Origin of the sequence: uncultured Roseobacter sp. (assembly GCF_947501835.1) — a bacterium.
In the GTDB taxonomy this organism is placed as follows: domain Bacteria; phylum Pseudomonadota; class Alphaproteobacteria; order Rhodobacterales; family Rhodobacteraceae; genus Roseobacter.
This window is the reverse complement of sequence record NZ_CANMXR010000019.1, coordinates 1-46,224: the sequence shown is the minus strand read 5'-3', so window position 1 is coordinate 46,224 and position 46,224 is coordinate 1. Positions and strand designations below refer to the sequence as shown.

Sequence of the window (46,224 nt, the reverse complement as noted above, 5' to 3'; positions counted from 1 at the left end):
GTGGACTGGTACATGGACGGCAAGATCGAGATCGACCCGATGATCACGCATAAGCTGACACTGGACGAGATCAACCAAGGCTTTGAGCTGATGCACGAAGGCAAGTCTATCCGCGCTGTGGTGGAGTTTTGAGCTGATATGGAGCTGGTCTCGGAAAACAGAAGTTTCGGCGGGAGCCAGAAGGTTTTCAAACACCCCTCCAATACCTGCGGGTGCGAGATGACATTTGCCGCCTACCTGCCGCCCCAGGCCGAGATCGGGCCGGTGCCGGTTCTGTGGTATCTGAGTGGTCTGACCTGCACCCATGAAAACGCGATGACCAAGGGCGGGTTTCAGGAACACGCGGCCGAACACGGGCTGGCGGTGATTTTCCCCGACACCTCGCCGCGCGGCACAGGCGTGAGTGATGACGAGGCCTATGATCTGGGGCAGGGGGCGGGGTTCTATGTGAATGCCACGCGGAACCCGTGGAAAACCCACTATCGCATGTACGACTATATCGTCAGCGAATTGCGCTCGATTGTCATGGATAACCTGCCGGTGCAGGATCGGCACGGCATCACCGGCCATTCGATGGGTGGGCACGGGGCGATTACCATCGCCATCCGCAACGCCGGGCTCTTTGACTCGCTGTCGGCCTTTGCGCCGATTGCCAACCCCACCAAATCCGACTGGGGCCGCAAACAGCTGAGCGCCTATCTGGGCGATGATGAAAGCAGCTGGGCGGAACATGATGCAACGCTGCTGCTGCAGGAACATGGCTGGAAAGGCGATCTGCTGGTCGATCAGGGCTCGGGGGATCAATTCCTTGATCTGCTGAAACCCGAGGCGCTGGCGGATATGATGGCACGCCGTCGGCAGCCCGGGCAGGTGCGGATGCAGGAGGGATACGACCACTCATATTTCTTCGTGAACAGCTTTGCGCGGGATCACGTCAAATGGCACGCCGCCCGATTGCATTGACGGCACACGACCCAGGTTCAACCCAAGGAAGGTAGAAAATGTTGAAGAAGTTTTTGGTAGCAACCCCATTGATGATGCTTCCCGCGGCGCTGTTCGCGGATGGTCATGTCACCGGAGATGCTGCGGCGGGCGAAAAGGTGTTCCGCAAGTGCAAGGCCTGCCATGCGGTGGGCGAAGGCGCTGAAAACAAGGTGGGTCCGGCGCTGAACGGTGTGGTCGACCGCGCCGTAGCCTCGGTTGAAGGGTTTTCCTATTCGGACGTTCTGGTGGGCCTGCGCGACGCGGGCAAGACCTGGACGGCGGAAGAGCTGGCGGCCTTTCTCGAAAAGCCAAGGAACTACGCCAAGGGCACCAAGATGTCCTTTGCCGGTCTGCGCAAGGAGGACGACCGGGCAAACGTAATCGCATATCTTGCGACCTTCGCTGCTGAAGGCTCGTAAGACCAAGAATTTCCTGCTCAGCCGAGGGAGAGACCGGCCGCGCAGGGAAAACCTGATGCCAAGCCCGACCCGGGCCTGCGTGTCATTCTCGCGGCAATTCCGCCGCATACCAGGGAGGTACTTTGATGAAAAAGCTCAAGCTTTTCACGTCTGGGATCGCTCTTTGCGCCGCCAGTATGGCCTTTGCAAACGACGATCTCATAGCCCAGATGGACAACGCCAGCCAATGGGCGATCCAGACCGGCGACTACAAGAACCAGCGTTATTCCGCGCTCGACCAGATCAATGCGGAAAACGTCGGTGATCTGCAGGTTGCCTGGACGTTCTCAACTGGCGTTCTGCGCGGCCATGAAGGCTCGCCACTGGTGATCGGCGACACGATGTACGTGCACACGCCGTTCCCGAACATCGTCTATGCGCTCGATCTGGCCAATGAAGGCAAGATCATCTGGAAGTATGAGCCCAAGCAGGATCCGGATGTCATTCCGGTGATGTGCTGTGACACCGTCAACCGCGGTGTGGCTTATGCGGATGGCAAGATCTTCCTGCATCAGGCCGATACCAAGGTTGTCGCGCTGAACGCGGAAACCGGTGCGGTCGAATGGGAAGCGCAAAACGGCGACCCGGCCATCGGTGAGACCAACACCGCCACCGTGCTGCCGGTCAAGGACAAGATCATTGTCGGCATCTCCGGTGGTGAGTTTGGTGTGCGCGGTCACACGACGGCCTATGACATGGCCACCGGCGAGCAAGTCTGGCGCGCCTATTCCATGGGTCCTGACAGCGACATCCTCGTTGATCCCGAAAACACCACGCATCTGGGCAAACCAGTGGGGACGGACTCAGGCACCAATACCTGGGAAGGCGACCAGTGGATGATCGGGGGCGGCACCACCTGGGGCTGGTATTCGGCCGATATGGACGAAAACCTGTTCTACTATGGCACCGGCAACCCCTCGACCTGGAACCCGGCACAGCGCCCGGGCGACAACCGTTGGTCCATGACGCTGATGGCGCGTGACATCGACACCGGTGTGGCCAAATGGTTCTACCAGATGACCCCGCATGACGAGTGGGATTATGACGGTGTGAACGAAAACATCCTGACCGAGCAGATGATCGACGGGGAAGAGCGCAAGCTGCTGACCCACTTTGATCGGAACGGTCTGGGCTACACACTGGACCGCGTGACCGGCGAACTGCTGGTTGCCGAAAAGTTCGATCCAGTTGTGAACTGGACCACGGGTGTGGACATGGACCCAGCCTCTGACACCTACGGGCGTCCGGCGGTTGTGGCGCAATACTCCACGGCGCAAAACGGTGAAGACGTGAACTCCACCGGCATCTGCCCGGCGGCTCTGGGCACGAAAGACCAGCAGCCAGCGGCCTATTCACCCAAAACGGAAATGTTCTATGTGCCGACAAACCACGTTTGCATGGACTATGAACCCTTCCGGGTGAGCTACACCGCAGGTCAGCCTTACGTGGGCGCGACCCTGTCGATGTATCCGGCGCCTGACAGCCATGGTGGCATGGGCAACTTCATCGCCTGGGATAACATCAATGGCGAAATCAAGTGGTCCATCCCCGAGAAGTTCTCGGTCTGGTCCGGTGCTCTGGCCACGGCGGGCGATGTGGTGTTCTACGGCACGCTTGAAGGTCATCTGAAAGCGGTGAGTGCGGAAACCGGGGAGGAGCTCTATCGCTTCAAGACACCCTCGGGCATCATCGGTAACGTGATGACCTACGAATCCGCGGGCAAGCAATATGTCGGCATCCTGTCGGGTGTCGGCGGCTGGGCCGGGATCGGTCTTGCGGCTGGTCTGACAAATCCAAACGACGGCCTTGGGGCTGTTGGCGGATATGCAGCGCTCAGCGACTATACCGCGCTGGGGGGTCAGCTGACCGTCTTCGCTCTGCCGAACTGATCACGCTTTCGGTGATCTGAAAAAAGCTGGCGCGGCCCGCGGGTCGCGCCAGCATCTGGACACAAGGGAGTGAACATGAGAACAGCAGCACGTCTTTTCGCAATTGGCCTGATGGCAGGATTTCCAATCGCAGCATCAGCCGACAATCTTGCGGTGTCCTACACAGAAGATGGGCGCTATTTTACAGATGACGACATTCCGACATTCAATGTGGCTGAAGATGGCACCGTAGACTGGCTGACGTTCAATGGCTTCCGGCGCTACCATGCCGAATGCCATGTGTGTCATGGTCCCGAGGGCGAAGGATCGACCTATGCGCCCGCGCTGAAGGCATCCGCCATCGACATGGATTACTATGAATTCGTCGATGTCGTCGTGAACGGCCGCAAACGTGTGGGTGCATCCGAGAATTCGGTCATGCCGGGCTTTGGCGACAACCGCAATGTCATGTGCTATCTCGACGATATCTATGTCTACCTCAAGGCACGGGGTGCCGAGGTGGTTCCCCGCGGACGCCCGGCCAAGAAAGAGGCCAAATCCGACGTAATCCGAGAGGATGAAGATGCCTGCATGGGCTGAGAATTTACGACACCTGACTGTAACCCTCTTCCTGGGTTTCTCCCTCGCGGGATCTGCAGGTGCACAGACATCTGACCTGGTATCTAACAATGCCTTGCGTGTCTGTGCGGATCCCGCGAACTATCCAATGTCCGCCAAGGACGAGACCGGTTTTGAAAACAAGCTTGCGGAGCTTGTGGGCGCCAAGCTGGAGCTGCCGGTGCAATACACCTGGTATCCGATGGCCACCGGGTTCATCCGCAACACGCTGCGCGCCAAGCAATGCGACGTGGTGATGGGTTACGCGCAGGGCCATGAGCTGGTGTTGAACACCAATCACTATTTCACCTCCGTCTATACCCTGATCGTGCCGAAAGACAGCGATCTGGCGGCGGTGCAGTCGCTTGCGGACCCAGCGCTGAAAGGACAGCGGATTGGCATTATCGCAGGCACACCACCCGCCGCCCATCTGGCGCGCAACGGTCTGATCGGCAAATCCAAAGGGTATAATCTGGTGGTGGACCGCCGACATGAAAGCCCCGCGGTGGACATGCTGGACGATCTGGGATCGGGCGAGATCGACGCGGCGGTGCTCTGGGGGCCATTGGGTGGCCCGTTGGTGAAAACTGACTATGCCGATTTCAAGGTGATACCCCTGATCAAGGAAGAATTGCCGCCGCGTCTGTTTTACCGCATCACCATGGGCGTGCGGATTGGCGAGAAGGTCTGGCAACGCAAGCTGAACTCGCTGATCCGGCGCAATCAGGATGAAATCAACGCTCTGCTGGTCGAGGCAGGGGTGCCGCTGGTCACGGACCTTGGCACCGAGGTCATGGAGATTTCCAATTGATCCGAGGCCTGCTTGCGGCAGCGCTTATCGTGCTGCCGCTGGCAAGCTGGGCGCAAACGGTTCCTGAACCTGCCGACTACCGGATGGATCACTACCGAAACCCGGTGCCCGCGACGCTGGCCGGGGCGACGGTGGTTGGACCTGAAGGCGCGCATGCGCTGTGGCAGGAGGGTAAGGCTGGTTTCATCGACGTGCTGCCGCAACCGCCGAAACCCGCCAACCTGCCCAAGGGCACAATCTGGCGCGACAAGCCGCGCAGCTCCATCCCCGGCGCGATCTGGCTGCCGAATGTGGGCTATGGCGCGATTGCGGATGTGACGGCTGAGTACTTCCGCGCGGGTCTTGAGAAGGTCACACGGGGTGATGCGTCCCATCCGATTGTGATCTTCTGTCTGGAAGACTGCTGGATGAGCTGGAACGCTGCCAAACGCGCCCTCGAATGGGGCTATACCAATGTCTATTGGCTGCCCGAAGGCACCGATGGCTGGCAGCTGTGGGATTACCCGCTGGAACGGGTCACGCCCGAGGACGGCCAGCCCCAGACCAACTGAAACCGTTAAAAGCCTGCCAGATCTTTGTGTACATGGCTGACTGCGCCACTGGTATCTGTCATCGTGACATCGACCGAGCGCGTACTCTGCGGCACCGCCAACCCGAGGCGGGGGTTTTCGGAGAGTGAAATCGAGCCCGTCAGATCGACGAAACCCGCGCCATCGAGATCGATCTCGACGTTCTCCACATAGCGCATGGGGATGAACAGCAGCGAGATCTGGTCCATTTGCATGCCGGAATGCGAGGGGTGCGAAATGTCCACGTCCATGCGGCTGAGGCGGGAAGCGAGGCTGGTGAGCTTGCCTCCTTGCACGCCCGGCACGGACCCGACGACATCGATGTTCATCTGCCCAAGCGTCGCCAGCGCGATCTCCGGGTCTGTGCCCGGCGGGGCAGCGCAGGCCCCCTGGCCTGAGGTTTTCACAAAGGTTTCCGAGACAAACAGCCTGCCATCGGAGGTTTCGGCGACCACATGCATCGGCGTCGGGCCGTTCACCCGCATCGTAATGTCGAAATAGAACCCCGGCTGCGGCGTTTCGAGGTCGAACACCGCAGAGACCGGCATCGGGTTTTCATCCAGCACCACGGTCACCTTGGCAATCTGCGCACCGGGCGGGGCCTTGATCTGGGCGGCCAGATCGGTGCGCGCGTCGTCGTATGTCCGGTAGGGGGCGTCGATGGCGATGATGCCCTCGCCGCTCAACATCGCGCGCTCGCCATAGAGCTGTTCTTTGACCGAGTCCCAGGCCTCACTGCTTGCCAGCGCCGGCAGGGCGGTGCAACATAGGAAGGCTGCGGTTAATCCAAGGTTTTTCATTTGCTGTCTCCCAGAATAAACGCACCAAAGGCGCGCGGGCCGTCGCAGGTCTCTATCTCGTCTATCATAGAAAGCGTCTCTGCGTTGAAAATTGTGACTGTATTATCGAACCAGTTGGCCACAAGGATGTGGCGGCCATCGCTGCTGGTGTCGATGCCTTCGGGGTATTCGCCGGTGTCCAGCGTGCCCGCCGGTTCGAGCGTTTTGAGGTCAATGACGCTTACGGTGTCCTCATATTGGTTGGTGACAAAGGCGCGGCCCTGGGCGAAGGCAACGCCGTAAGGTCGTTCGCCCACCGGTACCGTTGCTGCGACCGCGCCGCTCTCCACATGGATCACCGTCACGTCATTGCTGCCGACATTGCCGACAAAGAGCCGACCATCGGGGCTAAAGCGCAGACCGAAGGGACGGCTGCCCACGTCAATTCTGGCACGCAGGTCCAGCGTGGCCGCGTCGAAAATGGACACCTGATCGGCGTCACGATCCGCGGAGGCGACAAACCGACCGTCCCCCGAAAGCGCAAGCCCGGCGGGTGCCGCGCCAACGGAAAGCTCCTTGCGGATGTCCAGTTTTTGATCGTCCAATACCCAGATCCGCGCGTTGTACCAATCGGACACAAACACCTGCCCGTTTGCCACATCATACGCGATGCCGATGGGGCCACCGTCCAATTGGACGTGGGTCAGCACGCCGCCCGTTGCCGGGTCGTGTTTGCGCAGGGTCTTGCTGTCTGGGGCAACCGTGAACACCGCACCATGTGACGCGGCGACGCCCGCCGGTTTGCCGGGCACCGACCAACGCGCAACCTCCGCGCCTGCGTCGATGTCCAGCACACTGACACCATCGCCGTTCTGGCAGGTCACATAGGCCAGATCCCCCGCCGCAAGCGGTGTCGCGGCAAGCGTCAGCGCAAGGCTGAGATCAAGAACCGGGGGCACCAAATGTCGCCGTCAGCGCATCCAGCCCGGCCTGATAAACACCCGTGACAGCCGCAATGGCGGCGGCGTCGTTCAGCTCTTCGGGCGGGTCGTTGTTCGGGTATCCGCGATAGAATGCGCCGCGCCATTCGATGATTGATCCGCCCGCGTCGCGCGGCATGACCGTCAGATGGGAGGAGTAATTGGTGACCGGCAGCACTTCGACCGCCACCTCGGTGATCCGGTAGGAATAACTCATCTTCTCGTCGCTGAATTTATAGAGGATTTCGGAGATGGTCGGACCATCCGCAGCGCCCAGCGTCAGCACACGTGTCGCGTCGATCTCATTACCGTTTTCACCGGTCGAACTGTGGACCGCCGGATGCCAGGACATGTCCTGGAAATTCCCGATGGCGGCCCAAACCTCTGCGGGTTCAGCCGCCACCTCGGTTGTCAGTGTCACCTTTTGCCGGGTGGGACCATGCGCCATCACCACGCCCGGCAGAACCATTGCAGCCAAGCAAACCCCTAAGAATGCGCGTTTTTTCATTGTTTCTCCTTCACGAAAAATCTGTTTTTCAGGATGTAGCGCATGCCGCGCTGCCAGCTTTCGTCGGTGTTGCCGCGGATGTCGACCACACCGCCCTTGACCATCTCACCACTGTCGGCGGCCCGCAGTTGCAGGTTGATCGCGAGGATCAGGTCAGATACTTTCTGCACCTCGCCCACCAGCGAGTAATCCGCGCCAAGCTGTGTCGCGATGCGTGTGTCACAGCCGTAGCATTTGGCGAGATTGACCACCCGGTCGATCTCTTTGCGGGCGGGCTCGATGTCGACCAGAACGTATCCTTCCTGCGTGAACCGATCGGTCACCATCGCCTCCAGCATCGCCAGCCGGTCAAGCTCTGCGGGGTCCTGACCAAGCGTGCTGGTCTGCAAGGACGTGTCCAGCAGGGTCATGCCAAAAAACGCCACACGCTCCTGCGCGTGAACAGCACTGGCTGCCAGCAAAGCAAACAAGATCAGTCGCATATGCCCGTTCTTAAAAAATAAGAATCGTGCTTTATCGTGCGGCTGCTAGGCTCGTATTCACAACCCGGCCAAAAGTATCGGTTCACCTGATCGTATCGGCTGGGAACAAAAGGGAGGCCCGGCACACTACCCGGGTAAGGGAGGTTCACGTGCGTTTTTGGCACGCATCGCTTTTGGCGGCCATTTCCAGTGTGATGACAGCGGGATCGGCTTGGGCCATCGATGTCAAAGCCGCGGTTTTGCGCATCGATTACCCGACGCTGTTGCCGATCAGCCGCTATGATCTGCCCCCTGCCGATCTTGGGTTTGCCGGGGCTGCCCTGGCGGATGAAGACAATGGCACCACGGGTGGGTTCCTGGGGCACACCTATGAGACCACAACCGTCGCTGTGCCCCCCGAAGAGGCCGATGCAGCGATGGCGCAGATCCTGGCGGATGGGATCAGGCTTGTCGTCATTCAATCCCGCACAGAGGATTTGCTGCGGCTGACCGATCAGGCGGCGGCGGCGGGCGCCCTGGTCTTCAATGCGCGCGCTGCCGATAATGCGCTGCGGGATGACGCATGTCGTGGCAACCTGCTGCACACCGCGCCCTCGCACGGGATGATGGCCGATGCGGTGGCGCAATTTGCCGTTTGGAAAAAGTGGACGGATTGGTTCCTGATTGCGGGCTCAAATCCGCAGGACATCGCACTGGCCGAGGCCTACCGCAAGGCGGCGCGCAAGTTCGGGGCGGAGATCGTCGAAGATCGTTCGTTCGAAGACACCGGCGGGTCCCGGCGCACGGATTCCGGCCATGTGCTGGTGCAACGCCAATTGCCTGCCTTTACCCAAGAGGCCGAAGAGCATGACGTGGTGATTGCCGCCGATGAAACAGATTATTTCGCACGGTACCTCAGCTACCACCTCTGGACCCCGCGCCCGGTGATGGGGTCGGGCGGGCTGGTGCCCACCACCTTCCACGGCGCGCATGAAGCTTACGGGGCCACGCAATATCAGACCCGGTTTGAGGAACTGACCGGGCGGTATGCCAAGCCCGAAGACTATAACGTCTGGTTGGCGCTGCGCGTGGTGGGGGAGGCCGTCACGCGCGCCAATACGGCGGAGCCAGACGGGGTACGGGACTATGCGATTTCGGATGAATTTGAGCTCGCCGCCTTCAAAGGGCAGAAAGTTACCTTCCGGAACTGGAACGGGCAGCTGCGCCAGCCAGTCCTACTCTATGACGGCACGATCACCGTGAGCGTCAGCCCGCAGGAAGGGTTCCTGCACCAGACATCGCCGCTCGATACCATGGGGCTTGATCGTCCTGAATCCAGCTGCACCGCCTTTGAATAAGGGGAGATATACGATGAAGTCCTTTTTACTCTCAACCGCGCTGGTTGCTCTGATCGCCGCTCCGGCCTATGCGGGCAAGGCGTTTATCTCCAACGAGCGCGGCAACACGATCACCGTGCTGAACACCGAGACCTGGGAGGTCGAAACCGAGTTCTTCGCAGGCAACCGCCCGCGCGGGATCACGGCCAGCCCGGATGGTAAGGTCATCTATGTCTGTGCCTCGGACGACAATCTGGTGCGGGTCTTCGATGCGGAAACCTATGAGGAGCTGCCAAGTCTGCCCTCCGGCCCGGACCCGGAACTGTTCATTCTCGAACCCTCGGGCAAGCGCCTTTACATCGCTAATGAGGACGACAATCTGGTCACTGTGACCGACACCGAAACTCGCACGATTCTGGCTGAGGTCCCCGTGGGCGTGGAGCCGGAAGGCATGGGGATGAGCCCGGATGCGAAATTCGTGGTCAACACCTCCGAGACCACCAACATGGCGCATTTCATCTCCACCGAAGACTACAAGATCAAGCACAATATCCTGGTCGATCAGCGCCCGCGCTATGCGCATTACACCGCTGACGGTAAACGGCTGTTTGTGACCTCCGAGATCGGCGGCACCGTGACCGTGATGGACATCGCAGAGGATGGCGCGCCGACGGTTGTGGGCAAGATCAGCTTTGAAGTCGCAGGCGTACAGCCCGAATGGCTGCAACCGGTGGGCGCGCGGGTGACCTCGGATGGCAAACGGCTGTTTGTGGCGCTGGGGCCTGCGAACCGGGTGGCCGTTGTCGACGCGCAAAGTCTTGAGGTGCTCGACTACATCCTGGTGGGTCAACGGGTCTGGCAGCTTGATTTTACGCCGGACGAGCAGTTCCTACTAACGACCAATGGCAACTCCAACGACATCACTGTTATCGATGTGGCCAAGGAAAAGGCGATCAAGTCCGTTCAGGTCGGCCAACAGCCCTGGGGTGTGGTGACCATTGAATGACCGAGATCAGCGAAACAGGGAGAGTAAAAACATGAAGAAACTTTTGATGGCCGCGGCCTTGGTCCTGATGGGCGGGCCTACGCTGGCTGCACCGCTCTGCGATGACCTTGGCTTTGCCGGTCTGCTGGCCAAATGCAACCGGGGTGAGGATATCCCACTAACCCTCGCGTCCGGGCAACCGCTGGGCGAGGACGTGACCCTGGAGTCGGGGGCCTACTACACGCTGGTTGTCACCGCTGATGGCTCGGCGGAACTGGCGATTGAAGGGGCAAGCTTCTTCCGCTCGATCTGGATGAACGAGATCGTCATCAACAAGATCGAGATCCGCCCGATGGCCATCGACAGTATCGAGTTTGACAAGGCGGGTGTGGTCGAGATGTCGTTCATCGCCATCAAACCCGGCCGCCACGTTCTGCGCATCCCGGGTTCCACCGGCGAGACGCAATCCATTACCATTTCGATTCAATGACCCAAGGAGCTAGATCCATGAAACACCTGTTTGTCCTTGCAGCTGCAACCCTGATTTCCGCGCCGGCCTTCGCCGATGGGCATCTGGATGCGGAAACCATTGAGAAGATCGAAGCCATGCTCGCCTCCATCGAATGCCAGATGGATCCCGATGATATCGAGGTCGAAGACGATGGCTATGATCTGGACGATGTGATTTGCAAAGGCGGCAATCAGTTTGACATCAAGCTCGACAAGGACCTCAATGAGGTGAGCCGTCGCGCGGAGTGATCCGCGCCATGCGAGAGGAAAACCATGATGCGCTTGATCCAAGCCCTTTTTGCGCTCTGTCTGGCGTCGTCAGGTCCTGCCTTTGCTGAGGAGCCGCCCACGATCCGGGCGGCGGTGCTGAAAATCGGCACCGTCAACTGGGAGCTGGCCACGATCACCGAAAACGGGCTCGACCGGGCCAATGACTTCGTGCTTGATGTGCAGCCCTATGCGGATAACGGCGCCACCCGGATCGCGGTGGAGGGTGGCGAGGCCGACATGGCCGTGGCGGATTGGATCTGGGTCGCCCGCCAGCGGGCGGCGGGGAAGGATTACGTCTTCATTCCCTATTCACGTGCAGTTGGCGGGGTGGTTGTGCCGGAGGAAAGCACAGCGCAAACCCTTGAGGATTTGAAGGGCGGCAAGATCGGGATTGCCGGGGGCCCGCTCGACAAATCCTGGCTGATCCTGCGCGCCTATGCGCAGCAACAATACGGCATGGACCTCAAAGCGGATACCGAACAGATCTATGGCGCGCCGCCGCTGATCTTCAAATCGGCCATGGGCGATGAATACGCGGGTGCGATTAATTTCTGGCATTTCTTGGCGAAGAACAAAGCGGCGGGCATGCGCGAGTTGATCTCGGTCGAGACGGCGGGGCAGGCGTTGGGGCTCGATACCGACACGCCGCTTTTGGGATACTATATGAAAGAGAGCTTTCTGGCAGACCACCCCGGTTTGGCGCAGGCGTTCTTTGAGGCCAGCCGCGCGGCCAAGGACAAGCTCGCCACCTCGGATGCGGCCTGGGAAGCGGTGCGCCCGCGCATGAATGTGCGATCCGACGCGCAGTTCGACCAGATTAAATCCGACTGGATCGCCGGGATCCCCGCGCGGGGTCCGGTGAATGCGGCAGCGGCGCAAAAGATGCTGGTGCTGATGCGCGATCTGGGCGGTCCTGAACTGGTGGGCGAGGCCACATCGCTGCCCGATGGTCTTTTCGCCGATGTGAAATAGCCGCCGCCAGATGCAGGCTGCGCGGCTCATCCCGTTTCTGTCGCTGGTCGGGTTGCTCTTGCTCTGGGTGGTCGCCGCCATCCTCACCGACGACGCGCAAATCCTGCCAACGCCCTGGACATTGGTGCCGCTTTTCAATCAGGAACTGGCATCGGGGGAGCTGCTGACCCATCTCGGAGCCACCATCATCCGCGTGCTTTGGGCCTTTGCGCTGGCGATGACCCTTGGAACGGCATTGGGGCTGGTGATGGGGCGGTCGGCGCGGGTCAACAGCTGGCTGGATCCCTGGCTGGTCATTTTCCTGAACCTGCCCGCGCTGGTGCTGATCGTGCTGTGCTATCTTTGGATCGGTCTGACGGAGGCCGCCGCGATCACCGCCGTGACCCTGAACAAGGTGCCCAATGTCGCGGTGGTCATCCGTGAAGGGGCGCGGGCGCTTGATCCGGATCTGGACGCCATGGCGCGGGTCTACCGGATGTCCTGGCTCACCCGGATGCGGCATGTGGTGTTCCCGCAGCTCGCCCCGTTCATTGCTGGCGCGGCGCGCTCCGGTGTCGCGGTGATCTGGAAAATCGTGCTGGTGGTTGAATTTCTGGGGCGGTCTTCGGGCATTGGGTTTCAGATCCACCTCTATTTCCAGCTCTTCGATGTGGCGATGGTGCTGGTCTATGCCTTCTCCTTCATCTGCGTGATGTTGCTGGTGGAATGGCTGATCCTGCAACCCTTCGAGCGCAGCACCAGACGGTGGCGCACCGCATGATCCGCGTCGACATCACATCAAAAAGCTTTAACGGAACACCGGTGCTGGGCAGGGTGGCTTTTGAGATCGCACCGGGGGAAACCCTCGCGCTGGTTGGCCCCTCAGGGATCGGCAAGTCGACCTTGCTGCGCATCCTCGCCGGAATTGATGCGGATTTTGAAGGGTCCGTCGAACGCCCCGATGCACTGGCCTTCGTATTTCAGGAGCCAACGCTTTTGCCGTGGCGGTCGGTTCTGAAGAATCTCTTGCTGCCGCACCCGGATCTGACCCAGGATCAGGCGCGGGACATGCTGGTCCGCGTCGGGCTGGCCGGCAAGGATGGCCTCTTTCCCGGCCAGCTTTCGCTGGGGCAGCAGCGGCGGCTGTCGCTGGCGCGCGCCTTTGCACAGGCGCCCGAGCTTTTGATCATGGATGAACCCTTCGTGTCACTTGATCCCGAGACAGCCGAAGTGATGCTGCGCTTGACGGAAGGGCTGATTGCCGATCATCGTCCGGCCACGCTCTTTGTGACCCATGACACGCGCGAGGCTGACCGGCTTGCGGATCGGACCCTGACGTTGCGCAACCACCCCGGGGGGGCGGTTATCGACTAATACCATTAACCTGAAAACGCTGGCAGCAGATCGTCGGCAATGCGTTTCAGCGTGGTTTCGATATCCGCATTATTATACCGCAGATTTAGCGCCACATGGTTCACGCCAAGGCTTTCCATCTCACGCAGATAGTCCAGCAAGAAGGTCGTTCCCGCCTGAAACCCCAGGCTGATCGGACGGGTCGGCGCGCCCGCTTTTTCCATGACATCGACATAGAGCGATTGGACCACAGGTTTGTCTGTGCCCCCCACATCCGCGATACGCTGCCGGTAGTCGGCGATCATGCGCGCCTGCACCGCCGCATTGCGCGGGTATGTGATCCAACCATCCCCGTTTGCAGCGCACCATTCCGGCGTTTGCTGACTGCCCCCGGTGATCAGCATCGGAAACCGGCCAGAGACGGGTTTCGGCAGCATGTCCAGATGCCCGTTCAGCTTGCCCTGGGTGCCTTCGAATTCTGGAAAGCTGTCGAAGGTGGCGCGGATGTACGCCATGCTGTCCCGGAACCGCGCGCCCCGTTCAGGATAGTCCATGTTGAGCGCGGGATATTCTTCGGGCCGGTCACCTGAGGCCACCCCGAGCAAGACCCGCCCGCCGGACAGCGCATCAACCGAGGCCGCTGCCTTTGCCACATGGGCGGGATGGCGCAAGGGCAGGATGACACTGGCAACGCCGAGGCCGATCCGGTCGGTCTGCGCCGCCAGCGCACCCAGATAGACAAAGGGGTCGAAGATTTGCCCGACATCCCCGAAAGAAGGAACGTTGAAGGGGACATCCCGCAGCCAGAGCGCGGAGAATCCCAGAGCCTCCGCCAGTTTGGCGCGCTCGATATGCCGCTCCAGGGTTGGAAGTTCTTCGACCTGATAGGCTTCGAGGGGCATCACCAGCCCGATGCTGAGGCGCCCCGGCGTGAAGGTCTCGTTATACGCGCGGTTGATCGGCGCAAATGTCGTGGTGTCTTTATTCAGCATGGTCTGGTCCTTTGCGGGCATCTGCTGACACATAGCGCATCAGGGCGCGGGCTTCGATCTCTTTGCGATGGATCTGGGTGGGCCGGTTTTGAGTTGCGCAAGCGGGGCGTCTATTTTTGCGATGCTACCGTTTGATGAACCAGGTTATCGCGTTCTCATAGCCCGCAGAACGCAGTAGCGCGCCCTTCGATGGCCATGCCGCCGGGCAGATCACCAAAACGGCCGCACCACCACGGGCTTCCCGCGCTGCCTCTGCGGCCTGCAGCATTGCACGCGCAGAATGGCCCGCACCCGCCAGCGTATCGGGGTCTTCGAAATCCGCGTGATAGAAATCATCGATGATCCCGATCCGGCTGATGTCGTGGGGCGTTGGGAAGTGCAACGGCGTCGCGGGCTGCGAGATGGCGTAGCCCTCAAAAACACCTTCGGTTTCTGAGACAAACATATCGCGGTCGGTCAGTGTAAGGCTGCGTGTCATCCAATTGCCAAACCGTGCATCCGCTTCTGCATGCGGTTTCCAGAAGGTATTGATTGTGTGCAAAATCCGCCTGTGATCGGCGCTTGAAGCTACGATTGCGGGAATGTCCTTTTCTGTCGCCCTTCGGACATCGTCAAAGGGTTTATCTTTCGCAAGTCCAACCTTGGCGAAATAGAGCGTTAAGGGCGCGTAGCCTTGGGATGCATAGGTCGTCTCCAAGGCCCCGCCCGGAACGGAGGAGGCAAGCAGGATTTGCGCGCCCGCTGCAATCAGGTCTGCCTCAGCCGCTTTGATGAGGGCCGCGCGCGTCCCCTTCGGCGCGTTTTCCACGACAAAGCAATCTTCCATGATCAATCCCGGCGGGCCGAACTCGCCCGCGTAGATCGGGGGTACGGGCAAAAGTATCGTATGGGACACACCGACAATATCCCCACCATCCTCCGCCAGAAGCCATTGTTGACGGAAGGGCGGGTGATCATCCTCCATCGCGTGCTTGAGGGTGGATCGCGTTTTCTGATGCGCGTTCGCGTCCAGCGGCCAAAGCCTTTGGTTTCCGGCATGCCGCTGTTCGGCGTCCTGAATGAGCAGGTCAGCGACCATCTCAAGGTCTGAAATTTCTGCGGGACGGATGCTGACGGTCATGCGTACTCCTCATGCACTGGTTTCCCAGTGATCATATATGGCTTTGACCATGGTTCAGAAAGTAGCGTGGCGATAACATGCTGGCCCGGTTTGGAGCGGACATCTGAGGGCAGGCATGGCCCTAGAGGGCAAAAAAGGGCTCCGAATGACTTACTGTGGGGTTACCATCGCGGGGGCGAGAACCGCGGCAACAGATTTCTCAATATCCGCCGCAAGTTCGTCCTCTGGCATTCCCGCGCGCGCGCGGAACACAAGACCCTGGCGCAGGTCAAAGAGCAGTTTTGCCTGATCTTTGGATGGGAAATCCGAGGGCAGGGTGCCGCGGGTTTTTTCCACGTCAAAGCGTGCCGCGATGCGGGTATCCGTGGCGGTAATCGCATCGCGCAGCAGCTTTGCCGTACCTTCGACATGACCCGCACTGGTGGAGACGCAAGACGCCAGGAAACATCCCTTGGCACCGCTTTGATGATGGGTGGAGTAGTCAATCACCGCCTCAAGAAACGCCTTTACGGCTTCCTTGATGTCTGCCTCTCGTTCCAGCGCAACCAGTGGTTCGCAGGCGTCGTCGTTTGCGTAGCGCGCGATGGCCTCAAGATATAGCCCGTGTTTGTCGCCAAATTCAGCGTAGAGGCTCGGGCTATTGATGCCCATCGCGTCGGTAAGCTGCTTCATCGACGCCCCTTCGTAACCCTTGCGCCAGAACACCCCGATGGCCCCGAGCAGCGCCTCTTCGCGATTGAACTTCTTGGGCCTGCCAACTTTTTTTGTGTCGTTCATTACAAAACTCTTGATCTTTGCTTTCCAATGTATTTTATAACGATCAATACAAAACAGCAAGGATGCTCTGATGACAGCTCAAAAACTTCCCGCAGGATCGCAATTCCCCGACATCGTCGTTGCTCAGCTGGGTGGGGACACGCTCACGCTTGGCGCGCCTGCAGCGGGTCGAGATTGGCAGCTGGTCGTAGTCTATCGCGGCAAACACTGTCCGATGTGTACAAGCTACCTTACGGAGTTGAACGCGCTGTTGCCTGAGTATCATGCGCTTGGTGTCGATGTGGTGGCTGTCTCCGCGGACCCCGAAGATAAGGCGCAGGAGCAGATCGCGCTGGTAACGCCCGACTTTCCGGTTGGCTATGATCTGAGCATCGATCAGATGTCCGCGCTGGGGCTTTATGTCTCCGAGCCGCGCTCCGCGCAGGAAACCGACCGGCCCTTCGCCGAACCTGGTATTTTTGTAGTGAACGCGGAGGGCCAGGTGCAGGTCACAGATATCTCAAACGCGCCCTTTGCCCGGCCAGATCTCAAAACATTGCTGGGCGGTCTGCGCTTTATCCGAAACCCGGATAACAACTATCCGATCCGGGGCACTTTGCATGCGGCTTAATGCTTTTCTGACCGCAGCCCTCATTGCGACCACACCCTTGCCCGCATGGTCAAGCGACACGCATACTCAAAAGGAACACACTGAAATGACACCCGAAAGCGCCGAGGTTCAACAGGTTCGCAAGGCCATCGATGACCTCATTCAGACCGCGACATCCTATGACGTGGAGGTCCTGGACCGCATCTACCATGACAGGTTGCACGTCGTGATGATCGACAGTGACCACAATTTGAACACTGCTGACAAAGCCGCGTTCAAAGGCCTATTTGCAGCAAAACGCGACGCCGGTGATCCGCCGATGAACACCTGGGCAAAGTATCACAGCATCGATGTGAGTGAGGATACCGCCCATGTGCTTTTGTCGCGCAAGAATGATCTCAGCGGGGTTGATATGGACCTGACGCTCAGCATTGATCTGATTTTCGAAGACGACCGTTGGCAGGTGACGCGCGAAGTGATTTTCCTGCGCCCTGACGGCACCTGAACCCGCATTCCCCGTCCAAAACCCAATCTCTCCTGAAAGGACAAGACCATGCGCTTGCTCTCCTCTTTGTCGGGCTTTGCCTTTGCGGCCCTGATGTCCCTGCCTGCTGTCGCCACCGAACCCCTGGATCTGCAGCAGGAATTCACCGCGTATAACGAGCGCTACAATGAAATCATCGCGACCTATGACCTCGAAGCTTTCATCGACCTTTACGATGACGCGCCCCTTTGGATTGCACCGGATAAAGAGCCGGTTGCAGGTCTTGATGTGCCAAGCGGGACCTTCGGTTTCATCATCGAAAACGAAGGCAGGCTGACCCATAGTTTTGATGAGCTGATCGTGTCAGACGACGGGACACAGGCCGTGATGATCGGTCGCTATGAGGCTGATATCGAGAAGGTCGGGGTAAAGGCGCAAGGCACCTACCTGTTCGTTCTCGAACGTGATGGTGAAGCTTGGAACATTGTCGTCGACATGTTCAACCAGCACGCGGCTGATGGCGGGTCCTAGGCCGCGCCGCGCGCATTCGCGGATGGACAGGTCGGGACCACCCAAACCTCGGGTCCGCGACGACGATCCGTCAGGATATGCCCTTGGCCACTTTCTCAAGGTATTCTTCTTCTGTGATGGTGCCGCCTTCTTGTGCTGCTTTGCCCTGATCGTCTGGATGCAAGAAGGGCTGGATCGGATCGATCCGTTTCCAGGCGGGGTAGGGTTGCCTGCCGTCGGCATCCGGCACGTAGGGTGAGCTCTCAACCCGCGTGTGCTTGTGGATGTAACGTGCGCAATTCTGAAACACGACATCCACCGTCATGTCGACAACCATGTTGCTGCCGGGGAATTGCGCAATCGTATCCGCATCGCGGCTGAGTTTGGCCGTGCCTTGCACGCGGATGCGCCAGGGGGTGACCATATCCATGAAGAGCATGCCGATCTTGGCGGCCTCGTCGATGTTGCCCATGGACAGCCACATGCCGTTCCCATCGTAATTGGGAAAGATCAGGCGATTGGGCGAGAGTACTTTGACAAATCCCACATCCCCGCCCTTGTAGGAAACGGTTGGCTCGCCTTTACCATTCACCGTTGACAGAAAGAAGTAGTCGCGGCTGCTGATATAATCGGTGTGGATCTCTTCAAGTTCATCGCGCACGATGGCGTGCACGACCACTTCTGACAGACCTTCGTGCTTGCCCTCTTTCTGCAGGGCGCGCTGGGATTTGGTGTAGAATGCGTCGGGTGTTGGCATGCTGCCCTCCGGATTGTGCAAAAGACCCCGACCACCGCGCGGCGCGGGGTCAGGGTGGATGTGTTTATTCAGCCGCCGAAGTGATTTCGACCACATCGGCCTCCGCGGCGGCGCTGTCTGCCGCCTCCATCGCCAGACCTGCTGTTTCATCGAAGGCCATAACCGGACGCTGTGGTTTGCTGTTGAGCATCAAACGCGTGACATCGGGGCGCGAATAATGGCCCGCAGGATCTGCCGCCGCCTTGGCATATGCGATCATGCTGAGATCGATATCGGCCATGACCAACCCCTCTTCGGTATCCGCCAAATTCGCACCAATGGATTGACCATCGGGCGCGTAGATGCGGGTGTATCCGCCACCCACCGGACACAGCGCCTCTTTCTGTGGGTCGCCTTCGCACAGGATGTCCTGCTGCTCCTTACTGACCAGCGCGCAGGCGGCGATCACGAAACAACCGCCCTCTACTGCATAAAGCATCGAGGCTGCATTATTCACCTGATGGCCAAGCGCATATGCACCACCCTCATAAAGCTTGAGGTTTGGCCAGGCAGCACAGTGGATCTGTTCGTCCTGCGCATACATCGCGTATTTCGACAGCGGCTGCAGATGTTCCCAGCACGACAGCTGCCCGATCCGCCCGATGGCGGTGTCCTTCACCACAAGGTCAGAGCCGTCGCCCTCACCAAAAACGGTCCGTTCCACATGGGTGGGCTTGAGCTTGCGGCGGCGTTTGATCAGCTCCCCGGTTTCGTCGTAATGCCATTGCGCGATGTATAGGCTGCCACCCGCCCGCTCCGACAGGCCGAGCGATACCTGAATGTTATTGTCCCGCGCGGCTTCGGCGATGGCCTTGTCATGGACATCACCGGCCTCGATGGAATTTTCGAAATAACGCCCCACGAACTGCATTTGCCAGGCAACGGGGCCGAGCCAGATATGGTTTGGGTACCCCGGCAGCCAGGTCTCGGGAAAAACCACGAGCTTTGCGCCCTTTTGGGCGGCTTCTTCGATGAAGGCGACCGCGCGGGTGATACCAGCGGCAACATCCAGGAACGATGGCGCGGCCTGAACCGCGGCAACTTTGAATTGTGACATGTTTTACCTCCTTATTTTTAAGGCAGCAGCCTGCACGTGCGGTGCACATGCGTCTTTTGATTTTGGGCGGAAAAACTTGTTTTTTTGGGCATTGCGGGCCAAACAAGGGGTGAGGATTTCACAAATTGGATATGCAAACCCGCTATGACACCGAAGAGGTAGACGCCCGGGATCGGTTCTCGTTCTGGCGTGATGCGGTATGCGACAGCTATGTGCAGCTGGGATGTGAAACCGATAACCGTCAGAATTTCAGGGGGTTGATCGACATCTCCCGACATTCTGCGCTGTCGATCTCGCGGGTCTCGGGACTGGCGCATAGAGTGGAACGGCGCAAGCGCGACATCAACGCGTCCACCGACTCTTACTTTCTGCTCAGTTTGCAGACCGACAAGACATCGCGGATCACGCAGTTTGGCAACGCTGCCCTTTTGCGCACAGGTGATATGGCGCTTTATTCCAGCACCGATCCATATGCGCTCGATCTGGCAAAGAATTTCAGCCAGACCGTTGTACAGCTCTCGGCTGACAAGCTTTTGGACCGTCTGCCCAATGCGCGGGTGCTGACTGCGCGCCGGATCGATGGAACGCAGGGTTTGGGCAAACTGGTGCGCCAGAATATTCTGGCCTTTGCGGAGCATCTGAATTCCGAGAACACGGCTCAGCAGGAGCTGGTTCAGGAGACGCTGATCGATCTGGTCGCCACCGGGCTTGCCGCTGAAAGCCAGGCTGCGGTGGAGCTTTCCTCACCGGAGCAGCACGTGCTTTTGCGCGCAAAGGCGATGATCAGTGACAATCTGTCCAACCCCGATCTGAACCGTGATCTGGTCGCACGCGCAATCGGGATGTCGGTCCGTCGCCTGAACAGTATTTTCGCCAAGGAAGGCACATCGATCGCTGGTTTCATCAGGCAAAAGCGCCTTGATGGGGTCGCGCGTGACCTGCGCGACCCGCGCTATGATGCGCAATCCATCAGCGAGATCGCGTTTCGCTATGGCTTCTCAAATTTACAAAGCTTCTCAACGCAGTTTCGCAAGCATTTTGATCGAAGCCCGAGAGCATTCAGAACAAAGGTTTAGCTGTGTCGCGATCTTTGCGCCGCCATGTTGTCCGGTCAAAACCGGTGGATTATGCCAAGCCCAATGCCATAGGCGCTATCCCTGCCAACCAGCGGGCTGTCCCGGATTTCCTGGCTGAGCAGCGAATATTCGAAACCGCCGGTCAGTGACGTTTTCTCCGAGAGTGGCATTGTGATCGACACACTCAGAAATGGCTCTACCGTGCTGCCCGCATCATAGGCCGCGCGGTTTGCATTTGCTTCGGCAGCGGCAACACCGATCAGGAAATTGCTCAGCTTGGCGTCGCGATACCGCGCGCCGATGCCTGCGTCGATGGTGAAGGGATCGGTTTGGACAACGGCGCCGATCTTTGTCTCGATCTGGTAGCCCTCATGCTCGGACGAGATATCGTGCAGCGCTGCGCCAGACAGATAAAATCCGTTGAATGAATATGAGATGGTACCGCCGACATCGATGGCAGTGCCACGATCCAGCCCTGCGAAGATTGGGTTGTCATCAGGAAAATCCGGTGACGCGCCCGGTGCCAGGACCAGCGCCACCTTGAAGGCGTCGCTTTGATACGCCCGATAAGTTATCCCCTCAAACCCGATGCTCAGGCGGCCTGTGCTGTAGGAGAGATAGGGAGCGCCGCTGAGTTTGCCGCCCTCACCCTCATAGATGTCGCGTGAATAGCCCAAGAGGGCGCCAGCGACCCACTGACCATTTGTCGGCGGGCCGTCCGCGAATGCTGATGTGGGCGCAAGGATTGCGAGCGTGCAAAGCGCGCCGACGGTTTGGTTCGATGTCATGATACGCGTTCCTGAGAATTGCCTGATTGTAAGGACGCTTTGAACGATCCGGACAGCCGCGTCGTCTCTCTGTGTGTGGGAGGACCTTTGGCGGCTGCGCGCCGCATGAAGACACAGAGGCATATCCAGCGCTGCCCGGCCCTCATTGCGCGAAAATGTGCTTTCCTGACGGGAAAGACACTCTTTTCAACGCGCTTGTCTTGTCGCGCTTGGGCAGGCGCCGGTATGACCGGGCGACGCATTTGGTCAGGTGGAGCAGGGCCCGGGTTATGACAGAGGCAGAGGTTTTCATGCTCGGGTCGGCGGCCTTCCTGCTTGGCCTGTCGCTGATCTGTGCAAACCTGCTGCTTCTGCGCAAGACACACAGGCGGGTTTACCTGCCCCTCGCTCTATTCTTTGTGGCGGAAGCGCTGAACTGCTGTTTGACCATTTTTAGCGCGGCCGACGGTCCGGAGACCGCACCCGTACTCGTCAAGCTGGCCAATGCAATCACGGTTCCAATCGCCATGACACAAGCGCCGCTGTTTTGGCTTTATGTCCGCGCTTTGACCTCGGAGGATGATGAAGAGAGGGTGCGCTACAAGATGCTGCACCTGTTGCCGTTTTTTGCGGCCACAGTTTTTGTGTGGCTCTATCTGAAATTGCCGATGGCGCTGATCGAAGGGGCGGGCATCGACATAATCACACCCTGGATCCAGTTTTTGATCCTCAGCGTCTATGCTGTGCTTGTCCTGTTCTATGTGCAGGTCGCGATCTATCTCGTCATCACGATCCGGCTGCTGGTCACCTACAACTCCCGCCTCAAGGACCTCTTCGCCAGCACCGAAAGCCGCGAGCTGAACTGGGTCTGGTGGATTGCGCTCGTCGGCGCTGCGTTCTGGGTTTTCAACGTGGCTGTGTTGCTGTTGAAATTGGTTGGGTTGTGGGATTGGGCCACCCCCGCGATCAATCCTGAAGTTGTCAATCAGGTGATCAGCGGCAGCCTCATATGGGTGATCGCGCTTTGGGGGCTGCGTCAGAACCCGGGCCTGCTTCGCGAGATCGATGAAGGCGACCGCGCCGAATTGCAGGCGTCCAAAGAGACCGCGAAATACAAGAACTCCGCGCTTACGTCGGATCACGCAAAGCGCATCGCTGCAAAAATAGAGAGGGCGATGATGCGGGATCTCCTCTATCGCGACCCCAATCTGTCGCTCTGGGATCTGGCCAAGCACATCGGTGCCACCTCCAACTACGTGTCGCAGACATTGAACGAAACGTTGGGCGAGAGCTTTTTCGACTATGTCAATCGCTGGCGCATCAAGGATGCCGTGCAGCAAATGGATACATCTGACGAGACCGTTCTGGTGCTGGCCTATGATGTCGGGTTCAATTCGCGTTCGTCCTTTTACAAAGCCTTCAGGCGCGAAACCGGCATGACGCCCTCGCAGTTCCGGCGGCACCCGACGCGCAGCACAGGCGTCGGCGGGTCCGCAGAAATCCATGACTTCTCACCGCGCAGACCCGTCGTGAATGAGTAGGCGAGGGTGGTCGCTCCGCTGCGCGCGTTGTTCCGCCGGCAGCGGCTATTGGGACAAACCACATCTTTCTTGAACGTAAAAATCCACGTTCTCCAAGGTTTCAAACGGGGCAATCTCGCTTGCGACGGTCAAGAGTTCCGCTACTGAACCGTTCGGAACCGTACATAGATTATCGTCACCGGAAAACCATTTCTCGTCCAGAATATCCAACCATAAATCCCAGGCCTGCGGGTTGTCGGGGGCATCATTTACCCACAGCTTTGCGCCTGCCAATGCTTCGTCGAGACTTTGATCTGTTGCGTAGTAATGAACGAGAAACAGATCATCCGGTGCCAGGTTTCTTGCGACCTCAAAACTCTCTTCGGCTTCGATGGATTTATCCGCCGCCAGCAGGGCCCGGCCCAGCTCGCCCCAGGCGTAGGGATCCAGGTTATCCATTTTGGCCGCGGCCTGGTGGAGCTCTACCGCCGCGTCGTAATCACCCAGATCCTCCAGGGTTCGTGCCTGTGCTGTGCGGATAAAACCATAGTCAGGGGCAAGGGTCCCGGCCTCCGCAAGGACATCAAGCGCCTGCTCCTGCATCTCAGTATCCCCGAGGATGAAACCCTTTTCCGAGAGGGCCTGACCCTGCAAAAGGAGAGATTGAGCTCTGATCACCTTGTGATTTTCGCCGCTGCGGGACCAAAAACGCTGTTGGCTGCGCACGTCGTCCCCGATCCAGATCGCTTCCTCGCTGCGCGCAATTGCCTTGTCGTATTCCTGTTCATCCATTGCAACGCGACCCAGCAGCGTTGCGGCTTCTTCTGCGTTTTTCCCACGCTTCAGCAAAAGCTCCGTGGAAATCCTGGTCGTATCCGCCTGCCAGTTTTCGGACTTGTTGAAATAGAAATACCGGGCAGCAACGAGCGGGTCTATCTCCTGCTCCAAAAGACGCAGGGCGGTGTCGTGGAAATAATCCTCCATCGTGCGGCCATCCATCGGCCCATCGGTGATGATGCGTGTGCCGTCGCCCGAAAAGATCCGTATCCTCAAGGCCATTTCATCGTGGGTACAAGCGCTGGCCAGACAGACGAATTCTCCAGCGATGCGCGTCTGCGGCAGATTGAAAAGCGACCGCAGGACGCGGGTGATCCGCTGTAACGACAAACCCGAGCCGGGCTCGACAACATCAAGCTGACGCGACGCGGTCTGGATACGGACGTTCTTTTTTCGGTCGCCGGTGAAGGTTCTGATGTCTTCGATGGCATCCCAAAGCATGTTGGATGTCACAAGGCCTGAATACCCTTGCTTGCTCAAGGCCTCCGTCACCCCGATTTCTTCCAGAACGACCGGTGCACGGGTCAAATCCCGAACCGCGACAACCAGTACTGCGATCACGGCAAGCACCGCGAAACTGCTCAATAGCGCGGACCGCAGAAAGACCAGTTCATTCAGGAGCCGTTCCTTGCGGGAGGGTCGGTCGGCCGTCTCAGGGCGCGTTGTCGTTCCAGAGGGTGTTTCGGTGTCTTCAATTGACATTACAAAGTCCTGAGATTCGGTCGTCGCCGGCAATTCTTACATGGGTTGCAAGATTTCCGATGGGTTTTCTCCCTTCCACACGAACGCAGTACAGTGTTATGCAGTATCTATATCGCCAGAGGCCAGTGCACTCAGCGCGCGGTTTTTTGGAATTGCGTCACACCAGCATTGCGCCGCCCGCACACGCCTTGCACGCCCGTTATTTGCCGTATTTCAGCCAGCTGGCGTGCTCGGCTTCCGGCAGTAAATCACGCAGGCGCGCCTCAAATTGATCAACCTCTTCATCGCTCAACTGACCTTGCCATTTTCGAGCGCCCCCGCTGTCAAAAAAGGCCGCATCCTTGTGCCAAAAGCCCTTGCCACCTTCAGGTGCAAATGTGCCCGCATCCGCGCGCATTGCGCCGATGTCAGTGGCCTTGGTCACCGCGTCGATCAGCGCATCATCATGGTCGATTTCAAGGGCCCTTGCGAGCCGCGCAACAGTACCGCGATGATCCGTGATCATATTTGCATAGTGCAGCAGGATCAGATTGGTCTGATGCGGTCGATTGAGCGTGCGCAGGTAGTGGTAGACAAGCGTTACCAGATAGTCCCGGTCAATGTTTTCAATATCATAGGCACCGTTCAGATAATACGTCAGCGCCGCAGGCACCGGGCCACATAGATCAGGGTTGTCGACCCCCTTCATGTTCATCACATGTTTTCGGATCGACAGGAAGACGTCCAATGGATGCCGATAGACAGCCACCAGATGCACCCCATGCCAAACGGGAAACCCGTCAGAAGGCGTGTGCGTTTTGATCGCGCGGCGACCGGGCGGGCTGATGGGCGTTGGCATGCCCGGATCGGCATCTCCCAATGCAGAATCCAGCCAGGGCGACAGCACCGATGTCCGGTCGGGCAATTCCACCCTGCCATAGAGCAGCATGTTGACAATCGCCTGCGTCCAGGTGGTGCCGCATTTTGCCGGCGTACAGATGATGATGTCGCCTTCGTTTGGCTGCCACGCGCCCCACCGCTCAGGCCGGGTCAGGGTGCCTCTATATTCGACCTCCGCCTTGTGAAACTGCCTTGCTTTTTTCGGCATTGCAGCCTCCGGTCCATCCCAATTGGGAAGAGATTAAGCAGCGCATTGCGCGAAAGTCAAAGCGCAGGAATCATATGACTTGCTGCGTTCATGGGTGGGAAAACTAAGGCTAGGCCACCTCCCGATGGGCCGCCAGAATTTCAGCGATCAACAGATCAATGTCAGCCCGATCGGTGGCGTGGTTGATCACGGACACGCGGATGATCTGCCGCCCGCGCCAGACACCATGCTGGGGTAAACTTTGCCATTGTCCTGTATGCGCTGCAGAACTTGTGAGGTGATCTCATCGCTCTCGCAGGCAATCGCGACCTGGTTCGAAACAACCTCGTTCAATATTTCGAAGCCCGGTTTGGCAGAAAGTGTCTCGGCCAGATAACTCGCCAGGGCACAATGGCGTGAAATCAGTGCACGGACCCCGGAGGCACCAAGATGTTTCAGGATCGCATAGCTCGGGACCCCACGGGCGCGGCGGCTCAACTCCAGGGTGGAATCGCTGGGTTCCCATGTTTCGCCAAGTTCCGGCAAATAGGCCCCGCGGGCCGTCATCGCCCTCAGCAACGCAGCCCGGTCCCGCACAATGCAAAGACCGGCGTCATAGGGGGCATTCAGCCATTTGTGCAGATCTACCGCCCAACTGTCGGCAGCTTCGACCCCTGAGAGCCGATCTTGTAGTTCCGGTACCGCATGGACCCAAAGACCAAAAGCGCCGTCCACATGCACCCATCCGCCCGTTTGCTGGATCATCGGGATCGCTTGTGCAAACGGATCGAAGGCGCCGGTGTTGATTTGCCCGGCTTGCAAAATCACCAGCGGCGGGTGCGCACACTCCGCAAGTGCTGCCTCCAACGCATCCAGCCGGATACGGCCCTGATCATCCGTTTCAAGTCGCTTCGCCCGACCAACGCCCAGCCCCGCATACCGCAAACTGGCCATGGGCGCCGAATGTGCGTCAGCGCCGATCAGAACGGGGATTTCAGGCGCGCCAAAAAGACCGTTTTCTTCGACAGGCCACCCTTGCTGGGCGAGCAGGGCATCACGTGCTGCAATAATGCATTGCGTATTGGCCACCGTGGCGCCCGAAACGATCCCCACACCGCACGCCGCTGGCAATCGCAGCAGATCGAGGCTCCAGCGGCAAACCGTTTGTTCGATCAGCGCCACAGACGGGCTTTCCCAGGAGGACGCCGCGTTCTGACCCCAGGCGGTCACGAGGAAATCGGCAGCTGCGCCCACAGGCATGGAGCCACCGCAGACGTAGCCAAAGAACCGCGGCGACGTGTGCGGATGGATGCCGTCGGCTGCATCACGCACAAGCTGTTCGATCACCGAATGCGCCTCTTCGCCGGTTTCGGGCAGGGAGTGCTCAAAGCGGTCGGCCATCTCTGCAGGCCGCATATGCGGTTTTGCCGGCTGATCAGCGAGGCGGGCGCGGTAGGCGATGGCGCGGTCTGCGGCGATCTGCATCGCGCGACGGCTATCAGCATCCAGCGGTAAAATCTCCGCGCTTTCAAACGGACCCGACGGCGCTTTTGTCATTTCCGGCGCGAGGGGGCGCTTGCCCCTCCAGATGTGGGGCCAAAACCCCACTTTCCGTCCGCGGGCGTGTTCCAAGCCCGTGAAGCTTCTTGAAAATTCATTTAATACCCCTTGGCCAAATATTATCTCGCAGCCTAAACAGCATTTTCCAGAAGCGTCGAGTGCTGAACGCCAGGGCGCTGAAGCACAGCCGCTTAAAATAGTTACTGACTTCCTCAAATTGAAAAGGGACCAGCTACAGATAGCGGGGATTGGTCATGCAAAAGTAGACGATTGAGGATGGTCAAGAACTAGAATCAACGTACCAAATGTCACCAGTCATTCGATGATTTTCAGTTGCCAGGAGCTGCCCTTGGGCGACGCATCTTTCCCAAGCGAGTATCAACCGTCGGTGCCATATTTTTCAAAGTTGGTGAGGGCGGTTAACGGGCTGGTTAAGCATAATCCAACCGAACCGCAGCCCATCGCATCAAAATATGATAGTCATATGTTCTGAATTTCGGAAGCTCATGACATGACCCTTACAAGACACCTTTTTGTCAGCCTTTTGGTTGTTTCGATGGCCAGCGCAGCAACTGCGCAAACTGCCGTAGAACCTCCGCGCTTCAATGGCAGCCGTACCACCGCCTCTTCGGAAGCCGCCAGTGTGCCATCCGATGCCCAAGGCGCAGCTGGCCAGCAGGGTAGATTGCCCACCAATACCCTGATCGGTGCCGCGATGCTCGAAGCCGCACGTGAAAAAGGTCGCTATTTCGTAGAAGAACGCAGATCAGAGACGGCCGAAGCAGGGGACGACTGAGAGGCCAGCGCCGCCTCAACTGGAACAGCCCCAACCGGGCGTGACAGACAGCCAGTTTTTCTACCCTTCAATCGTTCCACTTTTCTCTAAAAAAGTTGACGTCTTGTCATGGTTTAACCGTTCCTAATCGTTTGGGTGCCATAGGGGGGCGGAACCATGTAGGCCCTACACGTGATACCTGCTCAGATATTCAATCAAATCAATGACAAGTGCACCGAAGGCCTCGCACTTGCTCTGGCGTCGAATGATGACGGAGCGGTCATGGAATTTCAGTGGTGCAACAAAGCCTTCACCAAGATCATCGGGTATGAAGCCGCCGAGGTCGTGGGTCAACGTGGAACCATCCTGGTCGGTCCGGATCTGGAGCAGGGCATTCACCTGTACATCATTGAAAAACTGATGAATTGGGAGAATTTTTCGACCAAGGCGCTGAATAATCGCAAGAATGGCGAAGTCTACTGGCAGCGGATGAGCTGGGTGCACCTATCCGATCCCGAGACGGGAAATCGCTGGTGGCTCTGCTCAATCGTCGAACTGGAGCAGGGGAGCGCCGAGCCTGCCAAGCGCGCGATGAAAGATCCCGCGATATCAGACCAGGAGAGCTATGCGCGGGTCGTCGAGAAAGTTCACCGTCTGGAGAAAGAGAACACGCGGCTGCACCAACTTGCAAAGTCGGTGGCCAAGGATGCGAACGAGGACGCGCTGACCGGCCTGTCAAACCGGCGGCACTTCGAGGTCGAGCTGAAGACCTGGATTGAGAATCTGAAGCAACACGGCACGGAATTTGCCGTGCTCTACATTGACCTGGACGGCTTCAAATTCGTGAACGATACGCTTGGCCATGACGCAGGAGACCAGCTGCTGGTTTCCGTCGCCAAAATGCTGCGGGATCTGACTGATGCATCTGATCTGGTCGCGCGTCTTGGCGGTGACGAATTCGTCATTTTGAGGCCGCTCGGGAAAAGCGCCCTTAACTTAAGCAATCTTGCCGACGAGATCGTTCAAAGGATGCAGGTGCCCTTCACCTGCGACGGAAAATCGACCGCCTGCAGTGCGAGTGTCGGGGTGGCAATTGCCAATGCGAATATGAAAGATCCAGAGCAGGTCGTCGCGGATTCCGATGCGGCGCTATATCACGCAAAATCGCAAGGAAAGGGTCGGTGGTCATTCTTTACCGAAGAGATGCACGCCAATTCCATTGCAACGAAGCAATTGGCGTCGGACCTCTTGCTGGCATGCGAAAGGCGTGAGTTCATCCCGTATTTTCACCCCTTGATTGATGCGGCAACCGGCAGAATTGCCTGCGCCGAGATGCTGGTCAGGTGGTCCAATCCAAACAAGGGTATTCTCGCGCCAGCGGAGTTTCTCGATACCGCGGCCAACATGGGGATCCTCAAGAGAATTGATGAGATCGTCTTTGCCAGCCTTAATGGGGCTTTGTCCCATTTTGATGAAACAGGTGTCGACCTTCCGCGCGTTGCGGTGAATGTCTCCGCGGCGCGGTTGGCCGATCCGACCTTCATCCATGACATCAAGAGCTCCGGCATCAACCCGGCAAGGCTGACGGTCGAAATTCTTGAGTCGGTTTATCTGGATCGCATGGGTGACGTGGTGCGGTGGACCATCGATGAGCTTGATGAGCTGGGTGTAACGGTCGCCATCGACGACTTCGGAACGGGGCATGCTTCGGTGCGGGGACTGCTGGAAATCAGACCGGCGATCCTGAAGATTGATCGCCAATTCATCCAACCTGTTGTCGCGGATGCAAGCGTTAGGCCGCTGGTCGCATCAATCATCGGCATCGGGAAGAGCCTCGGCATGCGCGTCGTGGCTGAAGGCGTCGAATCCGAAGAGCACGCGCGGATCGTGAGCGAGATGGGCTGCGATTATCTGCAAGGCTTCTATTTCGGAAAACCGATGAGTGAGGAAGACCTGCGCAACAAGCTCATTGAAACAGGGGGTAAGTTTTGGTCCCATGGCCCGTGTACTGGAGACAGGGCGCGCGGGGTCGGGCGCGCGGTTTGACGTTGCACCCGACATTAAACACGTGGTGAGACGAGCTTTTTTCGCCTACAAGCAGATAGTTTTCATTCATCGCGCCCTATATTCTGGCACTCTATCGCGAAGAACTCAAATGAGTTCTGATAACTCACCGGGATCACATCTAAGCATGATATTGAGGGTGAGCCGGGCGACCGTGGGCCCATACCGGTTCAGGCGATGGCCGCAACGGCAGGTGCTCGCGCCAGTTTAAGCGTCCCCGGGGTCCATTGTCGCACATCCGTACGGGCAACCGCATCCCGCATCGTTTTCATCCGTCGTCGCCGCTCTGGCTCGGGCATTTCAAGGGCGCTGACCAGTGTCAGGTCCATTGCGCGGTTTGAGAACGGGTTCGTCAGCACCGCGTCTGCCAATTCGACAGCGGCACCGGCAAATTCAGACAGGACAAGTACGCCATCGCCGTCAAAGCGTGAGGCAATGAATTCTTTCGCGACAAGGTTCATGCCATCGGCCAGCGGCGTAATCCATGCCACGTCTGCCGCCTGATAGTAGGAGATCAGTTGCGTGAACGGGATCGCCCGTGAGATCAAAGTAACGGGCTGCCATTCCAATGTGCCGAAGCGACCATTGATCCGTCCTGCGATCTGTTCAATCTCGCTTTGGATTTCTTCATAGACAGCCATGTTGCGGTTTGCCGCCACCGACACATGCACAAGCCTGATCTGACCGCGCAGGCCGGAATTATATTCCAGCACGCGTTCAAAACTGGATAGCTGTTCGATGCCGCCTTTGGTGTAGTCTGTCCGACCCACCGAAAGGATCATTTTGACATCTTCGGTTTCCTTGCGGATTTCATGTGTTTGCGCTGCGGTTTCGGCTGACTTTGCGACATCATCGATGTAGCCGGTATCGACACCAACCGGGGTCACACTCACGGCCACATCGTGACCCTCATAACATAGCTTATCCGTCCAGCTGCGTTCCGTCAGGGCCGTGCCTTCGAATATCCATTTGTCGGGCACTTGCCGGCGCGAGGTGACGTCCACATCAAAAAGGCTGCGCACCACCGATACGAAGTTGCCCGCATACCGTGGGATATGAAAACCGATGTCATCGCAGGCCAAAAGGCTTTTGATGATCTCCCTGCGCCAAGGCAGCATGTTGAAGATGTCAGCAGACGGAAAGGGCGTGTGATGGAAGAACGCGATGCGTACATCTGGGCGCAGCTCGCGCAAGTAGCCCGGCACAAGCCATAAATTGTAGTCATGGACCCACACCAATGCACCGTCGGCGGCTTCATCCGCAGCGGCCAGGGCAAAGCTGCGGTTTACGGCCTGAAAATTCGCCCAGTCAACGGGATCATAATTGTAACGTTCCTTGAACCCATGCAGGATCGGCCAAAAGGCTTCCTTCGACGTGACGTGATAGAATTCGCGCACCTGATCCTCTGACAGGGCCAGACGTGAAACCGTATATGTGCCGTAGTCGTCATCCACCTCAATCCGCTGCTCAAAGCCAGGGTTTTCGGGATCGTCGGCCAGTTTCCACGCGATCCATGCCCCATGATCGACTTTACCAAAGAAGCTTTTCAGTGTGGGCACGATGCCGTTTGGGCTTTTGTTTTCGCGCAGCACGATTTCGCCGTTTTCCTCGACCTCTTCGTAGGGTTGGCGGTGATAGACGATGACCATCTCTGATGACATGCTATGCCCCTTCAGGTGTTCTGAAAAGCTTGTGGTGCAAGATCGCTTCGGCGATCCCGGCAGCGCCCTCGGCATCCGCAGCGTAGACGGTGTTGATGCCTGTGACGGCGGTGATCAAGGCGGGTTCTGATCCGCCAACCGCAACAGCGGGCAAACCCGTCTCCAACATCGACAGGTCATTCAGCGTGTCACCGGCCACCAACACGCGCTCCTTCGCGATCCCTAGATGATCCATCAGACGCAACAGCGACGGCCCCTTGCTGACACCTTTCGGCAGCACATCAAAAAACCTGTTGTCCGAAATGATGGCATCAAGGCCCAAAGCCTCAATCTTGTCTACGGCGGCAGGGTCAAAGCGCGCTGGGTCCATGTCATAGCTCAGCCTGTAGCGGAACAGCGTGGATTGCAGCGTAAGTCCCGGCATGCCGTTCAGCGCGAATTGCGCCTGTGGTCCGGCATCGGCCCATGCGCTTGCAATATGTTCTTCAAGTGTTTGGATAGGGGTGACATGCTGCTTGTCGTCCATCACGGCAATGGTCGTGCCCACATCGCCGATGACATAATCAGGCTGTGGCACGCCTTGGCTGCGCACCAAATCGTGAATGAACCCCGGATCACGGCCCGTGACGAAGATCAGACCGATAGCCCGCCGGTGCTGTTCAATCCAGTCATAGAGCCCCTTGCGCTGGTCAGCGGAGCCACCCAGAAACGTGCCATCCAAATCGGTGGCAAGAACCATGGTTTTTTTGGAAATATCTGACACGTCGAAGGTTGCGTGGCGGGTCATGAGATCCTTTCTGCGAGTGTTGCAATATCTTGATCGGTTGCAGGGTGGTCAAAAGACAACTCCATCGTGCGCGGCTCTGCCTCTATCGGGCGGGCCCAGAGGCTGGCAAAGGCCGTACCCAATTCCGCCCCTTCATGCAGGATTGCCCGAACAGTTTCACAAATCGGCATGGCGACATTCAGGCTGCGGGCCAGGTCGGTGACGGATTTCGCATTCATTTCGCCCTCCACCACGACCGGTTTGCCCTCAAAGCAATCGGCGCGGGCACGCCCCTGTCCCAATTGTTGCCCCAACGCCATGTTGCGGGAGGTCGGGCTCGCGCAGGTCAACGCCAGATCGCCAATCCCGGACAAACCCGTGACCGTTTCACGGCGTCCGCCCAGGGCGACAGCCAATGCTTTCATTTCATCAAGGCCGCGCGTGATCAGAGCGGCGCGGGTGTTTTCGGCAAAGCCTGCACCCGTCATCAGGCCACAGGCAATTGCGATGATGTTCTTCACGGCACCACCAATTTCGACCCCTACCAAGTCATCTGAGACATACGCCCGGAAACTTTCCGTCGTCAGCGACACCGCAAGACGCGCGGCCGGGCTCTCATGTGGCTTGAGCCGATCCGCATAAGTGAACGGGAAAGCCACGGTCGCTGCAGTTGGATGCCCCATGGCCGTCTCAAGCGCAAAAGTCGGGCCAGACACGCAGCCCACGGGATGATCGCCCAGCTCCTCTTCGGCGACCTGTGTCATCAAGAGGCCGGTTTCGGGTTCAATGCCTTTGGCGCAAACAGCGATGGGCGTGCCTTTTGGCACATGCGCGGCGACCTGCCGTGCGACATTGCGCACACTGCGAGAGGGCACAACAATCAGCACCGCCTCAGAACGTTCCAGCGCAAAGGCCATATCCTTCACCCCAAAGAGGCCTTTGGGCAGTGTGACGCCTGGCAGAAACCTTTGTGTCGTCGCATTGCTGTTGATCTCATCGATCACAACCGGGTCGCGACCGTAGATCATGGTTTTACACCCCGCTTGCGCCAACGTGACGGCCAGCGCCGTGCCCCATGATCCCGCACCGATCACAGCGACACGGGAATAAGGGCGGACTTTATGAGAGATCGGAGAACCTGAGACAGGGCTGTGTTTCATGAAATAGATCCTTGGGAAAACAAAGACGTCGCGCCAGCAGGGCCGTGCGGCGCGTAAGGAAAGCTGAAAATGAAGAGCTTACGTTTTGTCCATGCCCTTAAAACTGTGATCGCACCGCCAGAAGTCAATGCTGCGGGAGCGAAGGATGCACCGAGGCAGTTTCGAAAACCCAAGATTCACTGTATTTGCACCAGCGTTGGGCATATCGATGAGATTATGATCAATTTAAAAACCCAAAAGCGACATATGGGATGTCGTTTTTAGATCTTTTCTGCAACTGCATCATGAGCTTCTATGGCGGCGCTTCCGACCTCAATCGTCCTGACTGGCAAAGATACAGCATATTTTACCTTCGCCCCCAAACCACTGGTAATCGTTCTTATGTAAATAAATCCGTCGGCCTTGGAGACTATCGTTCCGCCACTTTGCGACAAGCGGCTGGCTCGATCCCAATCTACCGGTTTCCCGCATCGCGCTGAACGGTCGCTCTTGAGAGGTCGAGGACCGATCACTGCGCAGCGTCCGCGTAAGCAAAACCGCCCTAAGTCTCTTATTAGTATGATTTTCCTTTCTATATACGAAAATTCTGCCTTCTTGTGTAATCATACTGATTTTCTAGATTGCCTTGGAATGCGCGGCGACTGAACAGAGTTCTGCTCTCCCCGCGATCTTCTGGATTTCAATAGAAAGAGGTCAATCATGTTACTTACTGGAAAGAACGCGCTGGTTTTCGGCGCTGGTGGCTATTTGGGACAGAGCATCGCGAAAAGGTTTGAGCAGGACGGGGCGACAGTCTTTAGCTCCTCACGCCGGGCAAGAGCCGATCAACCGACGCTAGCGGTCGTCGACGCAACAGATGAAAACGCAGTTGACGCATACATTGACCAGATCGCGGATGAGACCGGATCAATTGATATCGTGGTCAACATGTCAGGTGTCGAACCTCGGCGCTACGACCATGGGAAACCGGCCAGTGACGTGACCTTGAAACAATTCCTGGCTCCGCTCTCTGTCGACACCGCCGCACAGTTCATTACCGCAAAATCTGCATTTCGCCACATGGCGAAACAGGAAAGCGGTGTGATCATTCTGAACACATCAACCTTGGCCAAGGTTGGCGCGCCCTGGGCGCCAGCATTAACCGCCTCTCATGCGGCGACAGAAGGACTGATGCGCTCGCTTGCGCATGAATACGGGCCAGCCGGTGTACGCGTTCTTGGCGTGCGGTCTGAGGCCATGCCGGGCTCGCCCACGATCGACTACACATTCTCGACCATGGGCGCGAATATGGGAATGAGCTTTGCGGAGATGAAAGATTTCATCGAGCAAAACAAGACGGCGCTCAAGAAGCTGCCCACAGCCAAGGATACTGCGGCTGTCTTTGCATTCGCTGCGTCTGATATGGCCGCTTTCATGGCGGGCACGATGCTGAACAACTCAGCCGGTCATATCGTCGATTAGGGGCGCGGGCGCGCGGCTCTACCCGTCTGCCCGGAGCCACCAATTGTGCATCGCGTGAAACATCTCCTGAAGGTCCAGCGCGCGCTGCGTGGCGGTGTATTCCACCTTTGGCGGGACTTCGGCGTAGACTTTGCGTGTCACCAGCCCGTCACTCTCTAGCGCTCTCAACTGATTGGTCAGCATCGTCTGGGTGACACCGGGGATCATACGCCTGAGTTCGTTGAACCGTTTGGTGCCTTTGAAAATCAGGATTTGCAGAATGATGAGCTTCCACTTGCCACCGATCAGCTTGGCAATATCGGGCATTGGGCACAGATCAGCCAATTCAGGATGTTGTTCAAGCGCCTCGGCTTCGGATTTGGTCGCCATTTCCGGACCTTTCAATCATGGTATCATTTTCAGCACTATACTTGAAAATTCTGCCTTCTTGCAATGGCATACTGTTTTTGATCTCTGGTGACAGCTGATCGCGAAAGCATCGCAATCTAACACTTCCCGAGGATATCAAATGACAAAACCGCAAATACTGGCCTTTGCCGGCGCTTTCCTGATCACAGCCTGCCTTGCAGTCTTTTGGCACGTTGTCCTTTTCGAACAGCAATTCCTCCGCCTGGGTGTTTTTAGCCGCATGGACGACCCGCTTTACCTCTATGGGGTGAGTGCCTGGGTGTTGGAGTCCCTGGCAATCGTGCTGATTTACTTCCGTACGGACTGGCGGAATGCAGCGTGGCTGGACGCGCTGAAGGTCGCCTGGCTGATGGGCGTGTTCACCGCGGCCTCCGCCCTCTTCGGTATCGCAGCGAAAGTCAGGATCGATGACCTCATGCTTTGGTTCTTGCTGACGGGCGGATTCATCGCTTTGCATACAACGCTCTTGGGGCTCTGGTTAGGCCTTGTTTCAAAGAGAGCGAAATACGCCTAAAAGACGACATGTAACGGGACCGATCCGTTGCATGTCTTTTGCATGCGCCACGTCGGTCAAACGATTGCAAACACATGCTGCTGTGGCGCCCCTATCCAGGACGGAACGAAGGTGAAATGACCAAAGAAACCAATGTTCTGATCATCGGAACCGGTGGGACCATCTCGTGCCTGGCAGCCGATCGCTTCGACTTTCTTGATTATCCCGTTGCCGGAACGCGGCTCTCCCCCCGGGAATTGCTGGATACGCTTTCGATCACACCGTCTGACATCACGCTCCGGACTTCCGGGTTTGAACCTGTTTCCAGCACGGAACTTGGCCCCGAATTCTGGTGGTCGCTGCGCGCTGAGATATCGGCAGCAATCGAGGCCAACCAAAACCTGTCCGGCATTGTGGTTACGCATGGTACCGCCACGCTGGAAGAAAGCGCCTTTGCCCTGGACGTCTTGCTTGGCACCGATGTGCCCATTGTCTTTACCGGATCACAGCGACCGGCCAATGCCATCTCTTCCGACGCGGCTCACAATCTTTGGGGCGCCCTGAGGGTTGCATCCTCCCCGAAGGCACGGGGTCGCGGCGTCCTGGTTGTGATGAACGGCGAAATTCATGCAGCAGCAGAAGTTACCAAAAGCTCGAACTTCGCGCTCGATGCTTTTGAGTCCCCGAATTCCGGACCGCTTGGCACCATTGAGGGTACCTCGGTCTCATTTCGAACCCATCCTGAGTTGCGCAGTCCAACACTGGCTTGGCGCAGACCCAGGGACTGGCCCCGCGTAGATGTTGTGGCCAGCTATGCCGGTGCGGACGGTACACATATTGATGCATCCGTTGCGGCTGGAGCAAAGGGCGTGGTTGTCGCGGGGCTTGCACCGGGATACGCGACACCCGATCAGCGACGCGCGTTACGCGAGGCGCATATGCAGGGTGTTGTCGCAGTTATGTCCTCGCGTGCGCCTGCGGGCTCGACGGTTTGTCTCAAGCAAAATGGCTTGGCGGAGCTCATTGGTGCGCGGAGATTGTCGCCTCAGAAAGCACGCATTCTGCTTTCAATTGCACTAGTGCAAACTGCCGATATCGAAGAAATCGACAACCTATTCGCGCAGTTCTCATAGCCGGGGGGTGTTGAGTGTCAGCGATGCAGCCTGACGTAAACTCAGCGACCCAACCCATGAAGCCTCACAGCAAGAAACATTGTTTCAAGAACCAGCCGTACGTTAATATCAAGTCCCCGCGATGAGCACCTTTTGTAGGGCACAGGCCGCCGTGCGATGCGTGAAAGCCGCCCGGTAGGCTGCGTCCTGATAGAGATCCAGGAAGGCCTGACGATTTGGATACGCGCCGATGGCGACAAGATCCCAATCCTCATCTTCGCCGATCAGCGATGCCTCAAAAGACGCAACAAGCAGAAACTCTCCACCAACACGTTTCATCGTTGGAATGCTCACAGCAGCGTATCTGTCGAACGCCTCACTACCCGACACATGCGCTCCTCCCTCCTCATAATCTGCCACTTCACGGAACTTGAAAAAATTGATCAAGGTGATCGCTTGATCCGGCGCACGGTGCAGTATCCGCGCCCATTGTCCGGGGCGTGGGACAGCCCCGTTTGAACCATCGCCGTACCAGCCGACAAGCTGCTTCTGGAGCATTTCAGTATTCATGGTGTTTTCTCTGCGCTTGGGACGACGTGGATACATCGGTCGGTGGCGGTTGGTAGGTTGTGTCGATCTCACACATGCGGCTTGCCCGTCCCGGTATCGAGATAAGCCTGGAGGCTATCGACAAAGAACATGTCCCAGCCCGCTTCGCAGATATCGAAACACAGCAGGTCGGGCGTCAGGCCATCGTGCACAAAATGAATTTCGGTGCCGCCAACGGTCTCCTCTATGTCCCAGATCGCACGTGTTCCAAGCCATTCGGTCTCGATCTCTTTTGGTTGCCCCTCATGGATGTGCAGCGCCTCAACGCATTCCAGTTCAACGCGATCTGGTTCAAGAGACGTCGCCTTGAATTTCCAATAGCCTAGCTTCTCGCTAAAACCGAATTTGGCAACATCTCCGGGCTTTTCGAATGTGCCAGCGTCGCTGGTCCACCACTGCGTGAATCCGGTCGTCAGCGCAGCATATGCTTCTGATCTGCTGGCGGTTGTCCTGATGGTTCTTTCATAGTTTTTTCGGACCATTATGTTTCCTTCTCTCGATGTCATTCAGTCCAGTGCGGCGGCACTGTCTTGGAGTAGCCCGGCATGGCCGTGATGCGGTCGCGCCAACGGGCGATCTTCGGAAAATCCATGTCGAAATCACCAAAACCCAAGTTAGACATTGATGCAGGCTTGGTTTCTATTGCGCGCATAACCCGCCCGATTTCCGGAAAGGCGACGGCGTCAGCCGCACTTGGGGCGCCTCCACACAGGAAGGCGCTCTCGGACAGGCTGTGTTCCAGCTCGCTCAGCTCAGTCTTCAGAAGCGAAGACGCAGGCCCAATCGCGGGTTCGTTTCCCCCCGATGCCTTTGGCGCACCGTCAGATCCGTTAAACACCGGAAACACGACCTGACTTGTGGCTTTCAAAAGATAGTCACTGTACCTGGCGGCACGGATCCAAGTGGCGCTGATCTTTGCTGGCGTTTGGCCAAAAAGGGGGCGTGTGGGGTACTGCTCATCCAACCAGCCAAGGATCGATAGCGACTCGCGCCGATAGATGCCGCCATGCTCCAGAACCGGTACTTTCCCGTGAGGGTTCATCTGCAAGAACGGATCCTGCTTGTGTTCCTTGTCCGATCCGTTGAGATACACCACCTCGTAGTCGAGCCCCTTGAACGCAAGCCCCAGCAGGACCCGCCAGCCCATCGGTGAACCGCTGATATTGTACACTGTGATGGTCATGGGGATACTCCCCGGTCCAAAGACTGGCCCGCCGGCTCCCAACCCATCCCAATTGTCCCGCCTGCAGTAGGTGCGGCTTTGTCTGTCAGTTTGCCCATGTCGAAGATCCAATTCGTCCAGAAATCGTTGTGTTGAGAACCGAAATAAGTCAGGCAGTATTCTGCGACAAGAAGGCAGAATTTTTGGAAATAGTATGAATTTTGATACCACTCCGGCGCGTCTCACCAGGTACGAAATTACGTACTATCTTCAGACATTCTGCCTTCTTGCGCGGGCAATTCCGGTGGCTAAATCTTCTGAAACAGAAGGAGAAACCGATGACGCTCACACTCACAACAATCAGCGGATCACCCCGCGGATGGCGCGTTCTGTTGGGGCTCGCCTTCAAACGGCTGACTACTGAGATCAAGGAACTAAAGCTGTCCGAGACCGAGCATAAGACCGAGCCCTTTATCTCGCTCAACCCGCGCGGGACGGTTCCGGTTATGGAAAGCGACGGCACGGTGCTGCGCGATTCAATGGCTATTTTGGCCTGGCTGGATCGAAAGTTCCCGGAGCATCCATTGTTCGGATCAACGGATCAGGAAGCCGCCGAGATATGGCAAGCGACCATGGAGGGCAGGCAATATCTGCGTCAAGCGGCGGCCGATTTCCTGTCGCCGGTGTTTTTCGGCGGGGCATCGCTGGATGACAAAAACACACCTAAATGGGAAAGTTTAACATCTGCCGCTGAAACAATGCAGTCTGAGATGACGCTGCTTGACAGCAAACTCAGTGATGGACGTTTGTTTCTGGCTGGGATGAAGCCTTCAGCTGCAGATGCCGTGTCCTGGCCAGAAGTCAGGCTCGTACAGCGCGCTTCAGAAACGAAACCGGACCTCATGGCAGAACTGGGGTTTGCCGAGCTTGCAAGCACGCTTGACCATCTGGAGGCTTGGAAACAGCGTGTCTTCGACTGCCAAGGCGTTGAAGCTACGATGCCTGGGCACTGGTGACCTGTCACGCCTAAGTGAATCTCTAACAGCGTCTCCGGACCCTACCGCTCCAAGCTGATTTCTTCTGTTGACCTCGGCAATTTGATCTGAAATATAGCCACATGGCTATTAGTTATCACGAACCACTCGACCGCACGTTTCATGCCCTGGGCGACGGCACGCGTCGCCAAATCGTGGCTTTGCTTGCAACTCAGGGATCCTGCTCTGCATCCGAACTCCAAAAACCTTTTGCCGTGGCGCAACCCACCATCTCAAAGCATCTGAAAGTTCTTGAGAGCGCCGGGCTTGTGAAACGCGAGATTGACGGGCGCGTGCATCGGTTCCGTCTGGAAACCGGGCCGCTGAATGATGCCAGTGGCTGGATCGAACGACACAAGGCCTTCTGGGAAGCCACTCTGTCGCGGCTCGATGACTTTGTGACCACCCTCGAAGCACCGGAGGACAACACGTGACGGCAATCTTGCATTCCACGACAGTGCGACGTCTCATTCATGCCAAGCGTGATTGGGTTTTCCACGCTTTCACAAAAGCCGAAGCGCTGGAGCGATGGTTCTCGCCCAGTCCGGAAATTACCCTGGACGTCCTGCAATTCGATTTCCGCGCAGGCGGTCAGTATCGATTTCGCTACGCCATGACGGATGGATCAAACCCCGTTCTTGGCGGGCATTTTGAGTGTATAGACCCGCCGTCACTGCTCTCCTTTACCTGGATCTGGGAGGAGCCTGACCCCCATGCAGGTATCCCCACCAGAGTGCGCGTTGAATTTCGCGAGGACGGATCCTCTACCGACGTCATCCTGACCCATTCCCAAATACCCGCACAGGAGATCGCAGATCGCCACGCAGCTGGCTGGGAAGCGACGCTCGACCGATTGGAGGACCTGGCGAAATGAAGCTTTACGACGCGATGTCTGCAAATACCAAACGCGTGCGCATCTTTATTGCAGAGAAGGAAATTGAGCTCCCAAAAGTCACCTTGGAACTGGGGAAAGACACGCGCACATCCGATTTTCGCAAGATCAACCCCTTGGGTGAAGTGCCTGCACTGGAGTTGGACGACGGCACCGTGATCACTGAAAGCCTGGCGGTCTGCCGCTACTTGGAAGCGGCCTTTCCTGACCGACCTCTCATGGGCGTCTCGGCCACAGATCAAGGCCGCATCGCGACCTGGAGTGAGCGGATCCATAGCCAGTTGTTCATGACCTATGGGCTGATGGTGCGCCATTCGCTCCCCCTTTTTGCGGATGTACTGGAACAGGTTCCGGCATTTGCAGATGCAATGCGACGGGCGATACCAGAAAAATGGAGGCTGTTGGAAAGTGCGATGGCTGAAGACACCGACTTCATTGTCGGAGATCAATTCAGCTTTGCGGACATCGAAGGCATGACGGTGCTCACGATGGCGGACGCGTTTGATCTGGGCATTCCGAAGACATGTCGTCGGATGCTCAGATGGGCCGATGCTATGCGCGACCGCCCGAGTCTGCAGGCATGACCATCGACCAACTTCCGGTCACCTCATCGCTCGCGGGCGGGTTGCTGATCCTATTGGTAGCACTCAGCGCGCTGGTAACCGAACGGCGCGCCCGGTTGGGGGGCATTCAGTTCGGGGATGCTGACGATCAGGCGCTGCGTGCGCGCATCAGAGCCCATGCCAATCTTATCGAGAGTGCGCCCATGGTCCTGATCGGGCTGGCCCTCATGGAACTAGCAGATGCGCCAGACACCATGCTATGGGCCTTTGCCGGGGTCTTCCTTGTGGGGCGCCTTTTGCATGCCGCACGCATGTATATCGGCAACCCTTTCATCGGCCTGTTTTCCATCATTTCGCAGCACGTAATCTGCCTTTGGGTCGGAGGGTGGCTGCTCTACCACTTTCTGATCCACCCAATGTCAGGAGCCTTACCATGACGACATCCCTCAGCGCTGAACGACAAGAGACACTTAAAGCTTTCTATCACGGTGCGACGGTCAAAGATGCCGCGCAAATCCGCGCCGCGTTGACAGATGATTTCACGTTCGATGGTCCAATCGGGTCACATGACACCCCCGAAACCTTCGTGCAATCACTGCTGGCCTTCGATGGTTCGGTGACCGCCTCAAAAATGATTGCCGAAGGGGACAGCCTGGTTCACACCTACATACTGGACATCGGCATAAAAATTCCGATGTGCGACGTCATTGAATTTCGCGGAAACAAGTTGGCCTCTATGGTGCTTTACACGGACTCCAAGCTGTTTGATCCGAACTCAAGACATTAGAGGAGCACGACTGGTGAAACAGGTGATTGCCATCAACGCGACACGCAACATGCCGACCGGCAACCCTGTAGCGCAGGGCGCACTGGCTTCAGTCACAGCCATGCAACCTGAAAACCGTTTGGGGAATGAACTTAAGTTTGAAACAGGAGTGTGCAGTGTTCTTTGAAGCGATTTTACCGGTCGCCCTGGCCTTTTTGGTCGTTACAGCCTCCCCCGGCCCGGCCATCATCGCGGTGTCTCTGGTCACCCTGCAGCAGGGCCGCAAAGATGGCCTGTTGTTTGGATTGGGCCTTGCCGTCGGGCTTGGCTTTTGGGGTTTGATCGCGGCGACGGGCCTCGGTGTGTTGCTGCAAAGCTCCGCTCAGGCGTTGATTGCCCTGAAAATCATTGGCGGGCTCTATTTGCTTTGGTTGGCGTGGCAGTCCTTTCGCTCTTCAATGAACCCGCGTCAAACAGCGGCAAAGCTCTCTTCCAAAGGGCGTTGGTTGTGGAAAGGATTACTGCTTAACCTGTCCAACCCAAAAGCGGTTTTTGCCTGGATGGCGGCGCTTTCCATGGGGTTGGGGAACGATGCGAGCGGCGCGCTTATCGCGATCTCCACAACCCTTTGCATTGCAATCGGCCTGCTGACCTACGGTGTCTATGCGCTGGCCTTTTCGCTGCCGGGCATCATGGAAGGATATCGACGCATCCGCAGATCGGTCGATGCCGTTGTGGCGGGTCTTTTTGCTGTTGCAGGCTTGGGCCTGATCCGGTCGGCGGTATCCCGATGACCACGTCAACGCCGCGCAGTACAGCCGAGAAAACAGAGCGACAGAAGATGGAGGCCGGTGACTGGTACACCTGTCTTGATGATGAGCTTGAGCAGTTGCGTGTGACCGCCCGCGCGGCGGTGCATGAACACAATATCCTGCATCCGGACAAACGCGGCGCCATCGGCCCGAGGCTGGCCAGACTGATAGGTGCACCGCAAGCCATCATTGAGGCACCGTTTCATTGCGCCTACGGCATCAACATACGATTGGGCCAGGATGTGTTTCTGAATGCGGGATGCACGATCCTGGATTGCGCCACCGTGACCATCGAGGACCAATGCCAACTCGGGCCCAATGTTCAGATCTACTGCGCCGAACACCATAAGGACCCGGTCAAGCGCAGCGTCGACGGGTTGGAACTGGCAAAGCCAGTCCACATTGGAAAACGCGTCTGGATCGGCGGAAGTGCGGTCATCCTACCGGGCGTTCGCATCGGGGACGGCGCGGTCATTGGCGCAGGCAGCGTTGTCACCAAGGATGTCGCGGCAGGGCAGATTGTTGTGGGCAACCCTGCCCGCCCGATCAAGGGACAGGTCTGACTCCGGGGAATTGGGCGACCGCTGGTTTGGCTATAAGAAAGTAACACGACCATGATCAGACCATATCGACCAGACGACACCGACCAGTTGGTGTCCGTTTGGCAAAAGGCCAACGCATATGCGCATCCGTTTCTTCAGGAGGTGTTCGTTGCAAAAGTCGCACAAGACATGCGTGACATTTACCTGCCAAATGCTGAAACCTGGGTTCTTTTGCAAGAAAAGACGCCGATTGGCTTTATCGCCCTTATTGGCAATGAAATTGGCGGGTTGTTTCTGGACCCCGCCTTTCATGGACGCGGGCACGGTAAGGCGCTGACCGATCATGCGGTTTCGCTGCATGGGCAGCTCAGCGTCGAAGTCTTCGCGAAAAACGATATCGGGCGGCGTTTCTATGACCGCTACGGCTTTGTCGAAACAGAACGCTATCTGCATAAGCCGTCTGGCGAAATGACACTCAAGATGGCAATCCCAGCTTGAAGAATGGATACTGGAAGGTACGGATTCGCGCTTGCCACCCCACTCAAAGGTGATCGATGACCGAAACCATTGCATGTATCGCTGGTCCGTATCTGTTTCTAACGGGACTCGGATTTCTGATCTCGAACGGGTTTTACCGCCGGATGATTGCTGGCCAGACCGGGACTGATCCAATCTTGCTCAACCTTTCTGGCGCGGCGCATTTCGTTGTGGGCGCAACCATATTGGCCAATCATTTCCTGTGGTCCACGACGGCTGAAATCGCGGTCTCTCTCACGGGAAGTGCCGCCGCGATCAAAGGCGCCGGTCTGATTGTCCTGCCCGAAGTGATGGCGCAGCGGTCCCCTCAGATGGGCAAGCGCGGCGTGCAAGCGACCGGAATCCTCTTTATTGCCGTTGGATCATATCTTATCTCGGTTGGCTTTCTGTGAGCTTGCATGGCATCCGCGTTCCAATTTTCGGGCCACTGGGTCAGCTGTAATGGCATGAACACTCACAGGTATTCGACGACACGAACTAGATCACGGCCAGACGCCCGACGATCGGCCAGGTTACCTTTTGCTGGCCTTCCGGTTCTGTCCAAATCAAGCCCAGATCGCGTATGAATTTATCCACGATATCGCCCCTGCCCGCTTTCAGTGCGCGGCGGGATGCCGACCAGGTACAAATGTAAGCAATCAAATTGGCGAGCGACCAGTCTTGACTAATCGAAAGATCCGGAAGCCATAACTCTTCGAAAGGGAAATCAAGCGATCTGTAGCCGTCTTCAACGTGTTGACGGCCTTCGGGCCAATACTGATGAACGTCCTGCCAATAGAATTGCTGGAAGCGTGTCCCAATTTCTCCGTCCAAGACCGGCACACCATAGGAGATCAGGGCCAGAACAGCACGCGGTTTCGCCACGCGTCGAACCTCTCGGTAAAAAGCATCTAGATCGAACCAATGTGCAGCCTGCGCGGCTGTGATCAGATCGACCGAATTGGCTTCAATACCAATTCGCTCTGCCGGCTCTGCACGATATGTAACTGACGGATGTCGTGCGGCAGATTGCAACTGGGTTTCGCTCGGATCGGTTGCGGTAACCTTGTCAAATCGCGCCGCCAGCAACGTCGAGAGTTGACCGTTACCGCACCCGACATCCAGGGCATGAGTTGTCTCGGAGCACCACTTCGCCAGCGCATCCGCGAGCGCTGGCGGGTAGGTTGGCCGACTGGATGCATAAGACGCACCACCTGAAAGAAAGTGATTGTTTGCAAGGCCCAGGTGCTGGCCTGCCTGTTTCATGTATATGTTTCCGATTGCATTCGGGCCAGGCGCTCCGCGAAGCCATCCCGTTCCAATGCCTGAACAGCATTTTCCAATATCAAGCGCAGCGGCGCGCCGATCTCCGCTTCCAGGTCAGAAATAGCAGCGAGGCGAAGTTCCCATTGCGCGGCCAACCGCGACTGCAAGGCGCTTCCTGCCGGCGTAAGTGCAACGGCGCGAGACCGACTATCATCCGTGGAAACGCGCTTTATCAGGCCGTCTTGTTCCATGAGCTTGATCGTTTGGCTGACCGCGCCTTGCGTGATTCTCATGCGCCCACATAGGTCAGTGACTGATACGGCCTTACCCTCGAGTGCACGCATAATTGGTGTGTATCGCGGTCGATAAGACAAACCCGCGTTGCGATACGCATCTTGCGACCCCCTGTCGAGTAAGTCGGTTAAATGGCGGAGAAGCTCGCCTAAGCCTGTATTCTTTGTCTGGGTCATTTTTTGCAAATACATTAGCGCTAATGTATATACAAGTGAAAGCACGCCCTAGGCCTAAATCAAACCGCCTTAACGGTCTTTGCCCTCGCGTACATGTTAGCCCTTATAGGGCCAACATATGTTGGCCTGAACGTACGATCGTCGATCTTGCGGAGTTTGCAAAACGGGCATCGCTCATGTCACCACACCATCCCGTCACGGGGTGTGACGACACCCGAACCACAGCTTTGAAGACAACATCAAAAGACTGCGGGGAGCGAGGCCTTCAACTAAAGCCGTATGGCAAGCTTGCTCCCTGAAATCTGGTTGCGGCCCCGGGCCCGCCAAATCAGCTGAACATATCTGCGGTGATGCCTGCGTACCAGCCTTCGGATTCCTCGTAGGTCGCGCGGCGTAT

At 57.6% G+C, this 46,224-nt stretch carries 57 protein-coding genes and 1 pseudogene; 36 read left to right on the top strand and 22 right to left on the bottom strand.

Annotated elements, in window-relative coordinates:
- The 7 genes and pseudogenes from Q1A20_RS23985 to Q1A20_RS23955 all read left to right on the top strand — a co-directional run.
- Positions 1-132 (top strand): annotated as a pseudogene (locus Q1A20_RS23985) (S-(hydroxymethyl)glutathione dehydrogenase); the annotation flags it as partial.
- 6 nt (positions 133-138) lie between these two features.
- Entirely contained in the window at positions 139-963 is an 825-nt protein-coding gene (gene fghA, locus Q1A20_RS23980; RefSeq protein ID WP_299919206.1) for an S-formylglutathione hydrolase, read from the top strand.
- Between the two features lie 38 nt (positions 964-1,001).
- Positions 1,002-1,403, top strand: a complete 402-nt coding sequence (locus tag Q1A20_RS23975; protein ID WP_299919204.1) for a cytochrome c family protein — start codon at positions 1,002-1,004, stop codon at positions 1,401-1,403.
- Positions 1,404-1,528: 125 nt separating this feature from the next.
- On the top strand, positions 1,529-3,331 hold the full coding sequence (locus tag Q1A20_RS23970; RefSeq protein ID WP_298976722.1) for a methanol/ethanol family PQQ-dependent dehydrogenase: 1,803 nt from the start codon (positions 1,529-1,531) through the stop codon (positions 3,329-3,331).
- A 111-nt stretch (positions 3,332-3,442) separates the two neighbouring features.
- Entirely contained in the window at positions 3,443-3,910 is a 468-nt protein-coding gene (locus Q1A20_RS23965) for a c-type cytochrome, methanol metabolism-related (RefSeq protein WP_298976720.1), read from the top strand.
- Positions 3,894-4,739, top strand: a complete 846-nt coding sequence (locus Q1A20_RS23960; RefSeq protein WP_299403211.1) for a substrate-binding domain-containing protein — start codon at positions 3,894-3,896, stop codon at positions 4,737-4,739. The genes Q1A20_RS23965 and Q1A20_RS23960 overlap by 17 nt, the downstream gene beginning before the upstream one ends.
- Entirely contained in the window at positions 4,736-5,290 is a 555-nt protein-coding gene (locus tag Q1A20_RS23955) for a PQQ-dependent catabolism-associated CXXCW motif protein (protein ID WP_299402341.1), read from the top strand. Before Q1A20_RS23960 ends, Q1A20_RS23955 begins: the two co-directional genes overlap by 4 nt.
- 5 nt (positions 5,291-5,295) lie before the next feature.
- Here the strand turns inward: Q1A20_RS23955 and Q1A20_RS23950 are convergent, their stop codons facing one another.
- From Q1A20_RS23950 to Q1A20_RS23935, 4 genes are read right to left on the bottom strand one after another with little or no spacing between them, the layout of a single operon-like run.
- Positions 5,296-6,108: a quinoprotein dehydrogenase-associated SoxYZ-like carrier gene (locus tag Q1A20_RS23950; protein WP_299919182.1), complete on the bottom strand. Its 813-nt coding sequence runs from the start codon at positions 6,106-6,108 to the stop codon at positions 5,296-5,298.
- The gene (locus Q1A20_RS23945) at positions 6,105-7,046 is read right to left on the bottom strand and encodes a cytochrome D1 domain-containing protein (RefSeq protein ID WP_299919180.1); all 942 of its coding nucleotides are present in this window, start codon (positions 7,044-7,046) and stop codon (positions 6,105-6,107) included. The genes Q1A20_RS23950 and Q1A20_RS23945 overlap by 4 nt, the downstream gene beginning before the upstream one ends.
- Positions 7,030-7,575, bottom strand: a complete 546-nt coding sequence (locus Q1A20_RS23940; RefSeq protein WP_299919177.1) for an SRPBCC family protein — start codon at positions 7,573-7,575, stop codon at positions 7,030-7,032. Before Q1A20_RS23940 ends, Q1A20_RS23945 begins: the two co-directional genes overlap by 17 nt.
- Positions 7,572-8,057: a DUF3280 domain-containing protein gene (locus Q1A20_RS23935; protein ID WP_299919175.1), complete on the bottom strand. Its 486-nt coding sequence runs from the start codon at positions 8,055-8,057 to the stop codon at positions 7,572-7,574. The genes Q1A20_RS23940 and Q1A20_RS23935 overlap by 4 nt, the downstream gene beginning before the upstream one ends.
- A 194-nt stretch (positions 8,058-8,251) precedes the next feature.
- Here Q1A20_RS23935 and Q1A20_RS23930 point away from each other — a divergent pair, with 194 nt between their 5' ends.
- The 7 genes from Q1A20_RS23930 to Q1A20_RS23900 are packed head-to-tail and all read left to right on the top strand — an operon-like array spanning position 8,252 to position 13,463.
- Complete coding sequence (locus Q1A20_RS23930; protein WP_299919211.1) at positions 8,252-9,394, top strand: ABC transporter substrate-binding protein; 1,143 nt, start codon at positions 8,252-8,254, stop codon at positions 9,392-9,394.
- A gap of 13 nt (positions 9,395-9,407) precedes the next feature.
- Positions 9,408-10,379, top strand: coding sequence for a YVTN family beta-propeller repeat protein (locus tag Q1A20_RS23925; RefSeq protein ID WP_299507772.1), 972 nt, complete (start codon positions 9,408-9,410; stop codon positions 10,377-10,379).
- A 31-nt stretch (positions 10,380-10,410) separates the two neighbouring features.
- Positions 10,411-10,848 carry a hypothetical protein gene (locus tag Q1A20_RS23920; RefSeq protein WP_298976707.1) on the top strand — a complete coding sequence of 146 codons (438 nt, stop codon included), beginning with the start codon at positions 10,411-10,413 and terminating at the stop codon, positions 10,846-10,848.
- 17 nt (positions 10,849-10,865) lie between these two features.
- On the top strand, positions 10,866-11,117 hold the full coding sequence (locus Q1A20_RS23915; RefSeq protein ID WP_298976706.1) for a PepSY domain-containing protein: 252 nt from the start codon (positions 10,866-10,868) through the stop codon (positions 11,115-11,117).
- 24 nt (positions 11,118-11,141) lie between these two features.
- Complete coding sequence (locus tag Q1A20_RS23910; protein ID WP_299919172.1) at positions 11,142-12,110, top strand: ABC transporter substrate-binding protein; 969 nt, start codon at positions 11,142-11,144, stop codon at positions 12,108-12,110.
- A 10-nt stretch (positions 12,111-12,120) separates the two neighbouring features.
- The gene (locus Q1A20_RS23905; RefSeq protein ID WP_299507761.1) at positions 12,121-12,870 is read left to right on the top strand and encodes an ABC transporter permease; all 750 of its coding nucleotides are present in this window, start codon (positions 12,121-12,123) and stop codon (positions 12,868-12,870) included.
- A complete protein-coding gene (locus tag Q1A20_RS23900; RefSeq protein WP_299919169.1) occupies positions 12,867-13,463 on the top strand; it encodes an ABC transporter ATP-binding protein in 597 nt (198 codons plus the stop codon). The genes Q1A20_RS23905 and Q1A20_RS23900 overlap by 4 nt, the downstream gene beginning before the upstream one ends.
- A gap of 5 nt (positions 13,464-13,468) precedes the next feature.
- Here the strand turns inward: Q1A20_RS23900 and Q1A20_RS23895 are convergent, their stop codons facing one another.
- The 3 genes from Q1A20_RS23895 to Q1A20_RS23885 form a co-directional block, all read right to left on the bottom strand.
- Positions 13,469-14,434: an LLM class oxidoreductase gene (locus tag Q1A20_RS23895; RefSeq protein WP_299919167.1), complete on the bottom strand. Its 966-nt coding sequence runs from the start codon at positions 14,432-14,434 to the stop codon at positions 13,469-13,471.
- A gap of 124 nt (positions 14,435-14,558) precedes the next feature.
- Positions 14,559-15,554, bottom strand: coding sequence for a hypothetical protein (locus Q1A20_RS23890; protein ID WP_299919165.1), 996 nt, complete (start codon positions 15,552-15,554; stop codon positions 14,559-14,561).
- A 150-nt stretch (positions 15,555-15,704) separates the two neighbouring features.
- On the bottom strand, positions 15,705-16,331 hold the full coding sequence (locus Q1A20_RS23885) for a TetR/AcrR family transcriptional regulator (RefSeq protein WP_299402323.1): 627 nt from the start codon (positions 16,329-16,331) through the stop codon (positions 15,705-15,707).
- 70 nt (positions 16,332-16,401) lie between these two features.
- Here Q1A20_RS23885 and Q1A20_RS23880 point away from each other — a divergent pair, with 70 nt between their 5' ends.
- The 3 genes from Q1A20_RS23880 to Q1A20_RS23870 all read left to right on the top strand — a co-directional run bounded on the left by Q1A20_RS23880 (position 16,402) and on the right by Q1A20_RS23870 (position 17,935).
- Positions 16,402-16,941, top strand: a complete 540-nt coding sequence (locus tag Q1A20_RS23880) for a peroxiredoxin-like family protein (protein WP_299402321.1) — start codon at positions 16,402-16,404, stop codon at positions 16,939-16,941.
- A gap of 85 nt (positions 16,942-17,026) precedes the next feature.
- Positions 17,027-17,425: a nuclear transport factor 2 family protein gene (locus Q1A20_RS23875; protein ID WP_299402320.1), complete on the top strand. Its 399-nt coding sequence runs from the start codon at positions 17,027-17,029 to the stop codon at positions 17,423-17,425.
- A gap of 48 nt (positions 17,426-17,473) precedes the next feature.
- Positions 17,474-17,935, top strand: a complete 462-nt coding sequence (locus tag Q1A20_RS23870; RefSeq protein WP_299402319.1) for a DUF4440 domain-containing protein — start codon at positions 17,474-17,476, stop codon at positions 17,933-17,935.
- Between the two features lie 70 nt (positions 17,936-18,005).
- On the opposite strand, the gene Q1A20_RS23865 is transcribed toward Q1A20_RS23870, so the two are convergent.
- Positions 18,006-18,671, bottom strand: a complete 666-nt coding sequence (locus tag Q1A20_RS23865; protein WP_299402318.1) for a pyridoxamine 5'-phosphate oxidase family protein — start codon at positions 18,669-18,671, stop codon at positions 18,006-18,008.
- A gap of 64 nt (positions 18,672-18,735) precedes the next feature.
- Positions 18,736-19,767: a carbon-nitrogen hydrolase family protein gene (locus Q1A20_RS23860; RefSeq protein ID WP_299402317.1), complete on the bottom strand. Its 1,032-nt coding sequence runs from the start codon at positions 19,765-19,767 to the stop codon at positions 18,736-18,738.
- Between the two features lie 131 nt (positions 19,768-19,898).
- Between Q1A20_RS23860 and Q1A20_RS23855 the strand changes: the two genes are divergently transcribed.
- On the top strand, positions 19,899-20,843 hold the full coding sequence (locus Q1A20_RS23855; RefSeq protein ID WP_299919209.1) for a helix-turn-helix domain-containing protein: 945 nt from the start codon (positions 19,899-19,901) through the stop codon (positions 20,841-20,843).
- 35 nt (positions 20,844-20,878) lie between these two features.
- Here Q1A20_RS23855 and Q1A20_RS23850 read toward each other — a convergent pair whose 3' ends face one another.
- Positions 20,879-21,631 (bottom strand): MipA/OmpV family protein, encoded by a 753-nt coding sequence (locus Q1A20_RS23850; protein WP_299402316.1) that lies wholly within the window; start codon positions 21,629-21,631, stop codon positions 20,879-20,881.
- 269 nt (positions 21,632-21,900) lie between these two features.
- Here Q1A20_RS23850 and Q1A20_RS23845 point away from each other — a divergent pair, with 269 nt between their 5' ends.
- On the top strand, positions 21,901-23,151 hold the full coding sequence (locus Q1A20_RS23845) for an AraC family transcriptional regulator (RefSeq protein WP_299402314.1): 1,251 nt from the start codon (positions 21,901-21,903) through the stop codon (positions 23,149-23,151).
- Between the two features lie 45 nt (positions 23,152-23,196).
- On the opposite strand, the gene Q1A20_RS23840 is transcribed toward Q1A20_RS23845, so the two are convergent.
- The 3 genes from Q1A20_RS23840 to Q1A20_RS23830 form a co-directional block, all read right to left on the bottom strand.
- A complete protein-coding gene (locus Q1A20_RS23840) occupies positions 23,197-24,669 on the bottom strand; it encodes a hypothetical protein (protein ID WP_299402312.1) in 1,473 nt (490 codons plus the stop codon).
- Between the two features lie 199 nt (positions 24,670-24,868).
- Positions 24,869-25,756, bottom strand: a complete 888-nt coding sequence (locus tag Q1A20_RS23835; RefSeq protein ID WP_299402311.1) for a sulfotransferase domain-containing protein — start codon at positions 25,754-25,756, stop codon at positions 24,869-24,871.
- 186 nt (positions 25,757-25,942) lie between these two features.
- Entirely contained in the window at positions 25,943-27,292 is a 1,350-nt protein-coding gene (locus Q1A20_RS23830; RefSeq protein WP_299919159.1) for an aminotransferase class V-fold PLP-dependent enzyme, read from the bottom strand.
- 79 nt (positions 27,293-27,371) lie between these two features.
- On the opposite strand from Q1A20_RS23830, the gene Q1A20_RS23825 reads away from it, so the two are divergent.
- From Q1A20_RS23825 to Q1A20_RS23815, 3 genes are all read left to right on the top strand, one after another.
- A complete protein-coding gene (locus tag Q1A20_RS23825) occupies positions 27,372-27,569 on the top strand; it encodes a hypothetical protein (RefSeq protein ID WP_299402308.1) in 198 nt (65 codons plus the stop codon).
- A 237-nt stretch (positions 27,570-27,806) separates the two neighbouring features.
- A complete protein-coding gene (locus Q1A20_RS23820; protein ID WP_299402306.1) occupies positions 27,807-28,091 on the top strand; it encodes a hypothetical protein in 285 nt (94 codons plus the stop codon).
- A 171-nt stretch (positions 28,092-28,262) separates the two neighbouring features.
- Entirely contained in the window at positions 28,263-30,116 is a 1,854-nt protein-coding gene (locus Q1A20_RS23815) for an EAL domain-containing protein (protein WP_299919155.1), read from the top strand.
- 188 nt (positions 30,117-30,304) lie between these two features.
- On the opposite strand, the gene ggpS is transcribed toward Q1A20_RS23815, so the two are convergent.
- Genes ggpS through Q1A20_RS23800 form a run of 3 tightly spaced genes read right to left on the bottom strand, consistent with a single transcriptional unit; the run spans position 30,305 to position 33,721 of the window.
- The gene (gene ggpS, locus Q1A20_RS23810) at positions 30,305-31,795 is read right to left on the bottom strand and encodes a glucosylglycerol-phosphate synthase (RefSeq protein WP_299919153.1); all 1,491 of its coding nucleotides are present in this window, start codon (positions 31,793-31,795) and stop codon (positions 30,305-30,307) included.
- Position 31,796: 1 nt separating this feature from the next.
- Positions 31,797-32,582 (bottom strand): HAD-IIB family hydrolase, encoded by a 786-nt coding sequence (locus Q1A20_RS23805; RefSeq protein ID WP_299919152.1) that lies wholly within the window; start codon positions 32,580-32,582, stop codon positions 31,797-31,799.
- The gene (locus tag Q1A20_RS23800) at positions 32,579-33,721 is read right to left on the bottom strand and encodes an NAD(P)H-dependent glycerol-3-phosphate dehydrogenase (RefSeq protein ID WP_299919150.1); all 1,143 of its coding nucleotides are present in this window, start codon (positions 33,719-33,721) and stop codon (positions 32,579-32,581) included. Before Q1A20_RS23800 ends, Q1A20_RS23805 begins: the two co-directional genes overlap by 4 nt.
- Before the next feature lie 699 nt (positions 33,722-34,420).
- Here Q1A20_RS23800 and Q1A20_RS23795 point away from each other — a divergent pair.
- Positions 34,421-35,182: an SDR family NAD(P)-dependent oxidoreductase gene (locus Q1A20_RS23795; protein ID WP_298976671.1), complete on the top strand. Its 762-nt coding sequence runs from the start codon at positions 34,421-34,423 to the stop codon at positions 35,180-35,182.
- Positions 35,183-35,200: 18 nt separating this feature from the next.
- Here the strand turns inward: Q1A20_RS23795 and Q1A20_RS23790 are convergent, their stop codons facing one another.
- On the bottom strand, positions 35,201-35,551 hold the full coding sequence (locus Q1A20_RS23790) for a helix-turn-helix domain-containing protein (RefSeq protein WP_298976669.1): 351 nt from the start codon (positions 35,549-35,551) through the stop codon (positions 35,201-35,203).
- A gap of 139 nt (positions 35,552-35,690) precedes the next feature.
- On the opposite strand from Q1A20_RS23790, the gene Q1A20_RS23785 reads away from it, so the two are divergent.
- The gene (locus Q1A20_RS23785) at positions 35,691-36,104 is read left to right on the top strand and encodes a hypothetical protein (RefSeq protein WP_298976667.1); all 414 of its coding nucleotides are present in this window, start codon (positions 35,691-35,693) and stop codon (positions 36,102-36,104) included.
- A gap of 116 nt (positions 36,105-36,220) precedes the next feature.
- Positions 36,221-37,216 carry an asparaginase gene (locus Q1A20_RS23780; protein ID WP_299919146.1) on the top strand — a complete coding sequence of 332 codons (996 nt, stop codon included), beginning with the start codon at positions 36,221-36,223 and terminating at the stop codon, positions 37,214-37,216.
- A gap of 108 nt (positions 37,217-37,324) precedes the next feature.
- On the opposite strand, the gene Q1A20_RS23775 is transcribed toward Q1A20_RS23780, so the two are convergent.
- From Q1A20_RS23775 to Q1A20_RS23765, 3 genes are all read right to left on the bottom strand, one after another.
- Entirely contained in the window at positions 37,325-37,765 is a 441-nt protein-coding gene (locus Q1A20_RS23775; RefSeq protein WP_299402290.1) for a DUF1330 domain-containing protein, read from the bottom strand.
- Between the two features lie 68 nt (positions 37,766-37,833).
- Positions 37,834-38,286 (bottom strand): SRPBCC domain-containing protein, encoded by a 453-nt coding sequence (locus tag Q1A20_RS23770; RefSeq protein WP_299402288.1) that lies wholly within the window; start codon positions 38,284-38,286, stop codon positions 37,834-37,836.
- A gap of 20 nt (positions 38,287-38,306) precedes the next feature.
- On the bottom strand, positions 38,307-38,987 hold the full coding sequence (locus Q1A20_RS23765; RefSeq protein ID WP_299402286.1) for a glutathione S-transferase family protein: 681 nt from the start codon (positions 38,985-38,987) through the stop codon (positions 38,307-38,309).
- Between the two features lie 317 nt (positions 38,988-39,304).
- Between Q1A20_RS23765 and Q1A20_RS23760 the strand changes: the two genes are divergently transcribed.
- The 11 genes from Q1A20_RS23760 to Q1A20_RS23710 all read left to right on the top strand — a co-directional run bounded on the left by Q1A20_RS23760 (position 39,305) and on the right by Q1A20_RS23710 (position 44,504).
- Positions 39,305-39,982 (top strand): glutathione S-transferase family protein, encoded by a 678-nt coding sequence (locus Q1A20_RS23760; RefSeq protein ID WP_299919143.1) that lies wholly within the window; start codon positions 39,305-39,307, stop codon positions 39,980-39,982.
- Between the two features lie 101 nt (positions 39,983-40,083).
- Positions 40,084-40,434, top strand: a complete 351-nt coding sequence (locus Q1A20_RS23755) for a helix-turn-helix transcriptional regulator (RefSeq protein WP_299507695.1) — start codon at positions 40,084-40,086, stop codon at positions 40,432-40,434.
- On the top strand, positions 40,431-40,874 hold the full coding sequence (locus tag Q1A20_RS23750; protein ID WP_299919140.1) for an SRPBCC family protein: 444 nt from the start codon (positions 40,431-40,433) through the stop codon (positions 40,872-40,874). The genes Q1A20_RS23755 and Q1A20_RS23750 overlap by 4 nt, the downstream gene beginning before the upstream one ends.
- Entirely contained in the window at positions 40,871-41,476 is a 606-nt protein-coding gene (locus tag Q1A20_RS23745; protein WP_299919138.1) for a glutathione S-transferase family protein, read from the top strand. The genes Q1A20_RS23750 and Q1A20_RS23745 overlap by 4 nt, the downstream gene beginning before the upstream one ends.
- On the top strand, positions 41,473-41,892 hold the full coding sequence (locus Q1A20_RS23740) for an MAPEG family protein (RefSeq protein ID WP_299919135.1): 420 nt from the start codon (positions 41,473-41,475) through the stop codon (positions 41,890-41,892). Before Q1A20_RS23745 ends, Q1A20_RS23740 begins: the two co-directional genes overlap by 4 nt.
- The gene (locus tag Q1A20_RS23735; protein ID WP_299919133.1) at positions 41,889-42,242 is read left to right on the top strand and encodes a nuclear transport factor 2 family protein; all 354 of its coding nucleotides are present in this window, start codon (positions 41,889-41,891) and stop codon (positions 42,240-42,242) included. Before Q1A20_RS23740 ends, Q1A20_RS23735 begins: the two co-directional genes overlap by 4 nt.
- A 13-nt stretch (positions 42,243-42,255) precedes the next feature.
- Positions 42,256-42,408, top strand: coding sequence for a hypothetical protein (locus Q1A20_RS23730; protein ID WP_299402274.1), 153 nt, complete (start codon positions 42,256-42,258; stop codon positions 42,406-42,408).
- Complete coding sequence (locus tag Q1A20_RS23725; protein ID WP_299919131.1) at positions 42,398-43,015, top strand: LysE family transporter; 618 nt, start codon at positions 42,398-42,400, stop codon at positions 43,013-43,015. Before Q1A20_RS23730 ends, Q1A20_RS23725 begins: the two co-directional genes overlap by 11 nt.
- Positions 43,012-43,596: a sugar O-acetyltransferase gene (locus Q1A20_RS23720; RefSeq protein WP_299919129.1), complete on the top strand. Its 585-nt coding sequence runs from the start codon at positions 43,012-43,014 to the stop codon at positions 43,594-43,596. The genes Q1A20_RS23725 and Q1A20_RS23720 overlap by 4 nt, the downstream gene beginning before the upstream one ends.
- A 51-nt stretch (positions 43,597-43,647) precedes the next feature.
- Positions 43,648-44,073 (top strand): GNAT family N-acetyltransferase, encoded by a 426-nt coding sequence (locus Q1A20_RS23715; protein ID WP_299402268.1) that lies wholly within the window; start codon positions 43,648-43,650, stop codon positions 44,071-44,073.
- A gap of 56 nt (positions 44,074-44,129) precedes the next feature.
- Complete coding sequence (locus Q1A20_RS23710; RefSeq protein ID WP_299402267.1) at positions 44,130-44,504, top strand: hypothetical protein; 375 nt, start codon at positions 44,130-44,132, stop codon at positions 44,502-44,504.
- An 85-nt stretch (positions 44,505-44,589) separates the two neighbouring features.
- Here the strand turns inward: Q1A20_RS23710 and Q1A20_RS23705 are convergent, their stop codons facing one another.
- Positions 44,590-45,357, bottom strand: a complete 768-nt coding sequence (locus Q1A20_RS23705) for a class I SAM-dependent methyltransferase (protein WP_299402265.1) — start codon at positions 45,355-45,357, stop codon at positions 44,590-44,592.
- On the bottom strand, positions 45,354-45,872 hold the full coding sequence (locus Q1A20_RS23700) for a MarR family transcriptional regulator (RefSeq protein WP_299919126.1): 519 nt from the start codon (positions 45,870-45,872) through the stop codon (positions 45,354-45,356). The genes Q1A20_RS23705 and Q1A20_RS23700 overlap by 4 nt, the downstream gene beginning before the upstream one ends.
- Positions 45,873-46,224: the final 352 nt, after the last annotated feature.

What these genes read in the sequence shown, in the direction of transcription:
- Q1A20_RS23710 (WP_299402267.1), top strand. Translation starts at nt 44,130, where the DNA reads ATGACCGAAACCATTGCATGTATCGCTGGTCCGTATCTGTTTCTAACG.
- Q1A20_RS23835 (WP_299402311.1), bottom strand. Translation starts at nt 25,756, where the DNA reads ATGCCGAAAAAAGCAAGGCAGTTTCACAAGGCGGAGGTCGAATATAGA.
- ggpS (WP_299919153.1), bottom strand. Translation starts at nt 31,795, where the DNA reads ATGTCATCAGAGATGGTCATCGTCTATCACCGCCAACCCTACGAAGAG.
- Q1A20_RS23890 (WP_299919165.1), bottom strand. Translation starts at nt 15,554, where the DNA reads ATGACCGTCAGCATCCGTCCCGCAGAAATTTCAGACCTTGAGATGGTC.
- Q1A20_RS23840 (WP_299402312.1), bottom strand. Translation starts at nt 24,669, where the DNA reads ATGTCAATTGAAGACACCGAAACACCCTCTGGAACGACAACGCGCCCT.
- Q1A20_RS23795 (WP_298976671.1), top strand. Translation starts at nt 34,421, where the DNA reads ATGTTACTTACTGGAAAGAACGCGCTGGTTTTCGGCGCTGGTGGCTAT.
- Q1A20_RS23905 (WP_299507761.1), top strand. Translation starts at nt 12,121, where the DNA reads ATGCAGGCTGCGCGGCTCATCCCGTTTCTGTCGCTGGTCGGGTTGCTC.
- Q1A20_RS23845 (WP_299402314.1), top strand. Translation starts at nt 21,901, where the DNA reads ATGACAGAGGCAGAGGTTTTCATGCTCGGGTCGGCGGCCTTCCTGCTT.
- Q1A20_RS23765 (WP_299402286.1), bottom strand. Translation starts at nt 38,987, where the DNA reads ATGACCATCACAGTGTACAATATCAGCGGTTCACCGATGGGCTGGCGG.
- Q1A20_RS23915 (WP_298976706.1), top strand. Translation starts at nt 10,866, where the DNA reads ATGAAACACCTGTTTGTCCTTGCAGCTGCAACCCTGATTTCCGCGCCG.
- Q1A20_RS23780 (WP_299919146.1), top strand. Translation starts at nt 36,221, where the DNA reads ATGACCAAAGAAACCAATGTTCTGATCATCGGAACCGGTGGGACCATC.
- fghA (WP_299919206.1), top strand. Translation starts at nt 139, where the DNA reads ATGGAGCTGGTCTCGGAAAACAGAAGTTTCGGCGGGAGCCAGAAGGTT.
- Q1A20_RS23920 (WP_298976707.1), top strand. Translation starts at nt 10,411, where the DNA reads ATGAAGAAACTTTTGATGGCCGCGGCCTTGGTCCTGATGGGCGGGCCT.
- Q1A20_RS23935 (WP_299919175.1), bottom strand. Translation starts at nt 8,057, where the DNA reads ATGCGACTGATCTTGTTTGCTTTGCTGGCAGCCAGTGCTGTTCACGCG.
- Q1A20_RS23970 (WP_298976722.1), top strand. Translation starts at nt 1,529, where the DNA reads ATGAAAAAGCTCAAGCTTTTCACGTCTGGGATCGCTCTTTGCGCCGCC.
- Q1A20_RS23745 (WP_299919138.1), top strand. Translation starts at nt 40,871, where the DNA reads ATGAAGCTTTACGACGCGATGTCTGCAAATACCAAACGCGTGCGCATC.
- Q1A20_RS23860 (WP_299402317.1), bottom strand. Translation starts at nt 19,767, where the DNA reads ATGTCACAATTCAAAGTTGCCGCGGTTCAGGCCGCGCCATCGTTCCTG.
- Q1A20_RS23755 (WP_299507695.1), top strand. Translation starts at nt 40,084, where the DNA reads ATGGCTATTAGTTATCACGAACCACTCGACCGCACGTTTCATGCCCTG.
- Q1A20_RS23720 (WP_299919129.1), top strand. Translation starts at nt 43,012, where the DNA reads ATGACCACGTCAACGCCGCGCAGTACAGCCGAGAAAACAGAGCGACAG.
- Q1A20_RS23850 (WP_299402316.1), bottom strand. Translation starts at nt 21,631, where the DNA reads ATGACATCGAACCAAACCGTCGGCGCGCTTTGCACGCTCGCAATCCTT.
- Q1A20_RS23830 (WP_299919159.1), bottom strand. Translation starts at nt 27,292, where the DNA reads ATGACAAAAGCGCCGTCGGGTCCGTTTGAAAGCGCGGAGATTTTACCG.
- Q1A20_RS23910 (WP_299919172.1), top strand. Translation starts at nt 11,142, where the DNA reads ATGATGCGCTTGATCCAAGCCCTTTTTGCGCTCTGTCTGGCGTCGTCA.
- Q1A20_RS23800 (WP_299919150.1), bottom strand. Translation starts at nt 33,721, where the DNA reads ATGAAACACAGCCCTGTCTCAGGTTCTCCGATCTCTCATAAAGTCCGC.
- Q1A20_RS23740 (WP_299919135.1), top strand. Translation starts at nt 41,473, where the DNA reads ATGACCATCGACCAACTTCCGGTCACCTCATCGCTCGCGGGCGGGTTG.
- Q1A20_RS23900 (WP_299919169.1), top strand. Translation starts at nt 12,867, where the DNA reads ATGATCCGCGTCGACATCACATCAAAAAGCTTTAACGGAACACCGGTG.
- Q1A20_RS23960 (WP_299403211.1), top strand. Translation starts at nt 3,894, where the DNA reads ATGCCTGCATGGGCTGAGAATTTACGACACCTGACTGTAACCCTCTTC.
- Q1A20_RS23975 (WP_299919204.1), top strand. Translation starts at nt 1,002, where the DNA reads ATGTTGAAGAAGTTTTTGGTAGCAACCCCATTGATGATGCTTCCCGCG.
- Q1A20_RS23820 (WP_299402306.1), top strand. Translation starts at nt 27,807, where the DNA reads ATGACCCTTACAAGACACCTTTTTGTCAGCCTTTTGGTTGTTTCGATG.
- Q1A20_RS23775 (WP_299402290.1), bottom strand. Translation starts at nt 37,765, where the DNA reads ATGAATACTGAAATGCTCCAGAAGCAGCTTGTCGGCTGGTACGGCGAT.
- Q1A20_RS23855 (WP_299919209.1), top strand. Translation starts at nt 19,899, where the DNA reads ATGCAAACCCGCTATGACACCGAAGAGGTAGACGCCCGGGATCGGTTC.
- Q1A20_RS23930 (WP_299919211.1), top strand. Translation starts at nt 8,252, where the DNA reads ATGACAGCGGGATCGGCTTGGGCCATCGATGTCAAAGCCGCGGTTTTG.
- Q1A20_RS23785 (WP_298976667.1), top strand. Translation starts at nt 35,691, where the DNA reads ATGACAAAACCGCAAATACTGGCCTTTGCCGGCGCTTTCCTGATCACA.
- Q1A20_RS23875 (WP_299402320.1), top strand. Translation starts at nt 17,027, where the DNA reads ATGACACCCGAAAGCGCCGAGGTTCAACAGGTTCGCAAGGCCATCGAT.
- Q1A20_RS23950 (WP_299919182.1), bottom strand. Translation starts at nt 6,108, where the DNA reads ATGAAAAACCTTGGATTAACCGCAGCCTTCCTATGTTGCACCGCCCTG.
- Q1A20_RS23790 (WP_298976669.1), bottom strand. Translation starts at nt 35,551, where the DNA reads ATGGCGACCAAATCCGAAGCCGAGGCGCTTGAACAACATCCTGAATTG.
- Q1A20_RS23880 (WP_299402321.1), top strand. Translation starts at nt 16,402, where the DNA reads ATGACAGCTCAAAAACTTCCCGCAGGATCGCAATTCCCCGACATCGTC.
- Q1A20_RS23865 (WP_299402318.1), bottom strand. Translation starts at nt 18,671, where the DNA reads ATGCCAACACCCGACGCATTCTACACCAAATCCCAGCGCGCCCTGCAG.
- Q1A20_RS23870 (WP_299402319.1), top strand. Translation starts at nt 17,474, where the DNA reads ATGCGCTTGCTCTCCTCTTTGTCGGGCTTTGCCTTTGCGGCCCTGATG.
- Q1A20_RS23940 (WP_299919177.1), bottom strand. Translation starts at nt 7,575, where the DNA reads ATGAAAAAACGCGCATTCTTAGGGGTTTGCTTGGCTGCAATGGTTCTG.
- Q1A20_RS23805 (WP_299919152.1), bottom strand. Translation starts at nt 32,582, where the DNA reads ATGACCCGCCACGCAACCTTCGACGTGTCAGATATTTCCAAAAAAACC.
- Q1A20_RS23705 (WP_299402265.1), bottom strand. Translation starts at nt 45,357, where the DNA reads ATGAAACAGGCAGGCCAGCACCTGGGCCTTGCAAACAATCACTTTCTT.
- Q1A20_RS23770 (WP_299402288.1), bottom strand. Translation starts at nt 38,286, where the DNA reads ATGGTCCGAAAAAACTATGAAAGAACCATCAGGACAACCGCCAGCAGA.
- Q1A20_RS23735 (WP_299919133.1), top strand. Translation starts at nt 41,889, where the DNA reads ATGACGACATCCCTCAGCGCTGAACGACAAGAGACACTTAAAGCTTTC.
- Q1A20_RS23965 (WP_298976720.1), top strand. Translation starts at nt 3,443, where the DNA reads ATGGCAGGATTTCCAATCGCAGCATCAGCCGACAATCTTGCGGTGTCC.
- Q1A20_RS23895 (WP_299919167.1), bottom strand. Translation starts at nt 14,434, where the DNA reads ATGCTGAATAAAGACACCACGACATTTGCGCCGATCAACCGCGCGTAT.
- Q1A20_RS23715 (WP_299402268.1), top strand. Translation starts at nt 43,648, where the DNA reads ATGATCAGACCATATCGACCAGACGACACCGACCAGTTGGTGTCCGTT.
- Q1A20_RS23760 (WP_299919143.1), top strand. Translation starts at nt 39,305, where the DNA reads ATGACGCTCACACTCACAACAATCAGCGGATCACCCCGCGGATGGCGC.
- Q1A20_RS23925 (WP_299507772.1), top strand. Translation starts at nt 9,408, where the DNA reads ATGAAGTCCTTTTTACTCTCAACCGCGCTGGTTGCTCTGATCGCCGCT.
- Q1A20_RS23885 (WP_299402323.1), bottom strand. Translation starts at nt 16,331, where the DNA reads ATGAACGACACAAAAAAAGTTGGCAGGCCCAAGAAGTTCAATCGCGAA.